This window comes from Megasphaera massiliensis (genome assembly GCF_036305205.1).
Lineage (GTDB): Bacteria > Bacillota > Negativicutes > Veillonellales > Megasphaeraceae > Megasphaera > Megasphaera massiliensis.
Genome location: NZ_JAXIXE010000017.1, coordinates 1 through 47,466, shown reverse-complemented (window position 1 = coordinate 47,466; position 47,466 = coordinate 1). Strand labels below are relative to the sequence as shown.

The 47,466-nt window shown below is 48.6% G+C and carries 47 protein-coding genes and 1 tRNA gene; 33 read left to right on the top strand and 15 right to left on the bottom strand.

Annotated features, from left to right (window positions below; translation table 11 throughout):
* The 6 genes from UCI88_RS03965 to UCI88_RS03940 all read left to right on the top strand — a co-directional run.
* The coding region (locus tag UCI88_RS03965; protein ID WP_330024024.1) for a PfkB family carbohydrate kinase at positions 1 to 553 on the top strand (553 nt) is incomplete at its 5' end.
* Positions 554 to 585: 32 nt separating this feature from the next.
* On the top strand, positions 586 to 1,224 hold the full coding sequence (locus tag UCI88_RS03960) for a bifunctional 2-keto-4-hydroxyglutarate aldolase/2-keto-3-deoxy-6-phosphogluconate aldolase (RefSeq protein WP_256179677.1): 639 nt from the start codon (positions 586 to 588) through the stop codon (positions 1,222 to 1,224).
* 715 nt (positions 1,225 to 1,939) lie between these two features.
* The gene (locus tag UCI88_RS03955; protein WP_256179676.1) at positions 1,940 to 2,284 is read left to right on the top strand and encodes a molecular chaperone Hsp90; all 345 of its coding nucleotides are present in this window, start codon (positions 1,940 to 1,942) and stop codon (positions 2,282 to 2,284) included.
* 2 nt (positions 2,285 to 2,286) lie between these two features.
* Positions 2,287 to 2,727 (top strand): Rrf2 family transcriptional regulator, encoded by a 441-nt coding sequence (locus tag UCI88_RS03950; protein WP_044503366.1) that lies wholly within the window; start codon positions 2,287 to 2,289, stop codon positions 2,725 to 2,727.
* Positions 2,728 to 2,747: 20 nt separating this feature from the next.
* Entirely contained in the window at positions 2,748 to 3,320 is a 573-nt protein-coding gene (locus UCI88_RS03945) for a phosphatase PAP2 family protein (RefSeq protein ID WP_256179675.1), read from the top strand.
* 168 nt (positions 3,321 to 3,488) lie between these two features.
* Complete coding sequence (locus UCI88_RS03940) at positions 3,489 to 5,129, top strand: subtype B tannase (protein WP_256179674.1); 1,641 nt, start codon at positions 3,489 to 3,491, stop codon at positions 5,127 to 5,129.
* Between the two features lie 58 nt (positions 5,130 to 5,187).
* On the opposite strand, the gene UCI88_RS03935 is transcribed toward UCI88_RS03940, so the two are convergent.
* Both UCI88_RS03935 and UCI88_RS03930 read right to left on the bottom strand, forming a co-directional pair.
* On the bottom strand, positions 5,188 to 6,486 hold the full coding sequence (locus UCI88_RS03935; RefSeq protein ID WP_256179673.1) for a nickel pincer cofactor-dependent isomerase, group 22: 1,299 nt from the start codon (positions 6,484 to 6,486) through the stop codon (positions 5,188 to 5,190).
* Positions 6,487 to 6,663: 177 nt separating this feature from the next.
* A complete protein-coding gene (locus UCI88_RS03930; RefSeq protein ID WP_256179672.1) occupies positions 6,664 to 8,754 on the bottom strand; it encodes an OPT family oligopeptide transporter in 2,091 nt (696 codons plus the stop codon).
* Between the two features lie 248 nt (positions 8,755 to 9,002).
* On the opposite strand from UCI88_RS03930, the gene pepD reads away from it, so the two are divergent.
* Positions 9,003 to 10,457 (top strand): beta-Ala-His dipeptidase, encoded by a 1,455-nt coding sequence (gene pepD, locus UCI88_RS03925; RefSeq protein ID WP_044503362.1) that lies wholly within the window; start codon positions 9,003 to 9,005, stop codon positions 10,455 to 10,457.
* A 65-nt stretch (positions 10,458 to 10,522) separates the two neighbouring features.
* On the opposite strand, the gene pdxR is transcribed toward pepD, so the two are convergent.
* The gene (gene pdxR / locus UCI88_RS03920; RefSeq protein ID WP_256179670.1) at positions 10,523 to 11,923 is read right to left on the bottom strand and encodes a MocR-like pyridoxine biosynthesis transcription factor PdxR; all 1,401 of its coding nucleotides are present in this window, start codon (positions 11,921 to 11,923) and stop codon (positions 10,523 to 10,525) included.
* A 138-nt stretch (positions 11,924 to 12,061) separates the two neighbouring features.
* On the opposite strand from pdxR, the gene UCI88_RS03915 reads away from it, so the two are divergent.
* Both UCI88_RS03915 and UCI88_RS03910 read left to right on the top strand, forming a co-directional pair.
* Positions 12,062 to 12,436, top strand: a complete 375-nt coding sequence (locus UCI88_RS03915) for a pyridoxamine 5'-phosphate oxidase family protein (RefSeq protein WP_044503361.1) — start codon at positions 12,062 to 12,064, stop codon at positions 12,434 to 12,436.
* 203 nt (positions 12,437 to 12,639) lie between these two features.
* Complete coding sequence (locus UCI88_RS03910; RefSeq protein ID WP_044503360.1) at positions 12,640 to 12,873, top strand: 4Fe-4S binding protein; 234 nt, start codon at positions 12,640 to 12,642, stop codon at positions 12,871 to 12,873.
* Between the two features lie 7 nt (positions 12,874 to 12,880).
* Here UCI88_RS03910 and UCI88_RS03905 read toward each other — a convergent pair whose 3' ends face one another.
* Entirely contained in the window at positions 12,881 to 13,501 is a 621-nt protein-coding gene (locus tag UCI88_RS03905) for a hypothetical protein (protein WP_256179669.1), read from the bottom strand.
* A gap of 11 nt (positions 13,502 to 13,512) precedes the next feature.
* Entirely contained in the window at positions 13,513 to 14,088 is a 576-nt protein-coding gene (locus tag UCI88_RS03900) for a xanthine phosphoribosyltransferase (RefSeq protein ID WP_044503358.1), read from the bottom strand.
* Between the two features lie 174 nt (positions 14,089 to 14,262).
* On the opposite strand from UCI88_RS03900, the gene UCI88_RS03895 reads away from it, so the two are divergent.
* The 4 genes from UCI88_RS03895 (at position 14,263) to rpsR (ending at position 19,186) form a co-directional block, all read left to right on the top strand.
* The gene (locus UCI88_RS03895) at positions 14,263 to 18,006 is read left to right on the top strand and encodes a phosphoribosylformylglycinamidine synthase (protein WP_256179668.1); all 3,744 of its coding nucleotides are present in this window, start codon (positions 14,263 to 14,265) and stop codon (positions 18,004 to 18,006) included.
* Positions 18,007 to 18,165: 159 nt separating this feature from the next.
* A complete protein-coding gene (rpsF, locus tag UCI88_RS03890) occupies positions 18,166 to 18,450 on the top strand; it encodes a 30S ribosomal protein S6 (RefSeq protein WP_044503356.1) in 285 nt (94 codons plus the stop codon).
* 16 nt (positions 18,451 to 18,466) lie between these two features.
* Positions 18,467 to 18,910, top strand: coding sequence for a single-stranded DNA-binding protein (locus UCI88_RS03885; protein ID WP_044503355.1), 444 nt, complete (start codon positions 18,467 to 18,469; stop codon positions 18,908 to 18,910).
* A gap of 45 nt (positions 18,911 to 18,955) precedes the next feature.
* On the top strand, positions 18,956 to 19,186 hold the full coding sequence (rpsR, locus tag UCI88_RS03880) for a 30S ribosomal protein S18 (protein WP_044503354.1): 231 nt from the start codon (positions 18,956 to 18,958) through the stop codon (positions 19,184 to 19,186).
* A gap of 40 nt (positions 19,187 to 19,226) precedes the next feature.
* Here rpsR and UCI88_RS03875 read toward each other — a convergent pair whose 3' ends face one another.
* Both UCI88_RS03875 and UCI88_RS03870 read right to left on the bottom strand, forming a co-directional pair.
* Positions 19,227 to 20,477, bottom strand: a complete 1,251-nt coding sequence (locus UCI88_RS03875) for an amidohydrolase family protein (protein WP_256179667.1) — start codon at positions 20,475 to 20,477, stop codon at positions 19,227 to 19,229.
* A 21-nt stretch (positions 20,478 to 20,498) separates the two neighbouring features.
* The gene (locus tag UCI88_RS03870; protein ID WP_330024025.1) at positions 20,499 to 21,377 is read right to left on the bottom strand and encodes a diacylglycerol/lipid kinase family protein; all 879 of its coding nucleotides are present in this window, start codon (positions 21,375 to 21,377) and stop codon (positions 20,499 to 20,501) included.
* A 186-nt stretch (positions 21,378 to 21,563) separates the two neighbouring features.
* Here UCI88_RS03870 and UCI88_RS03865 point away from each other — a divergent pair, with 186 nt between their 5' ends.
* Together UCI88_RS03865 and UCI88_RS03860 are read left to right on the top strand one after the other, a co-directional pair.
* A complete protein-coding gene (locus UCI88_RS03865) occupies positions 21,564 to 23,174 on the top strand; it encodes a gamma-glutamyltransferase family protein (protein ID WP_256179665.1) in 1,611 nt (536 codons plus the stop codon).
* Positions 23,175 to 23,252: 78 nt separating this feature from the next.
* Positions 23,253 to 24,257 (top strand): 1-aminocyclopropane-1-carboxylate deaminase/D-cysteine desulfhydrase, encoded by a 1,005-nt coding sequence (locus UCI88_RS03860; protein ID WP_330024021.1) that lies wholly within the window; start codon positions 23,253 to 23,255, stop codon positions 24,255 to 24,257.
* A gap of 14 nt (positions 24,258 to 24,271) precedes the next feature.
* Here UCI88_RS03860 and UCI88_RS03855 read toward each other — a convergent pair whose 3' ends face one another.
* Complete coding sequence (locus UCI88_RS03855) at positions 24,272 to 25,267, bottom strand: inorganic phosphate transporter (protein WP_044503350.1); 996 nt, start codon at positions 25,265 to 25,267, stop codon at positions 24,272 to 24,274.
* Complete coding sequence (locus tag UCI88_RS03850) at positions 25,260 to 25,889, bottom strand: DUF47 domain-containing protein (protein ID WP_044503349.1); 630 nt, start codon at positions 25,887 to 25,889, stop codon at positions 25,260 to 25,262. Before UCI88_RS03850 ends, UCI88_RS03855 begins: the two co-directional genes overlap by 8 nt.
* Before the next feature lie 227 nt (positions 25,890 to 26,116).
* Between UCI88_RS03850 and UCI88_RS03845 the strand changes: the two genes are divergently transcribed.
* From UCI88_RS03845 to UCI88_RS03830, 4 genes are all read left to right on the top strand, one after another.
* Positions 26,117 to 27,445 (top strand): nucleobase:cation symporter-2 family protein, encoded by a 1,329-nt coding sequence (locus tag UCI88_RS03845; RefSeq protein WP_044503348.1) that lies wholly within the window; start codon positions 26,117 to 26,119, stop codon positions 27,443 to 27,445.
* 50 nt (positions 27,446 to 27,495) lie between these two features.
* Positions 27,496 to 28,605: a L,D-transpeptidase gene (locus UCI88_RS03840; protein ID WP_230198015.1), complete on the top strand. Its 1,110-nt coding sequence runs from the start codon at positions 27,496 to 27,498 to the stop codon at positions 28,603 to 28,605.
* A gap of 165 nt (positions 28,606 to 28,770) precedes the next feature.
* Entirely contained in the window at positions 28,771 to 29,166 is a 396-nt protein-coding gene (locus UCI88_RS03835) for a NifB/NifX family molybdenum-iron cluster-binding protein (protein WP_044503347.1), read from the top strand.
* A gap of 27 nt (positions 29,167 to 29,193) precedes the next feature.
* Complete coding sequence (locus UCI88_RS03830) at positions 29,194 to 29,475, top strand: glutaredoxin family protein (RefSeq protein WP_044503346.1); 282 nt, start codon at positions 29,194 to 29,196, stop codon at positions 29,473 to 29,475.
* Here the strand turns inward: UCI88_RS03830 and bioA are convergent.
* From bioA to UCI88_RS03810, 4 genes are all read right to left on the bottom strand, one after another.
* Positions 29,472 to 30,818, bottom strand: a complete 1,347-nt coding sequence (gene bioA / locus UCI88_RS03825) for an adenosylmethionine--8-amino-7-oxononanoate transaminase (protein WP_256179660.1) — start codon at positions 30,816 to 30,818, stop codon at positions 29,472 to 29,474. The two genes, UCI88_RS03830 and bioA, sit on opposite strands and share 4 nt — an antisense overlap.
* A gap of 13 nt (positions 30,819 to 30,831) precedes the next feature.
* On the bottom strand, positions 30,832 to 31,500 hold the full coding sequence (bioD, locus tag UCI88_RS03820; RefSeq protein ID WP_256179659.1) for a dethiobiotin synthase: 669 nt from the start codon (positions 31,498 to 31,500) through the stop codon (positions 30,832 to 30,834).
* 17 nt (positions 31,501 to 31,517) lie between these two features.
* Positions 31,518 to 32,084, bottom strand: coding sequence for a biotin transporter BioY (locus UCI88_RS03815; protein WP_044503343.1), 567 nt, complete (start codon positions 32,082 to 32,084; stop codon positions 31,518 to 31,520).
* Positions 32,085 to 32,289: 205 nt separating this feature from the next.
* Entirely contained in the window at positions 32,290 to 32,847 is a 558-nt protein-coding gene (locus UCI88_RS03810) for a manganese efflux pump MntP (RefSeq protein WP_256179658.1), read from the bottom strand.
* Positions 32,848 to 33,120: 273 nt separating this feature from the next.
* Between UCI88_RS03810 and UCI88_RS03805 the strand changes: the two genes are divergently transcribed.
* The 9 genes from UCI88_RS03805 to UCI88_RS03765 all read left to right on the top strand — a co-directional run bounded on the left by UCI88_RS03805 (position 33,121) and on the right by UCI88_RS03765 (position 41,177).
* On the top strand, positions 33,121 to 33,897 hold the full coding sequence (locus UCI88_RS03805) for a hypothetical protein (protein WP_044503341.1): 777 nt from the start codon (positions 33,121 to 33,123) through the stop codon (positions 33,895 to 33,897).
* A 230-nt stretch (positions 33,898 to 34,127) separates the two neighbouring features.
* Entirely contained in the window at positions 34,128 to 34,700 is a 573-nt protein-coding gene (locus UCI88_RS03800; RefSeq protein ID WP_225068669.1) for a kinesin, read from the top strand.
* 222 nt (positions 34,701 to 34,922) lie between these two features.
* Complete coding sequence (locus UCI88_RS03795; protein ID WP_256179657.1) at positions 34,923 to 35,510, top strand: GNAT family N-acetyltransferase; 588 nt, start codon at positions 34,923 to 34,925, stop codon at positions 35,508 to 35,510.
* 509 nt (positions 35,511 to 36,019) lie between these two features.
* On the top strand, positions 36,020 to 36,418 hold the full coding sequence (locus tag UCI88_RS03790; protein ID WP_044503339.1) for a TerB family tellurite resistance protein: 399 nt from the start codon (positions 36,020 to 36,022) through the stop codon (positions 36,416 to 36,418).
* Positions 36,419 to 36,441: 23 nt separating this feature from the next.
* The gene (locus UCI88_RS03785; RefSeq protein WP_044503338.1) at positions 36,442 to 37,998 is read left to right on the top strand and encodes a hypothetical protein; all 1,557 of its coding nucleotides are present in this window, start codon (positions 36,442 to 36,444) and stop codon (positions 37,996 to 37,998) included.
* Positions 37,999 to 38,015: 17 nt separating this feature from the next.
* Complete coding sequence (locus tag UCI88_RS03780) at positions 38,016 to 39,032, top strand: hypothetical protein (RefSeq protein WP_256179656.1); 1,017 nt, start codon at positions 38,016 to 38,018, stop codon at positions 39,030 to 39,032.
* On the top strand, positions 39,017 to 39,340 hold the full coding sequence (locus UCI88_RS03775) for a YkgJ family cysteine cluster protein (RefSeq protein ID WP_256179655.1): 324 nt from the start codon (positions 39,017 to 39,019) through the stop codon (positions 39,338 to 39,340). The genes UCI88_RS03780 and UCI88_RS03775 overlap by 16 nt, the downstream gene beginning before the upstream one ends.
* 330 nt (positions 39,341 to 39,670) lie before the next feature.
* The gene (locus UCI88_RS03770) at positions 39,671 to 40,135 is read left to right on the top strand and encodes a NanQ anomerase/TabA/YiaL family protein (protein WP_044503336.1); all 465 of its coding nucleotides are present in this window, start codon (positions 39,671 to 39,673) and stop codon (positions 40,133 to 40,135) included.
* 514 nt (positions 40,136 to 40,649) lie between these two features.
* Positions 40,650 to 41,177 (top strand): hypothetical protein, encoded by a 528-nt coding sequence (locus UCI88_RS03765; protein WP_256179654.1) that lies wholly within the window; start codon positions 40,650 to 40,652, stop codon positions 41,175 to 41,177.
* Positions 41,178 to 41,426: 249 nt separating this feature from the next.
* On the opposite strand, the gene UCI88_RS03760 is transcribed toward UCI88_RS03765, so the two are convergent.
* Positions 41,427 to 41,502: transfer RNA gene (locus UCI88_RS03760), tRNA-Thr, on the bottom strand.
* Between the two features lie 347 nt (positions 41,503 to 41,849).
* Between UCI88_RS03760 and UCI88_RS03755 the strand changes: the two genes are divergently transcribed.
* The 5 genes from UCI88_RS03755 (at position 41,850) to UCI88_RS03735 (ending at position 46,739) form a co-directional block, all read left to right on the top strand.
* Positions 41,850 to 42,575, top strand: a complete 726-nt coding sequence (locus UCI88_RS03755) for a FadR/GntR family transcriptional regulator (RefSeq protein ID WP_256179653.1) — start codon at positions 41,850 to 41,852, stop codon at positions 42,573 to 42,575.
* Between the two features lie 164 nt (positions 42,576 to 42,739).
* Positions 42,740 to 43,576 carry a transketolase gene (locus UCI88_RS03750; RefSeq protein ID WP_225068678.1) on the top strand — a complete coding sequence of 279 codons (837 nt, stop codon included), beginning with the start codon at positions 42,740 to 42,742 and terminating at the stop codon, positions 43,574 to 43,576.
* A complete protein-coding gene (locus UCI88_RS03745) occupies positions 43,573 to 44,511 on the top strand; it encodes a transketolase family protein (protein WP_256180404.1) in 939 nt (312 codons plus the stop codon). Before UCI88_RS03750 ends, UCI88_RS03745 begins: the two co-directional genes overlap by 4 nt.
* A gap of 20 nt (positions 44,512 to 44,531) precedes the next feature.
* Positions 44,532 to 45,911 (top strand): MFS transporter, encoded by a 1,380-nt coding sequence (locus UCI88_RS03740; RefSeq protein ID WP_256180403.1) that lies wholly within the window; start codon positions 44,532 to 44,534, stop codon positions 45,909 to 45,911.
* Between the two features lie 69 nt (positions 45,912 to 45,980).
* Positions 45,981 to 46,739 carry an SDR family NAD(P)-dependent oxidoreductase gene (locus UCI88_RS03735; RefSeq protein ID WP_256180402.1) on the top strand — a complete coding sequence of 253 codons (759 nt, stop codon included), beginning with the start codon at positions 45,981 to 45,983 and terminating at the stop codon, positions 46,737 to 46,739.
* Positions 46,740 to 47,268: 529 nt separating this feature from the next.
* On the opposite strand, the gene UCI88_RS03730 is transcribed toward UCI88_RS03735, so the two are convergent.
* Positions 47,269 to 47,466: hypothetical protein (locus tag UCI88_RS03730; protein WP_330024018.1), on the bottom strand; the 198-nt coding region annotated here is incomplete at its 5' end.

Sequence of the window (47,466 nt, the reverse complement as noted above, 5' to 3'; positions counted from 1 at the left end):
TGTGACGGGAATCCCCCTGGCTTTGTCGGAATCGTGCCGGGAAACGATTTATACGCTTATGATGCGGGCTCACAGCAAGGGCGTGCGCATTTCCTTCGATCCCAATCTGCGGCCCATGCTCTGGAAATCAGAGGAAGCCATGGCTCGGGTCATCAACGATGCTGCCCAGTACGCCGATATCGTCATGCCGGGCCTCGGTGAAGGCCGGATCTTGACCGGTCGGGAAAGTGAACAGGACATTGCCCAGTATTACTTGCAGCGCGGCGTCCAGACCGTCGTCATCAAACTCGGCGGCAGCAACGGGACCTATGTTCGGACGGAGAAGGAAGAATTGTACGTCTCCAGCTATCATGTGAAACACATTGTCGATACGGTCGGTGCCGGAGACGGCTTTGCCGTCGGCTTTACCAGCGGTCTCCTCGATGGGGTAACCTTGGAAGATGCTGCCCGCAGAGGGGCTGCCATCGGGGCCATGGCCATTCAGGTTGCCGGAGATAATGAAGGCTTGCCGACGAGAGAAAAATTGGAAGCCTTCCAAGCCAGCCATTCGTAATCGATTCGTGTGTGTGAAAGGAGTTCATCCAGATGGATAAGATAGAAGTCGTCAATAAAATTAAAGAAATCGGGGTCGTTGCTGTCATTCGCGGCAACAACCCGGAAGAAGCTGTTGCCATGTCGGAAGCCTGCATCAAAGGAGGTGTCACGGCCATTGAATTAGCCTTTACGACACCTCAGGCTCACGAAGCCATTCGGGAACTGGCTAAGAAATATGCCGATAATCCCGACGTCGTCATCGGTGCCGGCACGGTCCTCGACGCGGTCACGGCCCGTATTGCCATCCTCGAAGGAGCTGAATTCATCGTGTCGCCGGCCCTCGACGTCGAAACGATCAAACTGTGCAACCGCTACCGCGTAGCCGTCATGCCGGGGACGACGACCTTGAAAGACGTCGTAACAGCCCTTGAATGCGGCGCTGACGTCGTCAAAATCTTCCCGGGTGAAGTGGTTGGCATGAAGGCTATCAAAGCCATCCACGGCCCCTTACCGCAGGCACCACTCATGCCTACCGGCGGAGTTAACGTCGACAACGCCGGTGAATGGATTAAGGCCGGCTGCGTCGCTGTCGGTGCCGGCGGAGCCCTGACGGGTGGCGGCAAAACGGCTGCTGAAATCACGGAAACGGCCAAGAAGTTCATCGCTGCCGTCAAAGCCGTACGCGCTTAAATCTGTATTCCAGTTAAACATACGAAAAGCCTCGGAGATTCGTCTCCGAGGCTTTTTTTCTCCTTGAGGCAATGATACTTTTTGCGGAAGCTTCTTCTTTATCGCCTAAAGAGCGATGGAGCGATCTTGCAGCCTCTGATTAGGTCTTTGCATCGCCTGCCTCGATATAGTTATGATTAAACGTTGCAACCGCTGCCACGTTGCCGTCATGCCGGGGGCGACAACCTTGAAAGACGTTGCAACCGCTTTTTAGTGCGGCGCTGACACCGTTAAAACCTTCCTCGATGTCCCGTGTGTTAGTCGCACGGTCATCCACGTCCTTTTCGGGCTTTTCCGCAGCATTTCGATTTTTGTGAGCTCCGAAATGATCGGCCCCTCTTTCCAGACCCGAATTCTTGCTTCTGGTAATTCGTTGTTTTCCGTGTTTTAGCGCCAGACTGGGACAATCTCGTGGCAACACAGATTTTTTATAGACGTTTACACTAGTTCGAATTAGTTTAAATTCCAGCTTTATTTGCATAATAAATGGCTTAATGAAGCTGATTATATGAATTTAAATAATAGTAAATAAATTTAATTTGATTTATTTGTAATGGGAGGGGGTTAAGTCGATTATATTGTAACCATTGACATTACTTTTTAAATCGACTAGGATATAGTTGTAAGTTTATTGGTTATAACTAAAGATGTGCTATTTTTCTTAGGAGGTACTATTATGGATAAGAAACTCATCGACTTTATGGTTACGAAAACTCAGGAATTAGTGGCAGCACCCAGCTGCAGCCCTGCCTTGAAAAAAGCGGCCCAGGAATGGCTTGATGCTGCTGATAAAGAGGCAGCGGCTCCGGCCTATGTGGAAGCCTTGAAGCAAGGCGTATCGACGATTGATGAACTCCTCGGCTTTGCCGGATCGGATACGGCTGCGAAGGTTTTGGGGGCAGATGCTGCTGCTCAGCTCTTGGATCATGCCAAAGATCTTAAAGCCAGTGGGGCTAAGTTCTGTGACTGCCCGGCCTGCACGCCTTCTTTGGCCATTCTCCGTGAAGTGGGGGCTCTTTAAGGATGCAGATTTCCAGTCGCCTTACGATGGCTGTCCACACCTTGCTGTGCATTGCATATTTTGAAAAGACCGAAAAAGTGACCAGCAGTTTCATTGCTTCCAGTGTCGGTACCAATCCGGTCATTATTCGGAACCTGCTTACCCAGTTAAAGGCGGCCGAATTTATTGACGTCAAGCGAGGAGCCGGAGGGGCTACGTTGAAAAAGCCCTTGGAGAACATCAGTTTATACGACGTTTACCATGCCGTTGACTGCATCCCCAGCGATTCTCTGTTTCATTTTCATGAGCACCCCAGTCCCCAATGCCCTGTCGGTAAAACCATCCACCTCAGCCTCGACGATAAGTTGAGTCAGGTACAGCAAGCGATGGAAGAGCAAATGCGCCGCATTTCGCTGGCTGATATGGCCGGGACGATGGCAAAGGCTATTGACAAGCAATGTTGATTTGGTAAAGGGAGGGCAACATGGTTCGACTCATCCTATTTCTTCTGGCTCGCTATAATCTGTGGCTTCGTCCTTTATCGTGGTTTACTCGCTTTGGTCACGGCCTGTTTATCCTCTATGGTTTGGGGGCCTGGTTTCGCCCTAAAAACGAGAAGGAACAACGGAAAGAACGGAAAACGCTGCTTTATTGCTTGTTTTCGGTCATTCTCGCCTCATCTGTTTCGTGGTTCATTGGCAAATTGTGGTATCGGCCGAGGCCTTTTGCTCGCGGTAAAGGGGCTGCTTTAGTTAAACATAAGGCTAATGCCTCTTTTCCCAGCAACCATGCTATGAACAGTATGGCCGTCGCCGTCATGCTGCTTTTACGACGAAACCTTTGGGGGCTTCCGGCCTTGGCCTTGTCCGTCATTTTAGGCGTTTCTCGTGTCCTCTGCCGCCTTCATTACGTCAGCGATGTCCTTGGAGGATTCGTCTTAGGGGCCGGCTCCGGTTATGCCGTTTACCGGAGTAAACGATGTTCACAACTGGCCGACAGACTCCTCTATGGCTGGCATATATTTACGTATTTGCTGCGTGTGTTGTTGAGACGATGAAAGAAGACTGTGCATTTGGGATTTACCCGATGCACAGTTTTTTTTTGTGCGCCGACGATTTTTGTGAATAATATAGAACAAATTGCCACCATAAAGAGACATTTCTATGCTATACTGAGGAATAGCGAGAGTGAAACTCAAAATGATTCTAGAAAGGTGGTCTTGCATATGAAGCATACCAAGGTAATGGCAGCAGTTTTCTGCTTGTTGATGACCGGCGGGACGGTTTTTGCTGCCGATGGAACCATGACATCGCCGGTGTCGGTAGATGCGACGGCTTCGGCGACTCGGGCTAAGGCCGAGTCCTCTGTCAATGCTGTTTATAGCCTCAATCTGGATACGACAAAATACGAAAAGAAGACGATGACTGTCGACGGCAAGAAAGTGACTTTTCGGGCCTATGAAAACCGCGTTTACGTAGCTCATCCTGTCGATACGACCTACCAATCGATGAATATTTACGTCCCTGAAGGTTATTTTAAGGGGAAGACAATTAACGGCTATACGGCTAAAACGGCGCCGATTTTTATGCCTAACACCGTCGGCGGCTATATGCCGGGCGAACCGGGGACCCCATCGGAAAAGGATCGCATGACTGGTGGTGCCAACGCCATTCTCACCGCCTTGTCTAAGGGCTATGTCGTGGCCGCTCCCGGAGCGCGGGGACGGACCAGTCAAGGTACTGATGGAACCTATACCGGTAAAGCGCCGGCCCTCATCGTCGACATGAAGGCTGCCGTCCGCTACGTACGCCATAATGCCGGTCGTTTACCCGGTGATACGGAAAAAATCATCTCCAATGGGACCAGTGCCGGCGGTGCCTTGTCTTCCCTTATGGGTGCGACGGGGAACAGTTCCGATTATGAACCGTATTTAAAGGCCCTTGGTGCTGCCAATGAACGGGATGATATCTATGCGTCCAGTGTTTACTGCCCCATTACCGACCTCGACCACGCTGATATGGCTTATGAATGGATGTTTAATGGGGTAAACACCTATCACCAGAGTAAGGGCGGCATGATGCCTCCTATGGCACCGGGGGATGCTCCTAAAGAATCGGAGGGAGCGGCCAAGGTCTCTGTGGCTGTTATGAATCGCCCTGATAATGCGCCTATGGAGGCGACGACAGGGACTGAGATGACGGCAGCCCAGCAGCAGGTTTCTAAAGAGTTGAAAGCAGCCTACCCCGATTACATTAACGGACTGCACCTTGTCGATAAAGACGGAAAAGCATTGACCCTTGATGAAAATGGACAGGGGTCCTTTGCAGAATACATTAAATCGATTTACATGGCGTCTGCTCAGACGGCGCTGGACCAGGGAATCGATTTATCATCTAAATCGTGGCTGACGATTAAAGACGGGAAGGTTGTCGATATGGATTTAGCCGGTTATGCCCGTGACGTCACGCGGTTAAAGGCGGCTCCGGCTTTCGACGCTTTGGACTTGAGCTCCGGAGAAAATCAGGAATTTGGGACGGCATCGATTGATAAACAACACTTTACGGATTACGGGGAAACTCATTCCTTATCGACGGCCACGACGGCGGATAAGGCCATCGTAAAATTGCTTAACCCATTGAATTATATCGGCAAGTCCCATGTTCAGACGGCTAAATATTGGCGTATCCGTCACGGCGAAGCCGATCGGGACACGGCTATTGCCGTTCCGGCTGTCCTTGCACTCAGGCTGCAGCAGGCCGGATATGAAGTAGACTTTGCTTCTCCTTGGGGACAAGGCCACGGCGGTGATTATGACCTGGCAGAACTCTTCGCCTGGATGGATAAAGTCGGCCATAAAGGGTTATAATAAGATAGTTTAAACAAAAAGCATTGCCTCAGGATGGACTTGGGGCAATGCTTTTTGGCTACCATAAATTGTCTTCTTCATTAAACGTCCAAGTAAACGGCTTGGAGATGACGGTCATATCGGACCGGCCTTCGATATCTTCCAGGCAGGATAGGGAGCACTCGATTTCTTCCAGCTTCAGGGTATTCTTAATGCGCACGACCTTGGCTTTATTGGGGTCCGTCAGGAAGGCATGGGCCATGGCCATTTCGATGGCATCTTTGTCGCTGTTGCCGTAAAGAGGCAGCAAGGCCATGCGGAATGATTTGGCCGTAATGCAATTGGTGTAAACAGAGGCAAAATCCATCTTGTTGACGAAACGGTAACTGACGATGTCAGCCATGCCGCAGCCCGAGCCGTTTCCGTGAGAGGCATCAGTAATGTCGAGGATGACGATTCGTTCGATGTCCGGAGCCAGTGAACGAAAGGCTTCTTCTTGGCTGAATCGTTCCGTCCGTCCGGTGATGTTGGGATCCATCCCGGTGCCGCTGATTTCCTTGCCGATTTCATCGACAATCAGGACATCGATGTGAGGCAGCTTCAAGCGCGGCATTTGTTCTTTTGCCAGGGCCTGCAGGGCGGCGTCTCGTTCGAAAAATTTATCCGTAGGGATGACTTCCAAGGCGGCGATGTCGTCGCTGGGACTCTGAACCATGCCGACGGAAAAGACGACGTTTACCTTGTTTAAGAATACCTTGGCTACCCGTTCCAAGTTGGGACCAAAGGTATCGTAACCGCGTCCGTGGAAGGCCGAAGCCCCTTTGTGTTTCCCGCAGCCGATACAAATCATCTTCAAGAGACCCGATTCGTGCTCGTATTTAAAGTGGGTGTGAGGTTTAATCTTGTTAAACAAAATGATGCCGTCGGCTTCATAGGCATTCTTGTCGCAGTAAATTGGAAAGCCATCGTCCAAGGTGGCAACGGTGACGACGTCCATGGTCGATAATACCGGGACGCCGAGGTACTCCTCGTTGATTCCGAATTGGGCCAGATGGGCTTTTTGGCCTTCTGCCGTGGCTCCGGCATGACTGCCCATGGCGGGGAAGACAAAGGGGGTTGCCTTCCAGTCCTTGAGCTGATCGCAGAGGACCTTCATAAGCTCTTTATAATGCGGGAGGCCGCGACTTCCCGCCGTAATGCCGATGCGTTTTCCCTCTAAGGATTTAATGGTTGTCTCATCGAGAGAGTGGAGCTGCTCCTTTAATCGGCCAATGGGATCGGCCAGGTTCTGTGACGGGAAGCTTTGCCGGACTTTTATCATTTCGGGAATGATGATGCCTTCAGTTAAGGACTGTTTATCAAGTTTGGGAAAGTACAAAGAAAAGACCTCCTTCTGGTGAATCAATAATGGGTTGGAATGCTTGCTTTTATTATACGCGATTGCTCAAAAATATACAAAAAAAGTCCTCGCTGCGAAGACGATGATCGAAGCGAGGATTTTTTTAGAAAAACTTTTTTAATTTCTAACAGAAATTTAATACACCGTATATCTTACTTACTTGTTCGAACCGTTTTCCGGCGTGAACTTGGTGATGAAGATGTGACGGATGAAGATGACGATCATGGCAATGAAGGCGATGAGCCCGAGAATATCGGCTGTCGACTGGAAGTCTTTGCCAACCAAAGCCAAGGGGTTTTCGCTGCCGCCGGAGGTGACAGAGATGACGATGAGCAGGGCGATGATGACGCCCATGAGGCTTTCGCCGACGATGAGACCGGAAGCAAAGAGGACGCCGCGGTGGTTGCAGGCTTCAACATCTTCTTCTTCATGGCCCGGGCTGCGGCGAGCGGCACGAGCTTTCAAGGAACGATTGACGAAGTAGCCCATAACGGAGCCGATGACCAAAGGAATTTCAAGGGTAGGCGGTAAGTAAATGCCCATACCGATTGCCAGGGGCGGTAAGGCCAGGGCTTTCGTGTTTTTCGTTAACAGTAAATCGATGATGATGGCAACGATGCCGACGCCGACGCCGAAGAGAATGTAATTCCAGTCGAGGCTGGCGCTGAAGATACCTTGGGCAATGGTCGTCATCAAGGTTGCTTGCGGAGCTGCCAGGGCCTGAGTCGGATCCATGCCGGCACGGGGCAGTGCACCGGTAAAGCCGTAAGCCTGGTACAAGAGGTTCAGTACCGGAGCGATGGCGATAGCGCCGACGATAGAGCCCAAGATGAGAGCGACCTGCTGTTTCCACGGTGTAGCACCGACGATGTAGCCGGTCTTGAGGTCCTGCAGGTTATCGTTGGAGATCGCAGCGATGCTGACGATAACACTGGTGATGAAGATGGCCAATGCCGTTGCAAACTGAGTTCCCTGAAGGGTTTCAAAGACACCGGCTGAAGAGCCGAGGCCGAGGACGACCAAGGACGAGATGATGATGCCGAGGATGCCGATACCGGAGATCGGGCTGGCGGATGTGCCGATCAAACCGGCCATGTACCCGCAGGCAGCGGCGACGAAGAAGCCCATGAGGATGGCGACTAAGATGCCGATGACGATGAACATGAGGGTGACTGATAAGGACAGACCGGCGTTGCTTACGAAGTTATAGAAGGTGATGAACAGCCCGATAAGGATAGCCAGGAATACGAGGCCGACCGATTTCGGAGTCATATCGATATCTGTGTGGTGGAGCTGTTTCTTTTCTTCTGTGTCGTTGGCGCGAAGGGCGTCAATCGACATTTTAATGCCGTCGACGACCGGTTTTGCCAAGCGGATTAAGGTCCAGACAGCGGCGATACCGATACAACCGGCACCGATGAAGCGGACTTTCTGAGCCCAAATTGTCTGGGCAAAAGCAGCTGCCGATTGGCCTTCAGCCGGTGTCAGCATCGAGGTCAGATAGGGAACGAAGACGTACCAGGACAAGAGGGTACCGACTAAGATCGCGATACCGCTGGTGATGCCGATGAGGTAGCCGGCGCCGAGAAGGGCCGTTGAAAAACCGAGCGGAATCTGGGTGACGGCTTTGCCGAAGTGGAGCCAGTAGCTGAATTCCGAGGAGAGGACGTGGAAGCCGTTGGAGCAAAGGCTGAACAGGCCGGCCAGGGCAGTACCGCCGACGATGTCTTTCATGCCCGTTTCCTTTTTAGTTCCCGTTTCTCCGTCCGCTTCTTCTTTGCGGATTTCACTGCCGACTTTTAAGATTTCAGCAGCAGCTCGGCCTTCCGGATAAGGCAGGTCGCTGTTAACGACCATGGCACGGCGGAGGGGAATCGTAAATAAGACCCCGAGAGAACCGCCGCAGGCGCAGAGCAGTAACGTTTCCATGAAGGGGAATCCTTGCCAGTATCCCAACATGAGCAAGCCCGGCAGAATGAAAATGATTGCAGATAAGGTGCCGGCAGCTGATGCCTGCGTCTGTACCATGTTGTTTTCCAAAATGTTGGAATCTTTGAACATGCGCAGGATTGCCATGGAGATGACTGCAGCCGGAATGGACGAGGAGAACGTCAGACCGACTTTTAAGCCCAAGTATACGTTGGATGCCGTGAAGATAACGGTAATCAAGGCCCCGAGAATCATCCCGCGGGCGGTCAATTCCGGCATACTTGGGTAGTTCACAGTCAAGTTTGATTGTGGTTTCATAGAAAAACCTCCCAAATAAGAATTAATGAGTACAAAAATGTACTAACACAATAACAATTATATTATACTCATTTTTTGTGCATTCGTCATATATCAAAATGTACACTGGACACGGAAATTAGCTTGTATAATTACTTTTTCGCAATTTATATTCTACATTATGGAATTGTAGCTTGAAAAGGGCCGCCGTGGTATAATAAAAGGCGATTACACAAGTAGAAAGCTACTTTTGAAGGGAGCGTCATACTATGCATGATAATGAAATTATTGAAGGCATTATTGCCGAATTTAAAGGACTCGCCAAACATCCGCGTCCGTCTCATCATGAAAAAGCCGTCAGCGATTACATCGTAAGCCGCCTTCGTGAATTAGGCGTTACCGACGTCATTCAAGATGACGTTTACAATATCGTTGCCAATGTTCCGGCCAGCAAAGGCTGTGAATCCTGGCCGATTACGGTTCTTCAGGGCCATATGGATATGGTCTGCGTCGCTAAACCGGGCGTCGACTTCGACCCCTTGACGAGTGAAATTAAATTAGTCCGTGAAGGCAATATCCTCCGTGCCGACGGTACCAGCCTCGGCGCCGATGACGGCATTGCCGTCGCCCTGTCGCTGTACCTCATTCAGCAGGACATTCAGCACGGGCCGCTTCGTCTCATCTTTACGATTGATGAAGAAACGGGCATGACCGGGGCTATGAATTTGGACCCGAAACACGTTCAGGATGTAAAGTATATCATCAACTGTGACTCTGAAGATATCGGCATGCTCGGCGTCGGTTCGGCCGGCAGCGTCCATACCCACTTCAATCGCCCCATCCATTGGCAGGCACCGAAGGGTAAACAGGCGTTTACTATTGAAGCCAAAGACTTTGTCGGCGGCCATTCCGGCGAAACGATCAACCGCGGCAAGAGCAACGCCATCAAAGCCCTGAGTTTGGCCCTGCGCCGAATTGAACAGGCCGGTGTCGTTTATACCCTGGCCTCCATCGAAGGCGGCGTTGCTGCCAATGCCATTCCTTCCCAGGCAGCGGCTGTCATTGTAACGGCTGACGAACAGGCCGAATCGTCCATTAAACAGGCGGTTCAGGAAGAACAGGCCCAGATCGCTGAAGTATACGGCAGTGTGGAATCGAAGGCTCACTTCGTCGTAACGGCAGCCGATGTACCGGCTAAAACCTTTGCTGAAGAGGACACCAAGGCTGTTGTAAACCTGCTTAACGTCCTTCACTGCGGCGTCTTTGCCATGAATCAGATGCTGCCCAAACTGCCGGATTTATCGGCCAACATTGGGACGATTCGAACGGAAGAAGACGTCGTCGCCATTCAGTACTTCCCGAGGGCATCGTCTGACGGCCGTTTACGTGAATTTGCCCTGACACTGCCCGTTTTTGCAGAGCTTACGGGCTGCACTATTGACTTGGCTACGCCGGAACCGGCTTGGGCCGAAAATCCCAAGAGTAAACTCGTTCCCTTGTTTGCCGACGTATACCGTGAAGAAGCCGGCAGAGAACCCCGCATTGAAGCCATGCACGGCGGCCTTGAAACGGGCTACCTCTTTTCCATGAACCAGAATCTCGATATCATTTCCGTCGGTCCGACGACGCACGACATCCACAGTGCCGACGAATCGGTCGAACTCGATACAGTAGCGCTCTTGACCCGCATCGTTGCTAAGGCTCTGGGAAAACTCGACAAGTAATCGATTGATGTAAACTGAATTTAAACGTACCCGCCTTACGGGATTGTCCTGTAAGGCGGGTATTTTTATATCTGTATGAGGTCGTGCAAGGTATCGCCCAAGGCGTCTAAGTTGACGGGCAGGCGATTGAGGGGAATGGCTCCGTAGCCGATGAGAATCTGGTGCTGCGGGCTGTCGTCAGGATCGGCCCAGTAGGGTCTCAGCGAGTAAACGCCGACTTCATTTTGTCGGAAGCGGCGGAGGATTTCTGTTTCTGTACAATCCGTACGGAGTTCGAGGACGAAGTGCATGCCGCCGCCTCCTCCGTGGATGCGGACTCCTTGGGGAAAGTTTTCTTCTAAGTAGCTGCGGATCAAAGCGTGCTTTTTACGAAAATCATTTCGCAGGGCGTTTACTTGCTTTTCATACTCGCCGCTCTCCATGAAGTCGGTCATGGCCAGCTGAAGGAGAGAAGGCACGGGAGAACTGTAGAAGGGATACTCTGCAGCAAAATCGAAAGACAGAGCCGGGGGCAGGACGACATAGGCCAGGCGGATGTCCGGAGCCATCGTTTTGGAGAAGGTTCCCAAATAAAAAGTGCGGCCATAGGTATCGATGGATTGGAGCGACGGAATGGGCTGCTCTTCATAGCGAAGTTCACTGTCATAGTCATCTTCAATGATGTAATGGCCGTCCTTTTCGGCCAGCTGCAGCAGTTCCAATCGATGCTTGATGGGCATGATTTGCCCTAAGGGAAACTGGTGGGACGGCGTGATGCTGATTAAAGACGGCGGGAGGCCTTGTAAGGACGGAAGGTCGATTCCCCCCGGGCCGACCGGGACGTAGTGCATGGCATAGTCCTTGTGAGAAAAAACGTCGCGCGTACCGCGATAGCCTGGATTTTCCATGGCAAATTCGTATTTTTCCGGAGGCATGAGTTGTGTGATCAGACTTAAAGAATGGTGGTGGCCGCTGGTTATGATGACCTGTTCCGGGCGGCAGCGGACGCCGCGGAAACGTTTCAGATACCGGCAAAGCCATTGCCGAAGAACGAACAGCCCTTCCGGCGGCTCATAGAGGAGGGTATTCCGATTTTCAAGATCGGCCAGGGCATTGTTTAAGGAATGGCGAAAGGCTCGGTTTCGATAGACGTTTCGGTCGATACCTCCGTAGCGGAAATCATAATGAGGCGGGCGTTTTTCGACAGGCGGCGTGAACGGTTCCGCTATTTTCGATTCATACGACTGGGGCGGCAGGGCTTCGACGTAGAATCCGGAGCCGCGCGTGCTGTAGATATAGCCTTCTAATTCCAGTTGACGATAGGCCGTAATGACCGTATTGCGGGAAATTTCGTACTCTTGGGCCAGCTTGCGAGTGGCCGTAAGTGCGCTGCCGGCAGTCAGTTCACCGGATAAGATTTGCTGTTTCAGGCCTTCGTAAAGTTGCTTGTATAGGGACTGAGAACTCTTTTTATCGATGAGCAGCATCGGGGGCCTCCTTTTAGTGGAATTGGATCTATAAAATAGACGTGAATTGAATCTTTTTTAGGATCTCTTTTTCTGTTAGTATACAGACATGCAAGATAGCTTGCAAGATACAGTGCGACTGAAAAGGAGAATACGACTATGTTTATAGAAAAATTTTATGACTGCTTGAAACACGACGGCATTGTAGCCGTAGCCACGGCATCGAAAGAAGGCAAGGCTCATGTAGTGAATACGTGGAATAAATACATCATCGTTACAGACGATGAAAAGCTGCTCATTCCCTGCTATGGTTTCCGTAAGACCGAGAGGAACATCGGTGAAAATCCTTACGTTGAAATTACTCTGGGAAGTCCGGACATCATGGGCTACAAGAGTATGGGGACGGGGTTCCTCCTCATCGGGACGGCTGAATTCCTGTCGTCAGGGCCGCTTTTTGAAGAAATGCACGATAAGTGCGATTTTGCCAATCGCGTCATGGTCTTTACGCCGGAAAAATGCACCCAGATGATCTGATGTAAAGACATTTACACGACGTTTAGTCTTCAATGGCGTGCGTGTTTTTATGAAGGCTTCAGATTATCAATGTGATTTTAACCATAAGAAAGCCCTCAAAAGCTGCCAGTGCATGGCTGCCTTTGAGGGCTTGTTGTTTTTGCAACGGTTTTATTCGGTCATATTTGATATAATAGGACTGTATATAATAAGGGGGAATGAACATGAGTAAAACCCATATTGATGAATTGGTGTCTCCCGATTATTTTAATCGGAAAGAGTGTGAAGGCTGCGGCTGCTGCATCAGTATCTGTCCGTACGACGCCTTGTCCATGGAAACCTGTGCCGATGGGGTTGAACGGCCTCGTGTCGATATGACCAAGTGCCTTCGCTGCAATCGTTGCGTCGATGCCTGTGAAATTTACAAGTGCTACGGCCCGACTTCGGAAGCGATATGATTCGCCGTTATTCGCGGCCGAATAAATACTTTGTGTCGTAGCTTAAATCCATATACTGGGCAATGGTCTCGTCGTCGAACCCGTATTCTTCCGACTTGCGAGTCAATTTGCCCCACTTCATCTGCATCTTTTTCTTGGGTGGCAAGGGTTCTTCGTATTCGATGCGAAGTTCCTGCGCTTCTTGGGAGCGGTCCTGTACTTTTACGAATAAGCCCTTATCAAAGGTCAACTCGTAGATTTTGCGGAAGGCATGGGGAAGCTGGAAGCCGAAGGGGACGAAGTATTTGTCGATGAAGCCGTTGGCAATCAAGATGGAGCCGCTGTAATCGATGACGTGTTCGAGGTCATACTTGAGGTCGCCTGCCGGTGAGTTAAACGGTTCCGGCAAGACGCCGTCGATGGACGGGGGCTCCATGCCGTTGTTGTTGGTCAATAACTTATGAAGGGTCAGCATTTTTTCGTCGTTAAATCCGAAGACGGCTGTATATCCGCGCAGGCACGCTTCGTTATACATGATGGGATGAAGGCCGAAATCTTCGATATTAAAGAAGTCATCGACCTTTTCGATGGCGACAATGCTGAGTTTGAAGGTGGCAAAATCGAAGCCGTCAAAAAATTGAGCGCGCATGATAAGTCTCCTTATTCGACAAAGATGGGCGTGTTGTTTTCAAAGCGGGCGATTCTGGCTAAGGATTCCACACGGAAACCGGCTTTTTCAAGGGTTTCCCGACCGGTCTGGAAGGTCTTTTCGACGACGATGCCGATGCCTTCAACGGTGCAGCCGGCCTGAGCCGCAATCTGCGTAAGACCGACGGCTGCGGCGCCGCTGGCCAAAAAGTCGTCGATGATGAGAACCGATTCCCCGGCACGGAGATAGTCTTTGCAGACCGTTGCCGTGTACTCTTCTTCTTTCGTATAAGAGTAAATTTTTGCCGTATACTGTTCACCCTTGGTGAGCAGTGATTTTTTTTTGCGGGCAAAGACGACCGGGCAATTGTTCATGGCAAGGGATGCCGCATAAGCGACGGCAATGCCTGAAGATTCAATGGTGATGATGCGGTCGATGTGAACATCCTTGAAACGGCGGGCAAATTCCTGGCCGACATGATTGATAAGAGCCGTGTCGATTTGCTGATTCAAAAAGCTGTCGATCTTTAAGATACGATTGTCAATAACCAGACCGTCTTGTAAAATTCGCTGTTTCAATTCTTCCATTACTTCCGAGTCCTCCCTGGTGATGAGAAATGGTCAACCTTGTCTACTATAATAGTACTAGTCTAATACGATTTCATAGGCAAGTCAACAAAATTCTAAGTTTACTTATGGATTTAAAACGGGTATACTAAGGTTGTCTATTGATAAGTATCTATCTTTGAGGGAGGTTATGACATGCAGTCTATTCGACGTTTGTATGTTGCCAAGAAAGGTATTTTTGCTGATGAGGCAAAGCGATTACTCACTGATTTACAGGAAAACCTGTTGATAAAGGGGTTAACTGATATTCACATTTTCCACCGCTACGACGTATCCGGTCTCGATGATGCGGCTTTTGAAGCGGCTAAAAATATGATCTTCTCGGAACCGCCTGTCGATGCCGTTTACGATACACTGCCGACTCGTGAAGGCGATACGGTCCTGGCTGTCGAATACCTGCCCGGTCAATATGACCAGCGTGCCGATTCAGCCGTTCAGTGCCTGCAGATGCTGACCATGAAAAATGACAGTCTCGTTCGGACGGCACAGGTCATCGTCCTGTCCGGCGACTTATCGGCTGAAGATATCGATGCTGTCAAACATTACTGCATTAACCCTGTCGAAGCTCGTGAAGCTTCGTTGGAACCGGCTGAATCGTTGGAATTGGCTTGGGAAAAACCGGCTGACGTCCCTACTGTCGAAGGCTTTATCTCCATGGATGATGCGGCCTTGACCGACCTTTCGGCGCAGATGGGCCTGGCCATGAGCTTCGACGATTTGAAGTTCGTCCAGACCTACTTCCGCGACGAAGAAAAACGGAATCCGACGATTACCGAAATCCGAGTCATCGATACGTACTGGTCAGACCACTGCCGGCATACGACGTTCATGACTGAACTGACGGACGTTTCTTTTGAAAAAGGAACCTTTACGGCTCCTATACAGCGGGCTTATGAATCGTATAAGACGACGCGGGAAAACCTGAACCGCAAGAAACCTCAAACCCTCATGGATATGGCAACCATCGCCGTCAAGGAATTGAAAGCTGCCGGAAAACTCGATAATCTCGACGAATCGGAAGAAATCAATGCCTGCACGATCATTATTCCCGTCGATGTCGATGGCGTCGAAGAAGAATGGCTGCTCTTATTTAAAAACGAAACCCATAACCACCCGACTGAAATCGAACCGTTCGGCGGCGCTGCGACCTGCCTTGGCGGTTGTATTCGCGACCCCTTGAGCGGCCGCTCCTACGTCTATCAGGCCATGCGCGTAACCGGTGCCGGCGATCCTCGTCAGGCTGTCCAGGATACACTGGTCGGCAAACTGCCGCAGCGCAAACTGACGACCGGTGCCGCTAAGGGGTACAGTTCGTATGGCAATCAGATCGGCCTGGCTACGGGTGAAGTCAAGGAATACTACAACCCGGGATTCGTCGCCAAACGTATGGAAATCGGTGCCGTTCTCGGTGCGGCTCCGCGGAAGAACGTCGTTCGCGAAGAACCCCTTCCCGGCGATATCATCATCCTCCTCGGCGGCAAGACCGGCCGTGACGGCTGCGGCGGCGCTACGGGTTCTTCCAAGAAACATACCGTTGAATCCTTGGAAACGTGCGGTGCTGAAGTCCAAAAAGGGAACGCCCTGACTGAACGAAAGATTCAGCGCATGTTCCGCCGCCAGGAAGTTACGACGCTTATCAAGCGCTGCAATGACTTTGGCGCCGGCGGCGTTTCCGTTGCTATCGGCGAATTGACGGACGGCCTCGACATCAACCTCGATAAAGTTCCCAAAAAATACGAAGGTCTCGACGGAACGGAATTGGCTATTTCTGAATCTCAGGAGCGAATGGCCGTCGTCGTAGCCCCGGAAAATGTCGATAAATTCATGAAATATGCTGCTGAAGAAAATCTGGAAGCGACGATTGTCGCCGTGGCTACCGATACGAAACGGCTGGTCATGCATTGGCGCAATCAGAACGTCGTCAATATTACCCGTGCCTTCCTCGATACCAACGGCGTTACTCAGCGGCGCAAGGCTTTGGTCACGGCACCGGAAGATAAGGATTTCTTCAAGGCATCGGATGTAAAAGACGTCGCTAAGACATGGCTCGATACGATGGGAACCTTGAACATCGCTTCGGAACAAGGCTTGGCCGAACGCTTTGACAGCACCATCGGGGCTCGCACGGTCCTCATGCCTTTCGGCGGTAAATATCAGAAGACGCCGGTCGAAGGGATGGTCGCTAAGATTCCCGTAGAACACGGGAATACGACGACGGCCAGCATTTTCACCCACGGCTACGATCCGGACCTCGCTATTTGGAGTCCCTTCCACGGCGCTCTCTATGCCGTCATCCAGTCCATTGCTAAACTCGTTGCCCTCGGCGGCGACCGTAAGAAAGTATACCTTACGATGCAGGAATTCTTCCAGAGCCTGGGCAAAAATGAAACGGCCTGGGGGCAGCCGGTCAGCGCCCTCCTCGGTGCCTTCGTCGCTCAGCAGGTCATGGAAGTCGCCGCCATCGGCGGTAAGGACAGCATGAGCGGTACCTTTGAACACCTCACCGTTCCGCCGACCCTCGTTTCTTTCGCCATTGCTCCGGAACATACCGATCATATCGTATCGCCGGAATTTAAGGCTTCTGACGATGCCGTCCTCCTCTTCGATTTGCCGCGTGACGGCGAAGGGATGCCGGACTTCGATATCTTTAAACAGCATTGTGACTTCCTCCATCAAGCCGTCATTGACGGTAAGGTCAAAGCGATGCATGCCGTCGGTCAAGGCGGTATCGCAGCAGCTGTCGCTCAGATGGCCTTTGGCAACCGAATCGGATTCGACGTCGATGCAGACTTTGCTGTACAGGAACTGTTTAACCTCCGTTACGGCGCCCTCTTAGTTGAAACCGACAGTACAACGGCTGCTGCATGGAGTAAACGCGATCAGGTCAGCCTGGTCGGTAAGACGACCACGTCGGCAAATATCACGGCCGACGGCGTAACGATTGCCTTGAGTGACCTTCAGGAAGCTTGGGAAAAACCGCTGAATCAGATTTTCCCGATTAAGGATAAGGATGGCCAAGGCGACGCCGAACTGCCCTTGTTTACGACCTATGGTCCTCGCCGCAGTGAAGCCTTTGGCGCTCCGCACGTCTTTATTCCCGTTTGCCCGGGAACGAACTGCGAATATGACTCGGCAGCTGCCTTTGAACGGGCCGGCGCAACGACAGATGTCATGGTCCTTCGCAATAACACGCCGCAGGACTTGGCCGAATCGATTGAAGAAATGGCAAAACGCATGGCCAAAGCACAGATCATCATGTTCCCCGGCGGCTTCAGTGCCGGTGACGAACCGGAAGGTTCGGGCAAGTTCATTGCTACCTTGTTCCGGAATCCGGCCCTGTCCGAAGCCCTCGAAAGTCTCTTGTATCAGCGCGATGGCTTAGCCCTCGGCATCTGCAACGGCTTCCAGGCTCTGATTAAACTCGGCCTTCTGCCCTATGGCAAGATTCAGCCTTTGAAGGCCGACAGCCCGACCTTGACGTACAACTCCATCGGCCGTCACCTGTCCCGTATGGTCGACACCAAAGTCGTTTCGGTCATGAGTCCTTGGTTCAGCAGCTGTAAAGCCGGTGATATTCACACCGTCGCTATTTCCCATGGGGAAGGCCGCTTTATTGCGACGCCGGAACAGATTCGTGAACTCGCCGCCAAAGGCCAGATTGCAACGCAGTACGTCGACCTTTCCGGCAAAGCTTCTTATGAAAGCGAATACAACCCGAATCAGTCGGTCCTGGCCGTGGAAGGTATTACCAGTCCTGACGGTCGTGTCCTCGGCAAGATGGCTCATACGGAACGGTTCAGCGCCGACGATGTCTTTAAAAACATTGACGGCAATAAGCTCCAACCCATCTTCACATCCGGCGTAAACTACTTTAAATAAATGTAACCGAAGACAGTCTTTCCTGCTTTTGACGGCGGAAAGACTGTCTTTTTTCTTGCATTCCGGATAGGTCTGTGATATAATTAAAAAGCTTGATTTGTGTCAAGCTCCTAACCCTTCTTCGGGAAGGGTCATATGTCCAAAAGAGGAGGTGATTTCGTGAACAAGTACGAAGTCATGTTTATTGCACGACCGGTCGAAGAAGCAGAAGTAGATCCCATCGTTGAATTGGTATCGAACCTTCTTACCAAGAACGGCTGCAGTATCGAAAAGGTAGATCGTTGGGGGAAACGTCATCTGGCATACCCTGTTAAGAAACAGGCTGATGGCTACTACGTTTTGATTAACTTTGAAGGCGAACCTGAAGTCATCAAAGAAATCGACCGTGTCATCAAGATCCACGATACTATTCTGAAACACTTGATCGTCAAGATCGACGAATAACCGGAGGCGCAAAGGTATGAACTCAGTACAATTATTAGGGAATTTGGCTCGGGACCCGGAAATCCGTTTTACGAAGACCGGACGGGCTGTCGCTATGTTTACCGTTGCCTGCACGCGGTCGTATGTTCCGACCGGCAGTTCAGAACCGCGGGAATTAACTGATTTTATTCCTTGTGTTGCTTGGGGTAATTTGGCGGAAAACTGTGGCAATAACTTAACCAAAGGCAGCCGTGTCTTCGTTCAAGGCCGTATCTCGGTCCGTTCTTATGACGGCCAGGATGGTCAGAAACGGTATCGCACGGAAGTCGTTTGCGACTTTGTTGCCCAGACAATGGGATCAGAACATCAGCAAGCTGCTGCTCCGGCACAGCCTGCCAGTGTAGCGCAGCCGAAACCGGCTGCTGCCGGTGCCGGCTTTGACAGCATGGGCTCCAGCACGGATGAAGAAATCCCATTCTAAAAGGTCAGACACGCCCCTTCTAATTCTTGAAGGAGGAAACTATACATGAGAAGAGATCGCTCGAGAAAACCGAGAAGAAAAGTATGCAGCTTCTGCGTTGATCATGCTGAACTGATCGATTACAAAGATACTGCAAAGCTTCGCCGTTTCACAACAGAACGCGGTAAAATCTTGCCGCGCCGTATTTCCGGCGTTTGCGCTAAACATCAGCGTAAACTGACTGTTGCTATCAAACGCGCACGTGCTATCGCACTCTTGCCGTACACGGCTGAATAATATAAAAGACTGTCGCTCAGCGACAGTCTTTTTTTTGCGATTAGATTTTCTTTCCGTTTACATAACGGGCGACGATGTTGCGGTCGTCACCGTCGTAAATGAATTGCTGAAGCTTTTCAAAGGGGGTCCGTTCCAGTCCTTCGATATCATCGTCCATGTGGATGACTAAGGCGTCAAAATTGAAGCCTGTTTCGAAACTGCCTGTATTTCCATAAAAACGGCCGGGGCCCTTCGTGGCCAAGTACAAGCCTTCACCGATGGTGAGGGCTTTTTCTGACGGATGATTCAGTGAATAGAGCTTTGAAATTTCGATGGTCAAGGCGATTTGCTTGTTCATGGCCGGGGTATGGCCGGCGGCTACGTCACTGGCAATGGTGCAGGTCAACCCCTTCGTAAGATTTTCGCGGAGGGGCATGATGCCGCTGGTCAGATTTGCATTGGACTGGGCACAGTGGGTCAAGTAAACGTCTTTTTCTTTGAGTAAACGCTTTTCTTCGTCAGACAGATAGATGGCATGAGCCATCAGCGTTTTATGTGGGCGAAGCAGCCCGAAGGCATCGTAGACACTAGTATACGACGGAAGGTCCGGATGCAGTTCTTTGACCCAAGCGACTTCGTGACGGTTTTCTGACAGGTGGGACTGGACGGGAAGATCGTATGTTTCGCAGAGGCGGCCGAGGCCGATCATCAGCTTTTCTGTCGTCGACGGGACGAATCTCGGCGTTGCGATGAAGCGAATACGGTCCAATTCTTCGCGGCTGCGGAGGACGAGCTCTTCCGTATCGGCTAAAGAGCGTTCTGTATCTTCCGTTAGATAGTCCGGGCTGTTTCTGTCCATGTTTACTTTCCCGACGTATCCTTTTAAACCCATATCTTCGGCAATGCGCATGAGTTTCCAAGTGGCATCCTTATGAATGGTGGCAAAGGCCGAAAAACATAGAGTCCCTTCGGCTTTTAAACGCGACAAGAAGGCACGGTAAACACGGGCAGCAAAGTCCGTGTCGGAAAAGCGGCCTTCCGTGGGGAAGGTATAGTTTTCCAGCCAAGGCAGGAGCTCTTCGTCAAAGCCCAAGCCGCGGTTGATGTACTGTGGCGCATGGATGTGGAGGTCGATAAAGGCCGGGATGATGATGTCCTTTCCGTAATCGACGACCGATGAAGGGGCTGCATGAGCCGGAAGGTCTTGGAAAACCCCCAGGACCTTACCGTCTTCGACTTGGATATATTGATTTTCAAGGATGATGAATTCTGCTTGCGATGGGGTATAGAGAAAATTTCCTTTTAGAAACATGTAAACTCCTTTTTTGCTTGTTTACTCCGGAACATAGACCGATAAGAAGGATGGAAGAACCTTGATATCGAGGGGAAAAGACGGCCCCGAATCTCCGTCCATATTGGTCGAAAGGGGATGATCGCTCAGAAGTTCAATGCGAACTTCTTCCAATGCTTTTAAGGTCATCAATTCCGAGGTCAAGGGCTGTCCGGATAAAAATTCCGGAATGACCTTGATTAAATCCAGGTAGTTGAAATCTTTAAAGATTCCCAGCCAAATCTTTCCGTCATCGACTCGCGCCTGGGGTGCCAGATTGCGGAAACTGCCGACAGAGTTGGTCAGCATGGCGACGATGAGGGGCGAACGGTAGACGGAGGAACCTTCCGGCGTCGTGATTTTAAATAAAGATGTTTCATGGGCCTGCATGGCTTTGATGCCGGTCAGAAAATAAGCCAACGGGCCGAGGCGGGTTTTCTGCTCGATGGATACGTGGCCCACGGCTTCGGGCATGATTCCGGTGGCAATGGTATTGATGAAGTAGCGGTCATTGGCTTTTGCAATATCGACTTTGACGGTCTTGCAGCGCGGCAGGATATCAATAGCGACTTCAGGGTGGAGGGGGATGTTTAAGGCTCTGGCCAAGTCGTTGATGGTGCCCAAGGGAATGAATCCGAAGTCGATCGGTTTATTGGCCTGGGCCAGTCCGTTGATCGTTTCGTTGAGGGTTCCGTCACCGCCCATGGAAAAGACGGCATCGAATCCGATCAGGGCAGCTTCCTTTGCCCATAGGGTGGCGTCTCCTGCCTTCTCTGTTTCTCGTAATTCCACGTCGTCGAACATGCTCTCCAATTGGCGTCTTAAATTTTCTTTGTGGTATTTTGCTCTCTCACGCCCTGCTGTAGGGTTGATGATTAACATACACCGTTTCAACTTGCTTCTACTCCTTACCTTGTAAATTCTTCTCGAAATGCATGATGCAATTACTATTATAACGAGAAAAAAGCCGTTCGTGAAGGTGGCGGACAAGGATTTGTCTGAATTTTGTCGAAGTCTTTCTTTAGATAGGTTTCCGCTTAGTATTTTTTAGAAAAGGAGTAAGGTCTTATGAATTTTGATGGTACTGTCTACCCTTATGGATCTCATCGAGAGGTAGTTTACGGCCGCCGGGGCATGGTCTGCACGTCTCAGCATTTGGCTGCCCAGGCCGGCCTCGATATGTTGAAACGAGGCGGGAACGCCGTTGATGCAGCTTTGGCGACGGCCATTTGCCTGACCGTTTTGGAACCGACCAGCAATGGTTTGGGGAGCGATGCTTTTGCCCTCCTTTGGATGGATGGAAAGTTGCACGGTATCAATGGCAGTGGTTGGTCTCCGGCAGCCCTGACGCGAGACCGATTAGTGGCTGAAGGATATGAGGAAATGCCACTGCGCGGCTGGTATCCGGTCATGGTGCCCGGTGCACCTGCGACGTGGGCCGAAGTGCATCGCCGTTTTGGTAAACTTCCGTTTCATGAATTGTTTGAACCGGCCATCACCTATGCTCGGGAAGGGTTTGTGGTCATGCCTAATTTGGCTGCCATGCTGGCTTACAGTGCCGACGCCTTTCGAGATTATCGGGAGGATCCGCTTTTTCGCCCCCTGTTTGATACCTTCTTTCCCCGAGGAAGGACGCTCCAAGCAGGAGATATCCTGACCCTGCCGGAACTTGCGAACTCGTTGGAACTCCTGCGGGACAGTCATTGCCGCTCCCTTTATGAAGGCGAACTGGCTCAAGATATAGTTCGCTGGTCCATCGAAACAGGCGGCCTTCTTCGTGACACTGATTTGTCGGAATACTTCCCTCAGTGGGTAGATCCGATTCACACCGACTATCGGGGCTATGATGTATGGGAAATCCCGCCCAACGGACACGGATTAGTCGTCCTCATGGCACTCAATATTGTAAAGGGGTTTACTTTTGATAAACAACGAGACAATGCCGAATCGATTCATCGTCAGATTGAAGCTATGAAATTGGCTTTTGTCGACGGAAGAAAGTACATTGCCGATCCGCGGTTTATGAAGACGGCCGTTTCCGACTGGTTGTCTGATTCGTATGCCGAAAAGCGTCGAAGCATCATTCGCGATCAAGCCTTGATGCCGGAGGCCATCGATGTAAACTCCGGCGGTACCGTTTACTTATGCAGTGCCGACGGTGACGGCAATATGGTGTCTTTCATCCAAAGCAATTACAATGGCTTCGGTTCGGGCATCGTCATTCCGGGTCGTGGTATTTCTCTCAATGACAGAGGGCATAATTTCTCCATGGACACAGCCAGTGACAACTGTCTCGGCCCGAGAAAAAAATCGTACCACACGATCATTCCCGGTTTCTTGACGAAAGATGGGGAGGCTGTCGGTCCTTTCGGTGTCATGGGAGCCTTTATGCAGCCCCAGGGACAGCTGCAAGTCTTGCTGAATACCATTGACTATCACCTTAACCCACAGGCGGCCCTTGATGCGCCTCGTTGGCAGTGGGTCGGCGGCAAAACGATTGAAGTCGAGCCGGACATGCCGCAGGATGTCATCGACGGACTGCGGGCACGGGGCCATGATATCATCGTCAAAGGCGATATTCAGACCTATGGCCGGGGGCAGATCATTTGGCGCAGTGAAGCGGGCGTGCTGGTCGGGGGAACGGAGCCTCGGGCGGATGGGACCGTGGCTGCCTGGTAACGGGCCTTTCTTTTCTTCTCGTCTAAAATATGATAGGATGGAGAAAACAAAAGGAGGTATTATTCCCCAATGAAACCGATGAAACCAAAACTTTCCTTGTTAGACACGGCACCGACGCCGCTCCAGTATTTATCCGGCTTGTCACAGGAGTTATTTCGCGAAATATACATTAAACGCGATGATTTAACGCCCTTTGGCGGCGGCGGTAACAAGCTGCGCAAATTAGAGTATTTGATGATTGAAGCTTTGAATGCTCAGGCCACGACCATCGTTACCGTCGGAGCACCCCAGACCAACCACGGCCGGTTGACAGCGGCTATAGCGGCCAAATTCGGTCTGCACTGCATCATCGTTGCCGTCGGAGAACCCGAGGCGGAATTGAGCGGCAACTTGTTCTTAGACGGTATCTTTGGCGCCCGTGTCGTCTTAAAGCGAGATGACGGGCGAGACCACGACGTACAGCTCGAAGAAACGGTCAAGAAGGTCATCGAAGCTGAAGTAAAGAAAGGTGAACAAGTTTACTTCATTCCCATGGGCGGCAGCGATACGACGGGCCTTCTCGGTTATATGGACTGCGCGCGTGAACTCGATGCTCAGGCAAAGGACCAGCAAATCAGCGGGGCTACGGTCTACGTTCCCGTCGGCAGTATGGGGACCTATCTTGGACTGTACTGCGGGCTTAAATCGATCGAATCTGATTTAAAACTGATCGGCATTGCCGTCATGCCCTTTGATATGGAAAAATTAAAGGCCTACTTTACGCAGGCCAAAGAAGAATACGGATTTAATTTTGAGGGTGACTTCCACGTCGAAACGGGATATATCGGAAAAGGTTACAATGAACCGGAACCGAGAATTCGGGAAGCCATTTACACCATGGCCCGCCATGAAGGAATTTTGCTCGATCCCTGCTATACGGGGAAGATGTTTGCCGGTGTCCTGTCGATGATTAAGGAAAAGAAAATCAAGTTGGGACGCCAAGTCATCTTGCTCCATACCGGCGGTATGCCCGGCCTTTATGCAGCTCCTCATCGGGAAAAAATCGAACGGGACGTGAAAGATCAGATCCAAGTCATAAAATAAGGACAAGAAAGCTCTTAGAAAAACAGGTGCTGCAGGATGAAGTAGGATAAGGCACCCATGACAGCTGTGCAGGGGATGGTCATGACCCAGGCCGTGACCATCTGACGGGCGACGCTCCAGTGGACGGCTTTAACTCGCTGGGCCGACCCGACGCCCATGATGGAGCCGGAAACGACGTGCGTCGTCGATACGGGCAGGTGCAGCAAGGTTGCTGAAAAGATGACGACAGCTGAGTTTAAGTCAGCTGCAAAGCCGTGGACGGGATGCATTTTAAAAATCTTGCCGCCGACGGTGCGGATGATTTTCCAACCGCCGACACTCGTCCCCAAGGCCATGGCCAGGGCGCAGAGGAATTTTACCAGGTCAGGGACTTCCAAGCTGGTGATAAAACCGCCGGATACCAGGGCCAGGGTGATGATACCCATCGATTTCTGGGCGTCGTTGGAACCGTGAGAAAAGGCCATCAGGGCCGCTGATACGACTTGCAGCCGGTTGGCAACCAGGTTTACTTTGGCCGGTTTAAAGGAATGGCAGACCATGAAGATGATCTTCATGATGATGAAGCCCGTAATGATAGCCGAGATAGGCGAGATGATGAGGGATAAGACGATTTTTAAGATCCCGAAGCCGTTGAGGGCCGCTGCTCCGGCAGAAACCATGATGGCACCGATCATGCCTCCGATGAGGGCGTGAGACGAGCTGGACGGCATGCCGACCCACCAAGTCAGGAGGTTCCAGATAATAGCGCCTACGAGGCCGGCAATGATGATCATTTCATTGATCAAGGTCGGCGAAACGACGATATCTCCGCCAATCGTCTTGGCGACGCCCGTCGAAATCATGGCGCCGAGGAAGTTTAAAATCGCAGTGCCGATGATGGCGACACCGGGCCGAATGGCTCGCGTCGATACGCAGGTGGCAATGGCGTTGGCCGTATCGTGGAAACCATTGATAAAGTCAAAAACAAGGGCCAGGATGACGACCATGATGATGAGCGACGTATCAAGCATACTTCATGGTCACCTCTTTAACGGTATTTGCCAGGGTTTCGACGTTGTCCGAAGCTTCTTCCAGCGTCCCCAGGATGTCTTTCCAGCGGATGACGTTGAGCAGGTCTTTTTCTTCACCGCTGAACAGGCGGGAAATTTCCTGTCTGTAAAGATGGTCGATTTCCGATTCCAGTCGGTTTAAGCGTTCGGCATGGCGCATGAGGTTAGCTTGGTTGCGGTCGATGTCTTTTAAGAGGGAGAAAATCTTATTCATTTCTTCCCCCATGAGGACCAGCTGCTCGGTCATGGTAACGGCGGCGTCCGGAGCTGTGGTAACGTGGTACATGCTGGTACGCATTAAAGCTCCCTGAAGAGAGTCGATGCTGTTTTCGAGCTGGCAGGTCAATTTATAGAAATCTTCGCGGTCGATTGGCGTGATGAAAACGCGGGACAACTTGAAGATGATATCTTGATTGGTTTTTGATGATTCATGTTCTAATTTCACGATTTCTTTTAAATGAAGTGAAATCGTGGAAACGTCTTGCATAACTTCATGAGCGATGACAGCGCCGCGATGGAAATTTTGGGCATTGGCTACGAGATAGTCAAAGAATTCTTCGTGCTTATTGCTGATACTGAACATAGTTATTCCTCCTATACAGACATGAAAAACATTATATAAAGGATATATCAGTATTTTGCAAAGAATATGTAAAGAATAGGTAAAATATAATGATGCGCTTTGATTTTTTTGCGGCGATGGTATAATGGAGTCATTGCTATTATTTTATAACGGTACTGCCATATACGGTCGTGGAATACGGCTCGCGATGGTGCTGATTTATTCTGAACATGAGGTGACTTTTACAAATGAATGAAGAACGAACCGCACAGATTCATCCCGTCGACGAAATGCTGCCGACTGGCCAACTGTTTGCTTATGGGCTGCAGCACGTCCTGGCGATGTATGCCGGTGCCGTTGCCGTACCTATCATTGTAGCCCAGGCTTTGCACCTGTCGCCGATGGAATTGGTCCACCTGATCAATGCTGATTTGTTTTCCTGCGGGATTGCGACCTTGATCCAGACACTGGGTTTTTGGAAAGTCGGGGCGCGCATTCCTATGATTCAAGGCGTTACCTTTGCCTCGGTCACGCCGATGATCCTTATCGGGGCTGAACACGGCATTACGGCGATTTATGGGGCCATCATCATTGCCGGTTTGTTTACTTTCTTGATTGCTCCGTTTTTTAGCCGATTCATTCGATTTTTCCCGCCCGTTGTTACGGGGACTATCATTACGATTATTGGGATTACCCTTCTGCCTGTCGCTGTAAACTGGATGGGCGGTGGGAATCCAAAGGCACCTGATTTTGCCTCGCCGATGAATTTATTCCTCGCTTTCATTACTTTGGTTATTATCATTGCCATTTATCGCGGTGGCAAAGGCTTTTTGAGCAACGTATCCGTCTTGTTAGGCCTTATCGGAGGTACGATTATTGCCATGGCGTTAGGGCAGACTGATTTTTCGGAAGTCGGAAACGCTTCCTGGTTTGGTTTGGTTACGCCCTTTTCCTTTGGCCTTCCGACCTTTGACATCGGCTCCATCTTATCGATGATGGTCGTCATGATCGTCACTATGGTAGAAACGACGGGCGACTGCATCGCTATCGGGTCGATCGTAGGCACTCCTATCGGACGTGACCGTTTGTCCCGCTGCCTTCGGGCTGACGGCTTGTCGACGGTCATCGGCGGTATCTTGAACAGCTTCCCGTATACGGCCTTTGCCCAAAACGTCGGTTTGATTGCCGTTACCCGCGTCAAGAGCCGCTTCGTCGTCGCCGCTTCCGGCATCATTCTCATTGCCTTAGGTCTCTTTCCGAAGATGGCCGCCGTCGTAGCATCGATTCCGAATTCCGTCTTAGGCGGCGCCGGCGTTGCCATGTTCGGCATGGTCATTGCCAGCGGCATCCGAGCACTGAGCAAGGTCGAGTTTGACGGCACCTACAACCTGATGATTGTTGCCGTCAGTATCGGCGTCAGCATGATTACCCTGACGGCGCCGAATTTCTTCCACAGCTTCCCGTCGTGGGCCAATATCGTTCTCCACAGCGGGATTACTTTGGGGAGTATCACGGCCGTCCTGCTCAATTTGATCTTGAATGGCTGCGGCAGGGAAGAGGATATGGATGGCAATTAAACAACTGTAAATGAAAGTAAATTCGTTTTACCTGAAAGCGAGGGATTTTTTTGCTGAAGAAAATGGTGGCCTTAACCTGTGCCGTTGCTTTGAGTACAGGCGCGGCCTGGGTACATGCGGAAGAACTCAAAACGGCACCGCCTCCTTTTGCGGTGAAGGTTGAAATAAAACCGGCGGCTGCACCACAGACTTCAAATACGTCTTCGCAGAAGACGGTGACCCAGGCTGCTTCCAAGGCTCAACCGAAGGCCGAAAAGGCTGTTAAAAAATCGACGGAGAAAAAAATCGGCGTCAATATAGCCAGCCGTATACTGACCCTCTATGAAGGCGATACAAAAATCAAAATGTATCCTGTCGGGGTAGGCCGGACGTCGACACCGACGCCGACGGGTTTTTATAAGGTACAAAATAAAGAGGTGAATCCGACCTGGATCGATCCTGACGATACGAGCATCCAAATCGCATCCGGTCCGGATAACCCGATTGGCTATCGCTGGATTGGGTTTCATGGCAATTACGGAATCCACGGGACGAACAATCCCGGTTCTATCGGAGGCTACGTCTCGAATGGCTGCATCCGTATGAAGGAGCCCGACGTGGAAGACCTGTATCAATACGTATCGATCGGGACGCCGGTTACGGTATATTATGACCGCCTGGTCATCGATGTCAGTCCGGAACACGCCGTATCCTACTACGTCTACCCGGACGGCTACGGCTGGCAGGCCTTAAGTGTAGCGCAGGTAAAGAAAGCCCTGGCCGGCTATGGCGTAGAAGACTTTGCTGAATTCAAAGAGATTTCGGATAAAATAAACCGTTCTGACGGCAATGTGACCTACGTTGCCAAAGCCTATGACTTGGTGGTCAATGGAACGAAACTGTCTAAACGAGCTCTTGGCAAAAACGATCAAATCTATTTGCCGTCTGTAGCCGTTGCGACAGCCCTTGACCTGGATTTGCGCTGGAATCCGCAGCAAGGCATTCTGACCAGCCCTTACGGGATTGCGCCCGGCTATGTAAAGAGTGATGTCGTGTATGTAAACGCGGCTAACGCCTATTCTTTATTCCACTTAAATGGCAGTTTAACTCCGGATTACGTCTATAATATGTATTCTGTAAAAGGCGATAAAACACCGACGGTCGTCATTTCCCGCGGCTAATGCAAAAGGCTGTGAAGAGAGGGTGAATCCTTTCTTCACAGCCTTTTGTTTTTGTTGACAAATACTGACATATGTCATATACTTAGGAAAAAGATTGATGACATATGTTGAAAATAGAAATATAAAAAATTCGTCAAGTTATGGCGTATTTAAGGAGAATCTGATATGATGAAGATAGCTGTTACCTATGAACATGGTGATGTATACCAGCATTTCGGCCATTCCTCACAGTTTAAACTGTATGATGTTGAAGATGGGCGCCTGGTCGAAGCTCGCATCGTCGATACGGAAGGTCAAGGCCACGGTGCACTGGTATCCTTTTTAACGTCTCTGGGCGTCACGACGGTCATTGCCGGAGGAATCGGTGACGGTGCCAGAAAGGCCCTGGCCGATGCTTCCATCCAATTGTATGGCGGCGTCTCAGGCAGTGCTGATGAAGCCGTCAAAGCCTTGTTGGCCGGAACCTTGGAGTTTAACCCCAACCCGTCTTGCGGCCATCATGGCCACGAAGGCGGTCACCATGGTCATCATGAAGGCCACCATCATTCTCATGACCTTTGATTGTTTCCCTGAAAGGAGCGGATTATCTTGAAAAATATTACTGCTTTTTACTTACATAGCTGCCCGTACTGTAAAGGTGCTAAAGAAGCCCTTGCTGAATTGATTGAAGAAAATCCGGAATACCGCAAGGTTACCGTTGACTGGTATGAAGAAACGGAAAATCCCGAAGCGGTAAAAGGCCATTCCTACTATTACGTACCGTCCATGTTCATCGGTACCGAAAAACTGTATGAAGCGCAGCCGGGCCAGTCTTACGATGAAATTAAAGCTCACGTCAAAGCGGCCTTAGATGCGGCCCTGACGGCTTAATCGTCACCCAATACGGCGTGAACGGCTTGTGCACAGCGACGGACGGCTTCGTCCATGGTTTCTTTTTCGATGGTCAAGGGCGGATTAAAGTAAAGGATGTCGCCAATAGGGCGCAGGACTAATCCCAAATCCATGGCTTTGCGGAAAATGTGCCAGCCTAAGCGTTTTTCCGGATTGAACGGGCGTTTACTTGCTCTGTCTTCTACTAATTCAATAGCGTTGATCAGGCCAATGTGGCGAATTTCGCCGACATTGTGATGGCTGCCGAGAGCAGCATCTAGCTTTTCATGAAGGTAGATGCTTTTCTCGGCAGCTTTTTTTAGTATGTCGTCTCGCTCCATGATTTTTAGGACGGCCAGAGCGGCACGGCAGGCTAAGGGGTTGCCGGCGTAGGTGTGACTGTGAACGAAGGCCTTATGGGTGTTGAAATCCCCGTAAAAGGCTTGGTAAACGGCGTCGGTCGTAATCGTCAGAGACATGGGCAGATAACCGCCGGTAAGCCCTTTGGATGTACAAAGAATATCGGGGCTGATACCGGCGTGCTCGATGGCAAACATCTTTCCCGTTCGACCAAAGCCGGCGGCGACTTCGTCGTCGATGAGGAGGACGCCGTACTGGTCACAGAGTTTGCGCAGGCGCCGTAAATATTCCGGCGGATAGATACGCATGCCGGCAGCACCTTGGAGAATCGGTTCGACGATGAGGGCAGCTGTTTCCTTACCATAGGCGGCGAAGGCCTTTTCGGCACCGATAAAGCATTCACAATCGCAGTTCTCGCGAGTTTTGCCATAGGGACAGCGATAGCAGTCGAGGCCATCGAAGTGAATGTTATGCATCATCATTGGCTTATACATTTGAGCATAGAGGTCCATGCTGCCTACGGACAAGGCACCAATCGTTTCGCCATGGTAGGATTCGGACAAACACATAAAGCGCTGCCGTTTCGGATGTCCCTTCTGGTACTGGTATTGGAAAGCCATCTTCAAAGCACATTCGACCGACGAGGATCCATTGTCGGTAAAATTGAAATGAGTCAACCCCTTTGGCAGCAAGGGCAGTAGGGTTTGACACAGTTCGATGGCCGGACGATGAGAAAAGTTGGCAAAGATAACGTGTTCCAATTTGTCGAGCTGATCCTTGATGGCGTCGTTGATTTCTTCATTGGCATGGCCTAAGAGATTGCACCACCAGGAACTGATGATATCGATATATTCTTTGCCGTTCGTATCGTATAGGTAGCAGCCCTTACCGTGGTCGATGACGACGGGCGGGAATACTTCGGCATCTTTCATCTGCTGGGCCGGGTGCCAGATATATTTTAAATCGGCTTCAAGTAAATTCATGTAAATGTCCTCCTCATTGGTATAAATGGATCAGCTGGTCGGTATCGGCGTCGATGATTTCGTCGTCATCGGAGACAACGGCTAATACCGGCTTTTGGCTCAATTTTTCAATCATGCGGATATTGTCTTTTTCCATGGGGCTTCCTGTATAATGATTGACGATGAAGCCCTGAACGGGGAGATGCTTTTCTTTCATATAAAAGGCCGTTAAGACGGCTCCGTTAATGGTACCGAGGCCGGCGGGGCAGACGATGAGGGACGGCAGGTTCAGCCAGCGAATGACGTCTTCCAACTGGAAAAAGGCCTGTTCATCGTCGCGAAGGGGACAGATAATGCCGCCGCTCCCTTCGACGGTGACGTAGGGATAACGGGCCGTTACCTTTTGCCAGCCGCGCAGGATGACTTCCTTTTCAATGGGGCGACCTTCCCAGCGGGCGGCTAAGTGAGGCGATACGGCATGGCTGTAGAGGTAGGATAAGAGAAGCTCCGAATCTTCTCCGATGTCGGCCGTTTTATTGACGAAACCGGCGTCACTGTCGGCGACGGTCGGAGCTCCACTGATGGCGGCTTTGTAGTAACCGACGTCGTAGCCGTGTTGACGCAGCGTCTTGACTAAGAGGGCCGTTACATAGGTCTTGCCGATATCCGTACCGGTCCCGGTAATAAATAATCCTTTACTCATGGTGAATTAACTCCTTTCTAACGAGGAAGGCTTCGCTGTATTTGACGGGTCAGAAAGGCCGCGACAATACATAAAAAGATGTCGCCGGGAATGGGTAATAAGAAACAGTAAACGAATAAGGTCCACAAGCTGATGGGGGTTCCCAGGTAGAGGTTGTTTATCATGGTTAAGTAAGCCATGCCGGCGGTGTAAATGACGACCAGGCCGGCAAAGTTAGCTATGAGGAGATCCTTCAAGGACGGGTGGGAGCTTTGGTGAGCCAAATATCCCGTCAATCCGGCTCCGCCAATGAAGCCCAGGAGATAGCCGAAGGTCGGTTGAAAGATGTAAGACGGACCGCCGCCTGACGTAAAGACCGGCAGACCGACTAAGCCTAAGAGAACATAGACGCCGACGGAAGCGGCACCGCGGCGGCCTCCTAAGATGGCCCCGGCCAGGGTAGTGAACAATAATTGCAGGGTAAAGGGACAGAAGGGCACGGGAATTCGGATAAAGGCCCCAATGGCAATCAAGGCTGTAAATAAGGCGAATAGAACCAAGTCCCGCGTAGTACAGCGGCGTGCAGACAAGGCTGATGAAGACATGAAACCACTCCTTTTTGTATAATTGTAAACCTAAATAACTTGTGATTTGGTTCACGATATTTATGATTATACGAGGTCATAACTTTATTGTCAATCATTATTTCAAATACAAAGTTAACAATGAATATATAAAAAAGCACAGCCGTGACGATCACGGCTGTGCTGAGGGGAGCATTTTTACATCTGGCCTGTAAAAATACCGCCTTTATAGAATGCCTAATCCTTGGAGGAGAATCTTTAACCCAATAAGGATGAGAACGATGCCGCCGACAAGTTCGGCTTTGCTCTTATAGTGGTTCCCAAATAATCCGCCGGCCCTTATGCCAATGGCAGAGAGCAGAAAGGTCGTGACCCCGATGATTGTAACCGAGGGAATCACCCGTATATTCATGAAGGCGAAGGTGACGCCGACGGCTAAGGCATCGATACTCGTTGCAATGGCCAGCATCAGCATAGTATAGGGTTGGAGGGACGGGTTGCAGCTGCCACTCGCTTCACGAGACTCTTTAATCATATTAAGACCGATTGCGCTCAGGAGAATGAAGGTAACCCAATGGTCGTAGGCGTCGATTAATTCAATAAAAAAGCTGCCCAAAATATAGCCGATGGAGGGCATCAATGCCTGAAATCCACCAAACCATAAACCGACAATAATCATATGATGCCATTTGACGTTGCGAAGGGATAAGCCCTTACAGATGGATACAGCAAAAGCATCCATCGACAAGCCGATGGCTATTAAGATCAAATCCAGTATATTCATTAATTGCTCCTCTTTCGTTCCTGACTACAAGATAGACTGCAATTTATTTATTATAAAAGATGAGCCCCTTTATGTCAATGAAAAGCTGACCAATTAAGTATAATTTTAATGGAGGGATGTTGTAAACATCCTTGCCGTTGTTTACGAAGTTTGAACGCCGGGAATGGAGGTGTTTCGTAAACAAGAATAAACAGGCGTGGGAACTATTGTTTTCCTCTAGGAAGAAGCGTATAATAAGGGGCTGCAAGAAGTCAACAAAGGGAGCGATTTAGCATGAAAAAAATAGCAAAAAACATGGTTCTGTGTGCGCTGATGACGATGAGTTTATCAGCCGTTTGTGCTGCCGAAGAGGCGGCTGTTCCAACGGCCGAACCGCAGGTGACCGTCGCTTCGACAACCCAGGCTCAGCCGAATCAGACTGTCGCCGATTGGCTGGCACCGGCTGCCGGAGACTGGTATAATACCAAGGGCGATTTAGTACTGACTGTCGAAGGCGCCGCCATCAACGGATCTGCCGTTACTGATATCGAAGACTACACCGACGGCTATCCTCGTAAAGGGAAGTTTACCATTCGTGAACAGGCCGGGGATCGGGTCATGAGCCTGGACTTGATGGGTCATAAGTCTCACCAATACCTCATCATGGACAACACGACGCCCCTGCGGCGATCTATCCATGGCGATCACTATGAATCCATTGGCGGCGTTTACTTGGGGATGACCCAATCCGACTTGGAAGGTGCTTACGGACAGGCTGACAGCACTGTCCCTGATCAGGATACGTCACGCCTTATCTTCGGCAGTCACCATATGGACGTTTACCTTCGAGCCGGCATCGTCATTGGCGTACGGATTTACGACGGCAGTGATTTGAAATTCGAGCAGTCGGGACTGGGGGCTGCAGATACGGCGGCGGCCTATGCCAAGGCGTATGGCTGGGAATCGACGCCGACGGTTCCGACCGATGGGGCTTCCATTTCGCGGGCTTACAAACTTCCTCAAGGTGAATATCTGCGGTTTGGCCAAAATTTTGTACAGCTTTCCATTTAAGAACGTTTACCTTTAGCGCGGTGGAATGCGGTCACCCCTTGCAGAATCTCCTCATTTAGGACAAATTTGCTTGTGAGAGTTGCATTATTTAATGAGATGGTGTAAACTAAAAGAAAGGAATTTAGATGCGTTTTCATTGTGCTGATTGGCATGGTTGAGCCCTTTATTTCTTAAAATCATGAGCTTGGTAAATCGAAAATGACTGTAGTAAATGCGAGGAGAGAAGATACGTGATTACAACAAAGGATTTAATGGACCGCTACAATATCAAGACCCGTCAGGGCATCATCCAGTTCGTCAAGAAACATTTAGACGAAATTAACCACGATGGGGAAGAACATGCTACGATACAGAAGGGCGAATGGTCTTTTGATACCGAAGCCGTTCGCGTTTTAGACCAATTGCGCGGACTTCACGACCAGGCGACGATTACGGAATTGGAAAGCGAAAAAGTGTCCAATGCCCAACAGGAGTCGCACAACCTGCGTATTCTACTGTTGAAAACCCAGCAGGATCTCAATACGGCCCAGCAGCAGGTCATCAGCCTGCAGCAAAATCTCATTGCCAAGCAGCATGAATTGTCGGAAGTGAAAGTCAAGGCCTTAGAGGGGCAGCAAAATAAAGATCAGGCAGAAGCGCTTCAGGGAGAAGTAGACCGACTGAAAAAAGAAGGTCAGGCCATTGAAGAAGAGCAAAAACAGCTTCAGGAAAAACTGTCTTCCGTTGAGGCAGAACGCGACAGACTGCGTCAGGAGCTGACGGAAACCAATAACCGACCGTGGTGGAAGAAGCTTTTTGCGTAGTATCGATGTATGTCGAATTGATCAGGAGCCGTTTGACAGGCAGGATATCTGCACTGTCAGATGGCTCCTATTTTATTCCTTACTGCGGCGGCCGGCGATTCAGACTGTTTATGGACGGGCGATTCCGATTGTGCTATACTCTGTTTTATCGATTTCCAAAGGACAGATGTCCTTTTAAAGAATCTGTTTTTGAGGCTAAGGGAAATAAAAGAAGTGAAAGGAATGATGGTTAAGATGAGTCAGGAAGTAAGGATTCGTACTGCCCGGAAAGAAGATGCAGCGGACCTGGAACGGATTTACGCCTATTATGTAAACCAGACGGCCATTACCTTTGAATATCGGGCTCCGGATGCCCAGGAAATGGAACGTCGGCGAAAAACGATCCTTGCCCGGTATCCGTACTTAGTGGCAGAAAAAGACGGCAAGGTAGTCGGTTATGCCTATGCCCATGAATTTTATGGTCGGGAAGCCTACGCCTGGTCTGTCGAATCGACGATTTACATCGATAAAGATGCTCGTCGGTTGGGAATCGGACGTATTCTTTACGAAGCTTTGGAACAGACCCTGAAAGCCATGGGCATTTTGAATATCAATACCTGCATCGCCATTGCAAAGGATCCGGAAGACCCATATTTGACCAATGGCAGCTTTTCTTTTCACCAGGGCTTAGGCTATGATAAGATTGCCCACTTTCATCACAGCGGCTATAAATTCGGCCGGTGGTACGACGTCATTTGGATGGAAAAAATGATCGGGGACCACGGGGACAACCCGACACCGATTATCCCCTTTGATGCGGAGAAATGGTAAACGCTTTCTACTTGAGATGGCGTTGCTATAGTTTTGGCGCGAAAAAATTAGTACTGCTTTTAGCGCCGGGAATTTGATTTATTTATCGACAAGAAAAATACGACATCGCCTTTCCTAGCTATGGGGAGGTGATTTTTGTTTACCTGTTTCGTGACAGAAACCGTTACTACAGGATATTTTTGCGCCAAGGCTTCCTTACGACGAAATTTTTCGCCTATAGACGGTTATTGGCGAGAGTGGCTCATCGACTTGGCCTTTTTTGCTCGTGTAAATCTGTTTACATACATCGATTCCTTCGCGAGATACAATGCCTCGTCTTTTCCAGCGGCGATGTTGGGGGTTAACCTGATTTCTGATATAATATAAGATAAATAGAATTTACTTTTCAGTCTGTTTTTTATATCGCCTGTCCGCCGTTATTGGGACGTCAGGTATTTCTTTTGGTTCTTTCAATGAAAGCATTATGATCTTATGTTCTTTATGAGGATTATCAAAAGGAGGAAGCGACCATGTTTTTGGGACAATTCAGCAAGGAAGAACAGGCAATCTTTTTGAATTTGGCATATACGATGATGTATGCCGACCATGAAGTCAAAGACGACGAAAGAGAAAAATTTCAGTTGTATCAAACGGAAGTAGAAGCGGATATCACCAAGGCCGAAGTCGTCGACTTTGTGGCGGAACTTGCAAAATTTCAGAATCTCGATATAACGAAAAAGAAGATGCTCCTGTTTGAACTGCTGGGCATTGCCTTTGCCGACTCAGAATACGCCGAAGATGAACGAGTTTTGATGGAACAGGCCGCTGCCTTTTTATCGGTTTCACCTGTCGATATGGAGCGGATGATGACTTTGGTACAGGATCTGGCGCATATCTATCAGGAAGTAAATGAGGTCATTATGCGCTAGCTGTAACGGACAGAGGTAGACGTATGCAGAAGAAAAAGAAGTCCAAAGAAGACAAATCAACTAAAAAATTGAAGATAGATACGGCCATTTCAGGGATTACCAATGCGGGAATGGCTGAGGATATCCTCCTCCATGGCGCTGCCGGCAAGGAACATATGGTAGCTTATGAGGGCATTGATCATGAAACAGGAATAACCCTTAAACGAAGTTTAAAGGATATTTCTAAGAGTAAGGTCAATCCGCAGTATAAGGAACAGAATCTCAAGCAGCAGGCCGGATTTTCCGCAGAGGTAAAGGAGACGGCTCGGGAAAATGCCAATCGAATCCTCAAGAAAGATGGGACACGAAAGGTGCGGACCGACGATGCCGGTCGTGTAAATGATCCTTTGTATGACCATGTAGAGGTGGATGCAAAGGGAAATATAATACCCGGGTCGGGTTCGCAGATGAAGATTGTCGGAAAGAATCCGGAAGAATGCTTGGATAAACTGATGTCCAAGAAATTTAAAAAATATCGTGATGCTAATAAACGCATTGATATCCAGTCCGACTTCTACGATGGAGTCTGTCAGAAAATCGATACTCGCATTGACAATCTGAAGAAACAAGCAGAAGGTGCAAGACGTCAAGGGAAAACAGATATTGCCCAAAAGAAACAGGATCAAATTGCTGAATTGAAGAGACTCCGGAAAAATTTGAGAAAATCACATGTCTCTCAGGCAGAAGCGATGGAGGCGAGATGTAATCCGCTCCTGTCTACGGCCAAGGATATTCATCTCCTGAGCCATAAGGCCGGCCTTCAGGGGGCTGAGGCGGGTGCCCGTATCGGCGGTATCATCAGCGGACTTCAGAATGCTGTCTGTGTCTTGCGCGGGCAAAAGCGACCATCGGAAGCCTTGAAAGATACGGCTTTGACGACCGGGAAGGCCGCTGTTGGCGGTTACGTGACTTCCTATGGAAGTACGGCGGCCATTGCCGTCATGCGCAATGCCAGTCAATCCTTTATCCGGACCTTGTCGAAAACGAATTTACCGACCCAGGTTGTTTCAACGGCGGTCACTTCGGCCGATACGATCTGGCAATGGATGAACGGCAAGATTACGGGAACGGAATGTCTCCAAGAGATGGGGAAAAATGGCTTTGCCATTTCATCCTCGGCTGCCTATGCGACGGCAGGTAAAATTTTATTTCTCGGTTCAAATGCTGGCCTACTCGTCGGCGGCATGATCGGCTATTCCTTAGCCAGTGCTTGCTATGGGGAGTTGATGGCGGCCTTGAAAGAAGCCAAACTTGCCAGGGAAGAACGAATCCGGATAGAGCGTGAATGTGAGGAAGCGATTGCAGCCATACGACAATACCGCCAAGAAATCAACGAAATTGCCGATAGACACCTTGCGGAATATAGACATACCTTTGATGCGGCCTTTGCCGATATGAAGATGTCCATGGGAATCGGAGATATCGATGGCTTTATGGCCGGAGCCAATACGATTACGCGTAAATTTGGCGGAGAAACGAAATTTGATTCATTTGAAGAATTTGACAGGTTGATGAACAATCCGGAACCCTTTAAATTTTGATGAAGGAGGAACTGACTATGCCTATCCCCGTTTTAATTGGTCTTGGACTTGGTGTGGCTGCCGGCGTTACCGGCGTTGTAAAGGCCGTTGGTGCCAAACAGAAGAATGATCAAGCGCAGGATGTAAACGAGAAAGCCCGGAAGATTTACGACGATGCCAAAGGGGCTGCCGATAGAGCTCGTCGGACGGCGAACGAATCCGTTACCATATTAGGCAAAGAACGCGCGGATACCTTAACGAATGAGTGTTCCGAATTTAGGGATACGTTCAATAAGATACATCATATAGAAGATTCTTTTTCCGTCGATTTTGGTGGGCAGCTGGAATGGAATGAAGAAGCGTATGTTGAAATGAAAAAATTGGAAACCATTGCATTTTCTATGGCATCCGGAGCCCTCAAAGGTTCGGCGGCGGGGGCATTAACGGCCTTTGGTGCCTATGGCGGCGTCATGTCTTTTGGTGCGGCGTCTACGGGGACGGCCATTGCCAGCTTAAGCGGAGCAGCTGCCACCAATGCGACCTTAGCTTTCTTAGGCGGTGGGACACTGGCTGCCGGCGGTCTCGGAATTGCCGGTGGAACCATGGTCTTAGGCGGCCTTGTGGCAGGTCCGGCCTTGGCCGTTTTAGGCTTTACGTTAAGTTCCAAGGCGTCGGCTAACTTAGATAATGCTCGCAGCAATTTGGCCAAGGCTCGTGAAATTGCTGAAGAGTTGGCGGTTTTAAGAGATGGCTGTTATAAGATCCGCGATGTGGCTCAGATGTATACGGACATGATCCATAAGTTAAGGCCTCTCTTATCGTCTTTGACGGAGGAGATGGACTGGGGAATCCGAGAATACGGAACCGATTATCGGAGCTATCCGGCGGATGTCAAACAAACCGTTGCCGCCGGTATGGCGACTTTCCAAGCGATTGTACCGATTGTCCGGACGGCCATAATTACTAAAGACGGAGCCGTCGATGAGAGGGCTTTGCGGATTATCGACGGAGCGAAGGCCAAATTACCGGAATTAAGGTCATGGCAGCCAGCATGAATTTTCCCTGCATCCGGTGCGGCGAATGCTGCCGCCATGCCGGAGAAGTTCCCCAATTAGCTCCGAGAACAGATGCCGACGGCGCCTGCCTGTATCTCGATAAAAGAACGAATCGCTGCACCCTTTATGCGACGAGGCCGAAGGTGTGTAACGTTTCGTATATGTATCAACACTACTTTAAAGATCAAATGACGGAAAGCGAATTCATCCAAAAGAATCTGCAAGTTTGCTGTCTGTTAAACAAGGTTGCCGGAAAAATCGACAATGTTGAAAAAATAGAAAAAATCTTGGAGGCATATGATCCATAACCGATTTCTCGGTGGATGGTGCGGCAGAACGGTTCTCGAATTCTATCATGACCTTGTAAGGCTGGATTTTATTATCATAACGAAGAAACTCGTAAGCTTCTCAAATATCAAAATAGAGCAGACAGCCTCGTCTGCTCTATTTTTTATGCGACGGATCTGATTCTATATTGATAGGAAGCTAAAATCTATGTATACTAGGGTTCAAAGGAAGTATCGAAATGAAATACCTGGGGTACTTTGTTTTTTTGTTAAAGGGGTTCATGCGATGGAACGTCGCAGCTTATAAATGAATCAAGTATGTATCTTAATTATTCATGGGAGGGGTATGTTATGATTTTTTCATCTCTTTATGCCAACAACCGAAGTATCGTCTTTCCGAGTGCCATTGAAGACGCACTGGAGTATTTAAAAAGCCATGATTTTACAACCATGGAACCGGGTGTTTATGAAATTAAAGGAAAAGATATCTATGCACAAGTCTTTGATACAGAAACGAAGCCCGCTGAAAAACAGCGTCCGGAAGTGCATGAAAAATACATCGACGTTCAATTCTTGGCTTCCGGGAAAGAAAAACTCGGTTTTACACCGGATACCGGAAACTATGAAGTGGCAGAACGAGATGATGAACGCGATTTAATTTTCTATAAAGAAGTCGAAAATGAAGGTTTCGTCGAAGCTAGACCTGGCTGTTTCAGTATCTTCTTCCCAGAAGATGTCCACCGCCCTGCCTGTGCATCGGGAGAATCGATGACCGTTCGAAAAGTAGTCGTAAAAGTCAGCGTGGACTTACTGTAAGAGAATAGGAACGTCTCGTAATTTGCCGAATACACGATTTGCAACATGGTGTGACAATCCCTATAGGCCGTCATAGCGCCCAAAGAGTTGATCGTTATTTCCGAGTAACCTGAAAAGATTGCTCGGAATTTTTTTTTGATTCGTCGGCGTCGGAGGTAGGGCCGTGAAACCATCATCTGATTGCTATGCGTGGACATGCCAAGGGTAAGGTGAAAGATACGCTCGTTATGAATACGTACATTTTTTGTATAGGGAATATGGCTCCGCCGTTTTGATGCGTCCCTGGAGGTGGAGCCTCATCGAACCTATCGAAATGATATTTTTGGTATTTGATATGAAAGAATCGAAAATGCTGATAAATGATAATATAAATGATATAATGAAGGAGAATATCGAATAAGCCCCCATGTTGTCGTCGATGGATTTTATCCCTGCACCCTTTTGGGGGGATGCAGGAACGGGTGCTATGGTAGGAACCCAGCTAGGTATGTTACATCGTAGAAAGGAGAACACCATGGATGACATCAAAGCTATTGAACGGTATTTAATTGGCAGGTATGTGCAGGAGAAGGAGGTAAATCTTGCCGAGGTCCCCAGTCGGCGTGATGCACTTTTGTACCTTGCCCTGCGGGAAGAATTGGCTGTTATGAACCGGCCGCTGTACCAAACTGTAATCCTAGCCGGAGCTGATGGTCCGGCCTTTCCGGAAATTCCGACCAGAACACAGGATGAGGCGCAAGAACTGATTTTAGACTGCCTCTCCGGCATGCGAGCTGTCTATATGGGCGGCCTGTTTCCAGACGTGTCTCCGGAGAGCATGAACCGGATTCAAAACGTTGTTATAACCTATAAGAATGTCCCCGACGCAGAACTGCGGGAGATGGTCAAAAATCAGATCTCGTGGCAACAGGCCAGAAAATCAGGGCAGCCATACGACCTCGAGGATATTCGAAAGGATGCCCGAAAGATTCGTCCTTACGACAATGCCTGGAATCTGTATTACGACGAAACATACCCCGGAATGGAAGACTGCGATGAGTGATGTTATAGGAACTTTTTGACGAGAGAGTTTCACTTAAAGCGATGAATGTTTTGATGTACAAAAAAAGCCCGTTCCGGGCTTTTTTTGTGATGACAACGGGAGTCACTAAGACGACCTACTGCCCTGCGGAGGACATGAAAAGGATAATACCCCGTCGTGCAACAATTATTTTTAGGGGAGATGGAGTATGATTATTTAGCATAAAAAAATAACCTTGCTATTGAGAATAGCAAGGTTATAATTAAGTGTTGGAGCCACTAATAGGATTCGAACCTACGACCCTCTCATTACGAATGAGATGCTCTGCCAGCTGAGCTATAGTGGCAAGTACTCTTATATTATAGTCATGTGCCTACCTGTTGTCAACACTTTTTTTCTTACAGCGTGATATTTTTTTCTGAAGGGGTGCGAAGTTGATTTCCTTGGGATGAGGCATTGCGTTAAAAACTATGCTTTTTTTGCCATTATCCTCGGCTGTTAGATGTATAAAACGACATATGGCTATTTCGTGAAATATGACACATTGTCTAATTTATAGGAAATATAGTATAATAAAGCAAAAAAATATGTGTAGAACAACTGACCTTTAATCATGATTTTCTTTTGAGAAGTAGGGCCTTTTATTTTGTTTGATTGATTGAACGATGAAATTGTTTATAGGAGCTGTTTATTATGGTGGAAGAAACGCAAAAGTATTTAAAACCAATCAATACTAAGTCTGTCGTACAGCAAGTTGTTGACCGATTGACTCAGGCTTTAATTAATAAGGAATTGCTGCCTGGAGATAAAATTCCGACAGAGAAGGAACTGGCATCCACGTTTGGCGCTGCTAGAAATTCTGTGCGGGAAGCCATTAAGATTCTTATTTCATTTGGTGTTTTAGAAATCAGAAGGCCGGAAGGTACTTTTGTGACTAATGGATTTACCGATGGGATGATCGATCCCTTGTTATATGGAATTATTTTGGATGATGCAGACTCTATGGATTCTTTGATGGAATTGCGTGAGTGGAATGATTTTGGCATGCTGCGGTTGGCGATTGAGAAAGCGACACCTGCAGATATTAAATTACTGGAAGATCGTTTGGAAAATTTAAGAAAGCAATTATCTAAAAACGATTTTGAGGGAGTTATATCAGCAGATGATGCATTTCATGAAACTTTGGCACTTATTACACACAACTCGCTGTTCGGAAAAATCTGCCATGTAACAAGGCTTTTGACTACTTCACTGCGGTACAAGACGCTTACACATATGTTGCGGTCTAAGCAAGGAGCAGAAGAAGTATATAGGACACATGTTGAAATGCTGAATGCTATTAAAAATAAAGATATTCACAATGCGGAGGGTATTGTCCGGAAAAGCTATTTTTATGATGAAGGCGCCTTAGATGGCTAGTTTTTATCGCATATCGGCAGTGTCATGGAGACTTTTTGATGTTTTCTAAAATTGAATAATTGTATTGACAAATTGTAATCTCGATGGTATTATTACAGCATAACAAAGGTCCTACGTTGATCATTGGACGAAAGTATCAGGAATTTAATAAGAGGTGATTTAGTATGAAAAACACAAGTATCAAAGAATTGGAAAATATTGCTTCTGATTTGAGGAAAAAAGCAATTACCATGATTTATGAAGCACAATCGGGACATCCGGGAGGCGCCTTATCTGTAGCGGATTATGTAGCTGCTTGCTATTTTCGCGAAATGAATATCGATCCGAAAAATCCGCAGTGGCCGGATCGAGATCGTTTTGTCTTGTCTAAGGGCCATGTTTGCCCCATCCAATATGCGGCTCTCGGTACATTAGGATATTTTCCGGAGAGTGATTTGCATACCTTACGTAAAGAAGGTTCTAAATTACAAGGTCATCCTGATATGAAAAAATGCCCCGGCATCGATATTTCTACAGGATCTCTTGGGCAAGGACTGGCTTGTGCAGTCGGAATGGCCATTGCCGGCAAGAATGATAATAAAGACTATCGGGTTTTTGTTGCAGTCGGCGATGGGGAATGCCAAGAAGGGGAAATTTGGGAAGCCTGCCAAACTGCCAATAAGTATGAATTAGATAATTTGATTGTATTTATTGATAATAATAACCTTCAAATCGATGGAACAACGGATGAAGTCATGCCTAATATCGACCTTGGAAAAAAATTTGAATCTTTTGGGTTTGATGTATATGAAATTGATGGTAATAACATGGAACAAATTGTTCATACGTTGGATATCATACGCATGAGAAAAAATAAAAAACCACATTGTATTTTTGCCCATACGGTTAAAGGGAAGGGTGTCTCGTATATGGAAAATAGCTGTAAGTGGCATGGTGTGGCACCGAATGATACCGAATATAGACAGGCGATGGATGAATTAGAAGGAGGTATGAAATCATGATGGAAATGACAAGAAAAGCAACGAGAGAAGGATTTGGCGAAGAAATTCTGGCCCTGGGTAAACAGAACCAAGATATCTATGTTGTAGACGCAGATATTGCGAAGTCTTGCAAATCTACAGCTTTCGGTACGGCGTATCCTAAACAGCACATTAATGTCGGGATTGCGGAGCAGAATGCAGCTGGTGTTGCAGCGGGACTGGCGACGACCGGTAAGACTCCTTTTGTTGTGACGTATGCAGTCTTTGGATCTTTAAGAATGTGTGAAATGATACGGCAGGAGATTTGCTATCCAAACTTAAATGTTAAAATTGCCTGCTCGCATGGTGGGGTAACACCGGCTAATGATGGTGCAAGTCATCAGGCTATTGAGGATATGGGGGTATTGCGGACAATCCCGAATATGACGGTTATAATGCCGGCAGACTATGTTTCCGCAAAGAAACTGACTGCGGCTGCCGCAGATATGTATGGTCCTTGCTATATTCGATTTACCCGTGATGCGATACCGGTTATTTATGATGAGAGCGCAGAGTTTAAAATTGGCAAAGCTCATTTAGTTAAAGATGGCAGCGATGTTGCGATTATTGCCAATGGCGATACGGTACATCTTGCGATCCAAGCAGCTGAAGCATTGGCTGGAGAAGGGATTAGCGTGAAAGTTCTGGATATGCATACAATAAAGCCCCTTGATGTAGAGGCTGTAAGCGACTGCATAGAAAATATCGGAAAAATTATCACCGTAGAAGACCATAATATTCTTAACGGATTAGGAAGTGCCGTTTGTGAAGTGGCGGCAGAAATGGGGAAAGGACAGGTTAAACGAATCGGTATCCGTGATAAATTTGGAGAATCTGCACCGTATGAACGGCTGTTAGCTAAAAACGGCATTACCGTTGAAAATCTTGTGGCAACGGCTAAAAGCTTTGATCTTTGATGCTTTTTAAAGGAGTTATTATGGATACTAGCGCGATTGAAAGACGTACCGTAAAGAAAGTAACAAGACGACTCATTCCCTTTTTGTTTCTATGTTTTGCTATTTCAATTCTTGATCGGGTAAATATCGGGTTTGCTGCCTTACAGATGAATGCTGATTTGGGCTTTTCCAGCGCTGTTTTTGGATTTGGAGCAGGAATCTTTTTCTTGGGATATTTTTTATTAGAAGTTCCGGGCGGAGCCTTAATGACCAAGGTAGGCGCTCGGGCTTGGATTTCTCGAATTATGGTTTCCTGGGGGCTCGTATCTTGTTTGACCGCTTTTGTTACGACCGATATCCAGTTTTATGTTGTCCGTTTTGCTTTAGGGGTTTGTGAAGCCAGCTTTTTCCCGTGTATGGCTTGGTATTTAAGTAATTGGTTCCAGACTAAACATCATGCGAAAGCCATTGCAGGTTTTATGATTGCCATTCCTTGTGCGAGTGCTTTCGGCTCACCTATTTCAACCTATTTACTGCAAGTAAACCTGTGGGGACTGCATGGCTGGCAATCGCTGTTTATTCTAGAGGCAATTCCTTCGTTGATTTTAGGGATCATTGTCTACTTTTTCTTGGATGATAAAATCGAAGATGCGAGTTGGTTAGAGTCCGATGAAAAAGAATGGCTTATTGGTGTTGTTTCTGAAGAACAAAAGTTAAAAGCGTCGAAAAAGTCAATGACCTTTTTAGCCGCTTTAAAAGAACGAGATGTCTTAGTCTTGTCAGTCGGTTATTTTAGCTGGATGTGCGGCTATTATGGAATTGTAATGTTCTTGCCAACTCTGGTAACCGAGATGTCAAAGTCTCTTAGCATGACTGTCATTGGCTGGGTAATTGGTGTGATGTACTTATTTGCAGCCATAATTATGTATTTAAATGGGTTGCATTCGGATAAAACTAATGAACGGCGCTATCATGTGGCGGTTTGCTTGGTGGTATCAGCGATAGGGATGGTTGGAAGTCTGTACGCAGCACAGGTAAATGTTGTCTTGGGATTATTAGTATATGCTGTTGCCTTGGCTGGAGCATATGGGGCATATTCGCCGTTTTGGGCCATTCCGCCGGCATACTTATCTGGACCGGCTGCAGCGGCTGGAATTGCCTTTATTAACAGTGTGGGGAACTTGGGTGGATTTATGGGCCCTTATGTAATGGGCTATATTAGTACCGTTACCGGGGTGTTTAACGCTGGTATGTTGTTCTTGGCTGCATGTATGGTTGTCAGTGCTGTTGTTATTACTGTTTTTGTTAAACAAACCGGAAAAGCGTTGCGTGAGGTTGAAAATGGTCACAATCAGGACGTGAAGCAAGCTGAACCCGTTTTGCACAACAATGAACAAGGAATATCAACTACGTACCATTAAGGTGTTGTAATAAAATGTTGTATGAGATGCTTTTGCATAAAAGAGTCATGTATTGAGGAGGGTATTATTATGTTAGATTTTACAGATCAAGTGATTGTTGTTACTGGAGCCGGATCTCCCAAAGGAATCGGAAGAGTTATTGCAAAAACATTTGCAAAGCAAGGCGGCACCGTGATTATTGCTGATATTAACCAGAGTGGGGTTGACGAAACCGTTCAAATTATTCAGGATGAAGGCGGAAAAGCTGAAGGAATTTTACTCGACGTGACGAGTAAGGAATCGGTTGAAAACATGGTTGCTCGAGTTATGCAAAGATACGGGCGGATAGATGTCCTCATTAATAATGCCGGTATCTCTCAGAAGGTTACTGTAGCTGAAATGACGTTAGATGATATGAAGCGGATTTTTAATGTCAATATGTTTGGCCTTTTCCTGTGCACTCAAGCTTGCATGAAACCTATGATTTCGGCCGGTTATGGTCGCATTGTAAATCTTTCTTCTGTTTCGGCTAAGCGGGGCGGTGGAATTTTTGGGGGCGCCCACTATTCGGCATCTAAAGCAGGGGTATTAGCTTTTTCTAAAAACTTGTCTCGTGAGATTTGCAAATATGGGATTACTATCAATTGTGTTTGCCCCGGCCTCATTAATACTGAAATCTGGAAATCTTTGCCCCAGGAACAGGCGCAGAAAATCATTGATGGCATTCCTGTAGGGCGCCCGGGAGAAACTCAAGAAGTGGCTGATACCATCGTATTCTTGGCATCTAAGGAAGCCTCCTATATTACTGGTGAAGAAATCGATATCAATGGCGGCCAGCATATGGATTAGTTAATATACAGCGTTTATTGTCTAAGGTCGACTTTCGATATAGTTTTTAGAGGCAGTGAATTTTTTATCTAAAAGAATCTTGCTATTCAGCAGAACAGGATTCTAATTTGGGATTGAGAATACTAACATGCTCTAAATCTAAGACCCTCTCATTACGAATGAGAGGGTCTTCTTGCGGAATGATTGGGGCAACTACTTCATATTATAGGTATGAGCTACGCAGTTGGTGCCTTTTTTCTCATAGCGTGATATTGGGGCTGATGTGAACGGTATGATTCCTTCAGAAATTGGCGTGACGTTTATATTTATGTATTATACAGTTACTTATAAAGATACGGTGCATCTTTTATGCTTTGCCGATAGCTCTCGATAGAAGGAGGCGTTGTTTTAAAGGGTGTTATGGAAAACGACGTTTTCTTTTTACTGGCACCGTATATGGTTGTATTAGGAACGAATCAAGTGAAACGTTTAAATTTTACAAAATGTATTGACAAGCTCCTTTGAGTTTGGTAAGATAAATAAGTCGCCGCTACGGCGACACGATGACCTTTGAAAACTGAACAATGATTGAATGAACGCCAGTAAATGAATCTTTAGATTTGTTTATGCCGAGTTTTACTCGGGAGTGCAGGTCATTTTCGTAAGAAAATAACCGAATCAATTCAAACGTCCGGCTTTGCCGGACACCAAAAACAATAAGTTGAGCTAGTAAGCTCTTCCATACTAT

What these genes read in the sequence shown, in the direction of transcription:
- UCI88_RS03745 (WP_256180404.1), top strand. Translation starts at nt 43,573, where the DNA reads ATGATGGAAATGACAAGAAAAGCAACGAGAGAAGGATTTGGCGAAGAA.
- UCI88_RS03765 (WP_256179654.1), top strand. Translation starts at nt 40,650, where the DNA reads ATGGATGACATCAAAGCTATTGAACGGTATTTAATTGGCAGGTATGTG.
- UCI88_RS03855 (WP_044503350.1), bottom strand. Translation starts at nt 25,267, where the DNA reads ATGCTTGATACGTCGCTCATCATCATGGTCGTCATCCTGGCCCTTGTT.
- UCI88_RS03775 (WP_256179655.1), top strand. Translation starts at nt 39,017, where the DNA reads ATGGCAGCCAGCATGAATTTTCCCTGCATCCGGTGCGGCGAATGCTGC.
- UCI88_RS03850 (WP_044503349.1), bottom strand. Translation starts at nt 25,889, where the DNA reads ATGTTCAGTATCAGCAATAAGCACGAAGAATTCTTTGACTATCTCGTA.
- UCI88_RS03875 (WP_256179667.1), bottom strand. Translation starts at nt 20,477, where the DNA reads ATGTTTCTAAAAGGAAATTTTCTCTATACCCCATCGCAAGCAGAATTC.
- UCI88_RS03860 (WP_330024021.1), top strand. Translation starts at nt 23,253, where the DNA reads ATGAAACCAAAACTTTCCTTGTTAGACACGGCACCGACGCCGCTCCAG.
- bioA (WP_256179660.1), bottom strand. Translation starts at nt 30,818, where the DNA reads ATGAATTTACTTGAAGCCGATTTAAAATATATCTGGCACCCGGCCCAG.
- UCI88_RS03960 (WP_256179677.1), top strand. Translation starts at nt 586, where the DNA reads ATGGATAAGATAGAAGTCGTCAATAAAATTAAAGAAATCGGGGTCGTT.
- UCI88_RS03945 (WP_256179675.1), top strand. Translation starts at nt 2,748, where the DNA reads ATGGTTCGACTCATCCTATTTCTTCTGGCTCGCTATAATCTGTGGCTT.
- UCI88_RS03795 (WP_256179657.1), top strand. Translation starts at nt 34,923, where the DNA reads ATGATGGTTAAGATGAGTCAGGAAGTAAGGATTCGTACTGCCCGGAAA.
- UCI88_RS03755 (WP_256179653.1), top strand. Translation starts at nt 41,850, where the DNA reads ATGGTGGAAGAAACGCAAAAGTATTTAAAACCAATCAATACTAAGTCT.
- UCI88_RS03805 (WP_044503341.1), top strand. Translation starts at nt 33,121, where the DNA reads ATGAAAAAAATAGCAAAAAACATGGTTCTGTGTGCGCTGATGACGATG.
- UCI88_RS03955 (WP_256179676.1), top strand. Translation starts at nt 1,940, where the DNA reads ATGGATAAGAAACTCATCGACTTTATGGTTACGAAAACTCAGGAATTA.
- UCI88_RS03735 (WP_256180402.1), top strand. Translation starts at nt 45,981, where the DNA reads ATGTTAGATTTTACAGATCAAGTGATTGTTGTTACTGGAGCCGGATCT.
- rpsR (WP_044503354.1), top strand. Translation starts at nt 18,956, where the DNA reads ATGAGAAGAGATCGCTCGAGAAAACCGAGAAGAAAAGTATGCAGCTTC.
- UCI88_RS03815 (WP_044503343.1), bottom strand. Translation starts at nt 32,084, where the DNA reads ATGTCTTCATCAGCCTTGTCTGCACGCCGCTGTACTACGCGGGACTTG.
- UCI88_RS03790 (WP_044503339.1), top strand. Translation starts at nt 36,020, where the DNA reads ATGTTTTTGGGACAATTCAGCAAGGAAGAACAGGCAATCTTTTTGAAT.
- UCI88_RS03845 (WP_044503348.1), top strand. Translation starts at nt 26,117, where the DNA reads ATGAATGAAGAACGAACCGCACAGATTCATCCCGTCGACGAAATGCTG.
- UCI88_RS03895 (WP_256179668.1), top strand. Translation starts at nt 14,263, where the DNA reads ATGCAGTCTATTCGACGTTTGTATGTTGCCAAGAAAGGTATTTTTGCT.
- UCI88_RS03870 (WP_330024025.1), bottom strand. Translation starts at nt 21,377, where the DNA reads ATGTTAATCATCAACCCTACAGCAGGGCGTGAGAGAGCAAAATACCAC.
- UCI88_RS03770 (WP_044503336.1), top strand. Translation starts at nt 39,671, where the DNA reads ATGATTTTTTCATCTCTTTATGCCAACAACCGAAGTATCGTCTTTCCG.
- UCI88_RS03930 (WP_256179672.1), bottom strand. Translation starts at nt 8,754, where the DNA reads ATGAAACCACAATCAAACTTGACTGTGAACTACCCAAGTATGCCGGAA.
- pdxR (WP_256179670.1), bottom strand. Translation starts at nt 11,923, where the DNA reads ATGCTGCTCATCGATAAAAAGAGTTCTCAGTCCCTATACAAGCAACTT.
- UCI88_RS03950 (WP_044503366.1), top strand. Translation starts at nt 2,287, where the DNA reads ATGCAGATTTCCAGTCGCCTTACGATGGCTGTCCACACCTTGCTGTGC.
- UCI88_RS03835 (WP_044503347.1), top strand. Translation starts at nt 28,771, where the DNA reads ATGATGAAGATAGCTGTTACCTATGAACATGGTGATGTATACCAGCAT.
- UCI88_RS03915 (WP_044503361.1), top strand. Translation starts at nt 12,062, where the DNA reads ATGTTTATAGAAAAATTTTATGACTGCTTGAAACACGACGGCATTGTA.
- UCI88_RS03810 (WP_256179658.1), bottom strand. Translation starts at nt 32,847, where the DNA reads ATGAATATACTGGATTTGATCTTAATAGCCATCGGCTTGTCGATGGAT.
- UCI88_RS03910 (WP_044503360.1), top strand. Translation starts at nt 12,640, where the DNA reads ATGAGTAAAACCCATATTGATGAATTGGTGTCTCCCGATTATTTTAAT.
- UCI88_RS03785 (WP_044503338.1), top strand. Translation starts at nt 36,442, where the DNA reads ATGCAGAAGAAAAAGAAGTCCAAAGAAGACAAATCAACTAAAAAATTG.
- UCI88_RS03750 (WP_225068678.1), top strand. Translation starts at nt 42,740, where the DNA reads ATGAAAAACACAAGTATCAAAGAATTGGAAAATATTGCTTCTGATTTG.
- UCI88_RS03905 (WP_256179669.1), bottom strand. Translation starts at nt 13,501, where the DNA reads ATGCGCGCTCAATTTTTTGACGGCTTCGATTTTGCCACCTTCAAACTC.
- UCI88_RS03740 (WP_256180403.1), top strand. Translation starts at nt 44,532, where the DNA reads ATGGATACTAGCGCGATTGAAAGACGTACCGTAAAGAAAGTAACAAGA.
- UCI88_RS03940 (WP_256179674.1), top strand. Translation starts at nt 3,489, where the DNA reads ATGAAGCATACCAAGGTAATGGCAGCAGTTTTCTGCTTGTTGATGACC.
- UCI88_RS03865 (WP_256179665.1), top strand. Translation starts at nt 21,564, where the DNA reads ATGAATTTTGATGGTACTGTCTACCCTTATGGATCTCATCGAGAGGTA.
- UCI88_RS03900 (WP_044503358.1), bottom strand. Translation starts at nt 14,088, where the DNA reads ATGGAAGAATTGAAACAGCGAATTTTACAAGACGGTCTGGTTATTGAC.
- UCI88_RS03780 (WP_256179656.1), top strand. Translation starts at nt 38,016, where the DNA reads ATGCCTATCCCCGTTTTAATTGGTCTTGGACTTGGTGTGGCTGCCGGC.
- bioD (WP_256179659.1), bottom strand. Translation starts at nt 31,500, where the DNA reads ATGAGTAAAGGATTATTTATTACCGGGACCGGTACGGATATCGGCAAG.
- pepD (WP_044503362.1), top strand. Translation starts at nt 9,003, where the DNA reads ATGCATGATAATGAAATTATTGAAGGCATTATTGCCGAATTTAAAGGA.
- UCI88_RS03885 (WP_044503355.1), top strand. Translation starts at nt 18,467, where the DNA reads ATGAACTCAGTACAATTATTAGGGAATTTGGCTCGGGACCCGGAAATC.